Below are 45,569 nucleotides of genomic sequence, written 5' to 3' on the forward strand. Positions count from 1 at the left end.
TAGAAATTTAGATAGTTCTCTATTGAATATTATGACTACATTATACAAGGAGAATTAAAATGTCAAAATCAAAAAATTTAACAACAGAATGTCCTATGGATATAACTATAAATATATTAAGTGGTAAATGGAAAATATCAATTCTTTGGCATTTAATAAGAGGAGTCGTTAGATTTAACGAATTGCAAAGATTATTACAGGGTATTTCTCAGAAGACACTAACACTTCAATTAAGAGAATTAGAAAGAGATGGAATAATTTATAGAAAAGTTTATCCAGAAAGTCCCCCAAAGGTTGAATATGGACTTAGTGAGCTGGGTGAAAGTATAAAACCTATTTTAAATTTAATGTGCGAATGGGGAAAAGGTTACAAAAAATTTCAAACTAAATTTAACAACCAAATATAGCAGTTATATAAGGCTGTTAAACTTCTGAACCTATCAATAGAGCAGTAGTTAATATAACTTCTCCTCCTACACTTATAGAAATTGAATATATATACTATTTTCAATAGCCTTCTCAGTTTGTCTAGTGTTTGGCCTTCCAAAACCTACCGCTTCCTGCAAATTACAAAATTGTTCTGCAGTTAATTTATTTCCTATAAAAATAATCATTTTATTATCAATTAAAGCTAGTCAATTTTAATATATAATATACTAAAAGTACAAAGTCCTATACCACTTATTATTGGTAAAATATATGTTGGTATAAGATCTATCAGCGTTCCTGATATGATTAGTGCAATAGGTAGGATTATTTTGGCTATACTTATTCCTATGCTGAGTACTCTTCCTCTAAAGCTATCTGGAATAGTTTGTTGTAGTATATAAAAAATAGGTATGTCGATTGAAGATATGGCTATACCTGCTAATATCATTATTAAGATGAAATACATTAAATAAATGCTCTTATTATATACTTTATAGTGCATTATGGCAGAAAAGCCTATCGCTATCATACAAACTGATAATATGATACTAGTTGATTTTATAATTTTTTGGTAGGAGTATTTATTCATAACTTTTTTTATTATAAGTGCACCTAAAATCATTCCTACAGGGAACGAAGTCTCTATTATGCCAAAAAATTTAGTGTTTAATTTTAAAACATTATTTATTATATATGGCATTGGAACATTTATTGAAAGACCAATGAAAAAGTTCAATGCAATTAAAATCCCAAATATATTTATAATATTTTTTTTGGTTCTTAGATAGGTGATACCATCAATTATATCGGTAAAAAAATTAATCTTTTCTTTATTTTTTCCATCATTATTATAGTTAAACTTAAAATCCATAAACAGCTGAAGTAATGCAGATATGACAAAAGAAAAACCATTAATTATGATAAAGAATCTTATATCTAAAAAGGCAAAAATTATTCCACCAACCATTGGACCTAATATTGAAGAAGTGGATTCAATCACTTTATTAATGGTATTTATAGAAATAAGTTTTTTTTCTGACACTAGATTTGATTTTGCTGCTTCAATATTTATTCCATAAACAGTAGAAAATATATTTAAGAAAAAGGTACTTATATAGATCATTGACAAGTTTAAAGCACATTGAATAGTTAACATATATAAACCTACTAGTAAAATACCATTTAGAATATCTGTAATTACAGCAAGGAGTTTCTTGTCAAGTCTATCTGCAAGTACACCTGCAAAGGGATTTACAAGAACAGTTGATAAAATACTTATTATTAGAGTGGTGGCAAAATTTAGCCCTGAACCAGTAAGTTTTAATACATATAAGCTAATGGCAAAATTGTATACAGATGTTCCAAATAGAGATATAAAACTTGCTGTTGAAAATAAAATTACATTTGATAACTCTTTATTTTTTGAAAGATTTTTTAATGATAAGATTGATATTAACATTTTAATCTCACTTTCCTTTAGGCATTATTTTATTTTTTTCAAAATACCTAATTTCATTGTAAATACTAGTCTTATCACCATATCAATAGATAAATTAATAAAATTTCATTATAAAATAAATAAAAGGTAGGGTTAACCCTATCTTTTGCCAAAAATTAAATATGAATATACTTTCTCACCATCTCTGAAATAACTTTCATACTTGCCACCTTTTTCTATATAGTTTGATATATTTTCCTCAAAGATATTATAGTTAAGCTTTGAAATCTGTTCTTTAACATTATTTAGCATAAAGTTTTTCCGGTATTTATCTTCAATTAAGCAGTTTGATGCAAAATTTTTAAATAAAATGTAAGTGCCTATTATATTTGAACTATCCTTTATATAATTATCAACTAGTTTCAATAGAAACTCTTCATTATCAAAACTGTAATTACTTGTTCCTGAAATATCTAAAAGCATATCTACAGACTTATCTTTAATTGGAATTTGCTGAAAGTCTGAACAAATAAATAAGATATTTTTTTTACAATTTACAGTCTCCAATATATTCTTTAAAAATAAATGCCTATTTATATCATGATCTACAGCAATATATATTGAATCATCAGGTAGATTTTGATAAACATTTCTTAAAAAGAATCCAATTCCTGAGCCTAGTTCAAGTATTACCTTATTTTTCAAACTCATAAAATCGATTTTTTTATATATCCAGTCCATTCCTCGATAAACATTCTCAAGATAATCTATATTAGTAGAACTTATATAATCTATAACATAGTTAACGTCAAACTTAAAATCATAATCTGATTTTACATTAGAAACCTTTAATATTCCATCTTCAATTATATATTCTTCGCCACAAGAGCATATCAATTTTCCATTTATAATTTGATTGTTTATTATATTACCCTCACGAAGTTCTAAATCCTTTTTACATTTAAAGCATTTTAAAATAGTCAATGATCTAAAGTCTATGCCTATAACAGATTTATCTTTGACTTCCACATCTGAAAGAACACTTAATTTTGTTTCAAGCTTTTGTTTCATTCCATTAAGTTCTCTTATCTGATTTTCTATTTGCTTATATTTATTTATAAAAAATGTTCTAAAACATTCATTTTCCTGATATTGAGTGAGCTTGGCCAATCTTTTAAACATAAGAATTGATTTGATCTCTCTTAATGAAAAACCCATTTCTTTAAGAGAAAGTACATCTTCCAAATCGCTTTGACATTTAGCATCAAAGTTGTATTGTCCACCCTGCTTTTCAGGGATTATCAATGCCATATCCATATAATGCCGCACAGTATCTATAGTTAAATTGTTAACTTTAACAAATTCACCAATTTTCATATTATTACCTCATATATAGCAAATTTTAATAATAAATAATTATACCATAAGTGGGTAATTATTTATTAACTATAAAGAAGCTGAAAGTTGCAATATTTTCTATATTTTTCTATAATAATGATTAAAAAGCAGAATGTAACTTAAATACTTGTCCATGAGGTGAAAAATGCTTAGTATCATAATTTGTGAAGATAATAAAATTCAACTAAAACAAATTCAAAATATTATAGAAGAACAATTAGTAAATTTTAAAATAGATATTTTTGTTGAGTTATCAACGGATAATCCTGGAGATGTAATTGATTATGTGGAGAAAAATAAGGAAAGAAGCTTTATTTATTTTTTAGATGTGGATTTAAATGCTGATATAAATGGCATAGAACTTGCAAAAAATATTAGAGAGTACGATTTAAAAGGATATATTGTATTTATAACATCTCATGTAGAATTTTCATTTTTGACCTTTAAGTATAAGGTACAAGCCTTTGATTATATTCTAAAGGTAGATGATAGTATTCTTAGAGAAAATATATATAAATGTTTATTAGAAATTGAAAATAATTATAAAAAGATTAATGCTGACAAAAGAAAGTCTATGCCAATAAAAATAGGTAGTAAAATTACTAATTTCAATATGGATGAAATATTATTTTTTGAGACAACAGAAATTGATCATAAGCTTAGAATGCATACTGAAAAAGGTGTTTTTGAATTTTATGGTAGATTAAAAGATATAGAATCTCAAGTGTCAACAGATTATTATAAAAGTCATAGATCTTATCTAGTAAATACAAATAAAATTAAAGCAATAGATAAAAAAGATCTTATTATATATATGGTAAATGATGATACCTGTCTTGTTTCAAAACGTTATTTAAAAGGATTGATCAGTATATGTATTCTATAATTAGTAATATCCTATATGTACTTATTGTAACTTTAAACATTGCAGTAATTATAAATAATATCACAATGTCAAAATTAGCTTGGAGGCATACTTTTGGACTGATTGTTGTGAATTTTATTTTAATTTATTTACTATCTATATATCACCAGGATCTATTTTCAGTGCCTTTTACAACAATTATAACAATTATATATTTGTATGCAATTTTTAAGAAAATAGCTTATGCAATAATAATTTCTGTTTCTACACAGATAATATTTGCTTTAAGTGATGCTTTTGCTGGAATAATATTTATGTTTATTTTTAGACTTGATTATTATGAGATTATAAACAATAAGATTATATACTTTATCGTTGCATTTACCATTCTTTTATTATCTATTATTTTAAGCAAACTTCTAAATTTATTTTTTAAAAGGTCAAAGTATGCTGTCTTCATAGAAACCAAGGGCAAAAGTCTAATACTTCCAGTGCTGTGTTTAATAATATCATTGATTTCCATATATTCTTTTTTACTTATGGTTAAAGGAGTACTTAAGACTTATAATAGACTAGTTGCTGTAATAAACTTTTCTATCATTTGTATTTTTACTTTATTATTGAATATAATTACATATTTGATAAATAAGAATTATAAGGAAAAATTGGATAAAGAATATAAAGATAAAGAACTATTAAGACTTAATGAATATACTTCTATGATTGAAAATCAGTCTGATGATTTAAGAAAATTTAAACATGATTATGCCAATATAATTAAAATTATAGGATACTATATTGATCTAGGTGATATAAATAAGCTTAAAGCTTTTTACAAAGAAGAATTATTTCCTCAAAGTGAAAAAATTATAACTAAAAATATGTCATTTACAAAACTTCAGAATATAAAAATAAATTCCTTGAAAGTATTTATATCATCTAAGGTTAATATTGCTGAGAAAAGAAATATAGGGGTGCATATTGAAATAGAGGAGGATATAAATGAGATCTCTATAGGGCTAATAGACTTATGTAGAATTATTGGTGTATTTTTTGATAATGCAATTGAAGCGGCGGAATTATGTCAGGAGAAATTTATTGATTTTGTAGTGATAAAGGAAGAAGATAATGTAAGTTTTATAATAAGTAATTCCTGTTTGGAGAGTACTCCACCAGTTCATAGTTTATATAAAAAGGACTTTTCAACTAAAGGAAATAACAGAGGTATTGGTTTAAAATCTGTTATGAATATTATAAATAAAAATTATAGTAATGTATTTCTTAATACTACTATTGAAAACTGTGTTTTTAAACAGGAATTTATTATTTACAGATCTAAATAAGCTTCTAATCATTATAATAAAAACTTTTTACGATAAATAATCCATGTCTTGCGACATGGATATTTACATTTATAAGTGCCTAATCTAACATATGGGTATGTGCCAAATATTAGATTATAATGCTAAGGATGTATATACAAAACTTATATTGAATTGAAGTGGAGGTAAATATGTCAATAATTCAGGCTAATAATGTAACAAAGGATTTTTATTTAAATAAAATAAAAGTCAATATATTAAAAGGTATAAGCATAAGCATAGAAGAAGGTGAATTTGCAGTTATTATAGGAGAATCCGGCTCAGGTAAATCAACTTTTTTAAATATACTGGCAGGACTTATGCCTCCAACAACAGGAGACGTAAGTATATGTAATGAGAACATATCCAAGTTTAATGAGAATCAATTAGCTTTATTCAGAAGAAAACATTTAGGCTTTGTGTTTCAAGCTTATAATCTACTTCCTCAGTTTACGGCATTAGAAAATGTTGCATTTCCACTTGTGTTTTTGGGAGTATCAAAAAAAGAGAGGAAGGAAAGAGCTGCAGAAATGCTAAAAAAGGTTGGGCTCGAAGAGAGGATGAACCATAAACCAAGTGAGCTTTCAGGGGGGCAACAGCAAAGAGTGTCTATAGCAAGAGCCTTGGTAAATAATTCAGCTGTTGTACTTGCAGATGAGCCTACGGGAAATTTAGACAGTAAAACCGGTGTAGAAATTATAGAAATGTTAAAAGAACTAAATCAAAAAGAAAATAAAACCTTTGTAGTAGTAACTCATTCACAGCAGGTATGTAAATACGCAGATAAAATTATAAGAGTTAAAGATGGTCTTATTGTAGATGAAAACAATTATAATTAATTTTTATCCGATGACTAGCCGCTGTAATACTCAACCTTATAAAGGTGGAGACAACAGCGGCACGTCCCTGGATAATTCATCTAAACTAAGTGGAAATATAAACTACCACTTAGTAAGATTCATTGATAAGGGGTTGGAGGTAATCTAAATGAAAAAAGTAATCTTGTTAGCAATAATATTTTGTAGTTTATTAATTATCCCTTCATTTAATGTGAAAGCGGATTCTTCACAGCTTTTATTCCAAAGAGTAGAGACAAAACCTGAAATTGTAGAACCAGGTCAGCAATTCACAATCAACTTTTTCCTTAAAAATATATCAAGTGATAGTATAAGTGATATAAATATAAAGCTTGCCAGCATTGAGGGTAAAAATGCTTTAAGTGGATTTTCACCAGTTAATTCTACCAATGAAGTTTATTGCAGTAAGATAAACAAGAGTGATACTGCGGTTTTAAGCCTGGATATGATTGCAGATGCTCAGTTAAAGACTGGAACTTATAATATTGTAATCAATATAAGTTATAAATATAATGATACAGTTGTTCAGGATAGTAAGATTATAGGTATAGTAATAGATAACAAAGCTAATCTTGATATAACTTCTGTGAATTCAAGTGACACAGGTGATAGTGAAAAAGATTTAAAAGTAGCTTTTGTAAATGCCAGTAAGGGTACTTTAGATCAAGTTATGGCTAAGGTTACTTCAAATGGCAAGGAGTTTTCACAGTATTATGGAAGCTTAGATTCTGGTGATAACGAAACCTATGAAGTAACATTGCCATTCACAAAGGATATAAATGGCAAGATAGAAGTTTCTTATACAGATGAACTGAATAGAACTGGTGTAGTATCAAAGGATCTAAATATAAAAAAATCAGCTAGCAATAATGAGAAAATTTCTAGTAATAATAAAAAAAGTGGGATTTCATCTATAGGAGATTTTTTCAAGAGACTATTTGGATTAGGTGATTAGTATGAAACTTAGTGATTTACTTGAAATAATATGGAGTAATATGTGGCGTAGAAGGGCTAGAACTATACTGACAATGATAGGAGTAATCATAGGCAGTGTAGCTATATTTGTCATTGTATCCATAGGAAATGGCTTTCAAGCTTATGTTGGAAATCAGTTTTCCTCCCTTGGAGACGCAAATGTAATAACAGTAATTCCTTATAATTCCTATGGGCAGCAAATAGCTCCTAGTAGTACAAAAAAGAAAAAATTAATACTTAATGATAAGTCATTAAATGAGTTAAAAAAGATAACCGGTGTAAAATATTGTGTACCAATAATAAATTTGCAGGGAAGCATAAAATATAAAAAAAATCAATTACAATCAAATCTTATGGGTATGGAAATGAAGGAATATTCAAAGGATCATAAATTATTTGCAGGAAGATTTCCATCGGATGAAGGTCAGGAATGTGTTATAGGTTATAAACTGGCTAAGTACATTATTGGTGGTAATAATTCAGATAGTGTTACTGATAGTCAAATAAAAGACCTCCTAAGAAAGAGAGTTCAGATTGTAGTTTCAAAGATATCAGACACTGGTGATCAGCAAGATATGGAATACAGTTTTAAAATAAGTGGAATTTCTTTAGAAGGTTCCAGTGATGATTTTATGGTAAAAATACCTTTAAAAGCTGCTAAAACTATAAATCAGTCCACAACCAATGGGTCAGAACAAAGCAATTCAACCTATGGGCAAATAAATGTAGTAGTAAATGACGTAAGAAATATAAATCAAATAGAAAAGAGTATAAATAGTTTAGGATACACCGCATCTTCTCTTAAAGAAATTTTGGATGCAGCAAATACAACTTTAAACGGGGTAAAGCTAGTTGTAGGTGCATTAGGTGCTATTTCACTTTTAGTATCAGCCTTTGGCATAGCCAATACTATGAATATGTCCATATATGAAAGAAAAAAAGAAATAGGAGTTATGAAAGTAATAGGTGCAGGACTGTTTGATATAAAAAAAATATTTATAGGTGAAGCCAGTGCTATAGGGTTTATGGGAGGTCTAATAGGTGTCATTTTAGGATTCCTTATAAATTTTATTGTGAATTCAGTACTAAGAGGATACTTGTCTAGTGGCAGTTCTGGTGGAAATGTAAAAATAGCCACTGCTAGTGTAGGATTAGTATTGTTTGTACTATTATTTTCATTGTTTATAGGTTTTTTGTCAGGTATTTATCCAGCTTCAAAAGCTTCAAAGCTTAATGTTATAAAATCAATCAAAGATGAATAATTAAAGGAGGTATTTTCTATGGAAGATACAAATAGTGTGGAACAGATGACTTTTGGTGAAAAAGTGAAGAACTTTTTTGTCCATCCAACTAAGGTTTTTGCTCAGTATGAGGAGAAACCAACCTATATCATTAGATTATTAATAATATGTATAGTAAGTGCTGTATATTCTACAGTACAATTTACTATGTCTAAACCTTATATGGAAAAGTATATAAATAATATAACAAAGGGCATGGATCCCCAACAGGCAGATATAATAAAGAAAACAATGGGGATTTTTTCTTCCACTCCAGTAGTAGTTATAGAGGCAATAATAGGAGTTATAATAATAATATTTATAGTTTCTCTTGTGTACATGCTATTTATAAAAGCATTTAAGGGTAAAATAAAATATGGTCAGGTTGTATCAACTTATACTACTGCTTATATGGCTGTAGTTGTAGGCCTTATTATAAAAACTATATATATGTTAATAAGCAAAAAACCACTGAATATTTCAGTCCAAACAAATCCTACTCTTTTAAATACAATAACAGCATCCTACGATATTTTTAGTATATGGGAAATGGTGTTAATGGCATTGGGAATCTCTACAGTAGCTAAAATCTCTAAAAAGAAGGGTGCAATTATAGTAATTATTATGTTTGTAATATTAATACTTATAACAATTGGATCTTTTATGTTGAGGAAAAAGTGATTTCATATACAATTTTTGGCATTATTTTTATTGAAATTTCTTAAATAGTAGTCCGTTACTCACACGTTAATTCTTAAGAAAATCGTAAGAATTAATTTCGTAATTTTTAATAGTGATAGTATAAAATAAAATTATAATCCAGTATAGGAAACAGATGGAGTTAATTACAAAAATATTATCAATGAATCTTATTCTCCTTGGAGCAGTGAAGTTTTACAGCAGATAGTTATTGGATAAACAGAGTTCTTAGTATTTATGAATACTTAGAACTCGTTATCTTTGTAAGATGGTAGCATTAGAGGGGATAGTCTTGGGATAAATTTCAGAATGGAGGGAGATAATTAATGAAAATTAATAAAGCAATAGCTACGGCGTTCATTATATGTATATTTGGCATCTTTATAATAAGTTGTTCTCCTTTAGCATCCATAAAAAATGATATTACATCTAAAGAAAGCAGCAGATCACAAGTAGTTTTTAAGGTTAAGGCAAGTAATAAAGTTAATTTTACATATGATTCTTCGGTTAAAGAGGGCACTTTAAAATTACAATTGATTGATGGAAATGGAAAAGTAATAGAAGATTTTCAAACTAATAAAAAAGGTTTAGAACAAGTATCATTAGACAAAGCAGGGGAATATACGCTTTTGGCAGCGTATGATAATTTTATAGGTAATTATAAAATAAGTGCAGAGAGATAATTTACTTTTATTATAATCTAATGTTCTGAATTCTCTATAGGAGGAAGATGAATAGCACATTAATATGAATGTTCTGATAACATTTATAAAAGAATTTTACCCATATAATATTCATCAACATATTTTCCATCAACTATCAGTGATTTTTCCTTTAGTCCTTCAATTTTAAAGCCAATTTTTTTATACAAGCCTATGGCGGCTTTATTGTTAGTCATTACCGTTAGTTCTAATCTTGTAATATTATTTTCCAGGGCCCATTTTTTCAGGGCTTCAAATAATTTTACCCCAATTTTTCTACCTCTGTAATTCTTTAATATCCCTATAACTATATAAGCACTATGTTCTATTCTTTTGGCAAAACCTCTTTCTGCGGATAGAAAGCCAACTATATTTTTAGTATCTTCAGCTATTAAGGTTAATGACCTTGAAACATTTATGTTTTTTATATTGGTTTTTATTTCATCTATAGTTGTTTTTCTCTCTTCCGGTTCAAACATCATATATTCTGTTTCATTGTCTAGCTGTTTTAACATATATAAAAATTTTTCTGAATCTTTTATTTCAATTTTTCGTACAATCATTTTTTACCTCTATATCTAGTTAAAATATCAATGAATCTTACTTAGTGGAAGTTTGTATTTACAATAAGTTTAAGTGAAAAATATTTATTGCTACTTTTTCCATTTTCATCTATGCTAAAATTATACATAAACAGAATTCTTTGTTTCAGGTGGAGTTTTTTTCTCCACCTGAAACTTAGAAGTCATTATCCAGGGACGTAACATCCGTTATCTCCCACTTTGATAGAAAAGCAGAGAACCAAAATCTTGGATTTTGTGTGAATCGCTTTCACAGAGTGCGTGGGAGACTTACGCCAAGTTAGTCAGGTTAAAAGTCTTAAAGAATTGGAGTTTATATGATTTTGTACCATTAATGTTAACAATATTTAATAATTTTGCAAGAATTCTGATAGAAAATATTAAAGCTTACATAGTAAAATTACTATAATAACCCAAATGGAGAGAATCATATAATATATAAATAACAGAATGGAGCAATTTTTATGACAAAGATAATGGAGAAAATTAAGTACATTAAAAATAATTACCTCATTGAAATTATAATAGTAACTATTATGGCAATTATCTTAGTAAATACACTGTTTATTTCTCCTATAGTAGGAAAAGTTGATAATGGAGATTTCGGAAGACTTATGTGTTATGGAGGATTAGACAATGTAAACAATGAATATAGTAAAATTTATGATAAATTTTTACATACTAAATATTTAATAGCAAACCCTGGTATATTTGCGCCAGTGTATATAAACTGGGTTTCAGTATCCATACTATTAAAGGCAGCGGTGCTTCTTTGTTTAACAGTAAATGATTTTAACAGTAATGTTTTTGATATAAGATATTTAGCCTTTGTATATTGTGTAGCATTTTTGATTGGAATATTTTTTATAGTAAGCTTTAAGAAGTTTAGTCCTATATTGAAGATGGTGGCAGGGGCTTTCATCATTATGTTTTTTACCAGTGCCTGTTATATAACCTATTTTAATTCATTCTTTGGAGAGGCGGGAACAATTGTATTCTTTTTTCTCAATATAGGTACATATTTATACCTTATAACCAGAAAACATGTAAGTACAAGACATTTTGTATACTTCTTTATAGCATCAGGTGGTTTTTTGACTGCTAAATCACAGAATGTGCCATTGCTTATATTTATGTTAATTATATATGCTGGACTATATGTTAATTATAAACAAAAGAAATTTAGAAAGAATATTATTATAGGAACTCTAATAGTAATTGTAGTCTGTTGTATTTCATATTTTTCTTTATCCAGCACAATGAATGAAAATAATATATATCAATCGGTTTTTTCAGGGGTACTTCGAGGTTCTGAAAATCCTGCAAAAGACTTGCAGGAATTAGGTGTGGATAAAAAGTTTATGGTGTTTTATGGACATTCCTTTTATGATAGAAAAAATGGACATGATCCTATGGGAAAAGATATGTTAGAAGAATTTTATCCTAAGGTATCCTTTACAAAAGTTTTAGGATTTTATATTAAACATCCAGACAGGCTATGGCAGAAAATTGTAGATTCTGCTGATAATGCTTATGACTTTTCGGGTATAACTAAAAGTAATTTTATAAAAGGTCAGTATGATCCCAATAAGAAAATAAATAATTTTAGACTTAAGTTAATAAAAAAATTTCCAAAACTTCATCGTAATATTTTTATATTCATTGCCTTTTCAAGTATTTATCTGGGGGTGCTGATATTCTATTTTGTAAGAGAAAAGAGTACACGACTTTTAGATTTAATGCTTTTATTCATCCTTGCTTCGGGGGCTTCTCAATTAGTGCTGCCAGTTATAGGATCCGGCCATGGTGATTTTGGAAAACATTTATTTTTATTGAACTTGTCCTATGATATTATGGCAGGAATCGCGGTGCTGTGGGTTGTACATATTATATCTGCAGCTGTGATAAAAATTAAACAGAAACTATCGTGCTTAATGAAGGTGAAAAATGATAATTGATAAACAGTTATACTATTTTTAGTGGTAGAAAAGAGATTAAATCCACCAAGGGTCTTGCAAATAAAGTATCGGATAAAAATTAGATCAAATGAAATTGACAATAGGGCTTCACTTTATAGATGAAACCCTGATGATGAAAAATTATTTAGCTAATAATACGTTTTATTCAATATAGACAAGCGTAGAAACCTAAACTCTAAGCCTGTATCCAGCGCCCCATACTGTTTCTATATACTGAGGGTCAGAAGGAGAAGGTTCTATTTTTTCTCTGACTCTTCTTATATGAACTGTAACAGTGGCATTGTCCCCCATGGAATCAAGACCCCATATTTCCTCAAAAAGATCTTCTCTACTGAAGACTTTGTTAGGGTTTTTTGCCATGTATAAAAGAAGATCAAATTCCTTTTGAGCTAAGGTCACCTCGGTGCCATTTATGAATACCTGCCTGGAATCTTTAAATATTTCAAGACCTCGTATTACTATTTTATTTACTTTTACATTTGCATTAAATTTGTTTTTTATTCTCTCATAGTTTGCAATATGAGATTTGACTCTTGCCACTAGCTCACCGGGATTAAAGGGCTTTGTAATGTAATCATCTGCTCCCAGAGTAAGTCCTTTAATTTTATCAATTTCTTCTTTCTTTGCAGAAACTAAAAGTACGGGGATATCTTTTTCCTTTTCTATGCTTCGCAAAATGCTGTAACCATCCATTTTGGGAAGCATCAAATCAAGAATTAACAGGTCAAAATTATCTGACTTTAGAGCATTGAGGCCTTCAATGCCGTCTTTACATATGGTAACCTGAAAATCGTTAATTTCTAAATAGTCCTTTTGAAGTTCTGCTATACTCAAATCATCTTCAATTATTAAAATTTTTCTCATAGGTTGCTCCTTTACATTTTCCCAAGGGATATTATTATACTGGTTCCATCATTTCCGTGAGAATTTGCCCATATCCTTCCGTTATGTCCTTCTACAATCTGCTTTGCTATAGCAAGGCCAAGACCGCTGCCCTTAGCATTGCTTCTTGCAGAATCTGATCTGTAAAATCTATTGAATATTTTATTTGTGTCCTGTTGGTCAATTCCGGATCCATTATCTCTTATCTCTATTATTATGCTCAACTTGTTTTCCCTAATAAATATAGTTATTTCACCATTATCCTTATCCATGTATTTTCTTGAATTATCTATAATATTGAGGATAACCCTTCTAAACCGCTCTCTATCTATCATAAAATATTTTGATGTCTTAAGATTATTTTCTACACTTATATCTATATTGAACTGCTTAAGTATGGCATAGCTTTCCTCAACGCAGTAGCTGAAATACTCACCAATGTCTGTCTTTTCAAAATTAAAGGGTATTTGACCTAAATCCAGCTTGGAATACAGCAGCAAATCATTAATCATAGCATCTATTTGTTTTGTCTTTATATTTATTGTTTTAAGATAATGTTCCAGCTTTTCAGGGCTGTTTGCTACTCCATCTAAAATACCTTGTATATAACCTTCAATAGAGGTTAGAGGGGTCTTTAAATCATGAGAAATACTGGATACCAGCATTTTTCTGTTGTCATCATATTTTGTTTTCATGTATATGGAGTCCTTTAATTTTATGCGCATTTCCTCAAAATCACTGCATAACTCACGTATCTCTGTGTCACCACTTTCTACTATTTCCGAATCTAAATTGCCATTTTTTATTTCGGCAGTAGCTTTTTTCAGAAGAGATATGGGACGTAATATTTTTCTTGAAAATATGTAAGATATAATAATGCTGACTATTATATAAGATGCAAAGAATGTAATTAAAATATATAAAATAAGCTTTTTTAAAATGTTGGACTCTTTTCCAATAGGAGTTAAAAATATTACATTTCCACTACTATTATCTTTAAACTCTATGGAAAAGGTACTGGGGGAATAATAAGTATTATTTATAAATAATGGTCTCTTAGATTTATTTCTAGCCTGTTCCAGAGAATTTGCTATATCAATATTGTTCATATCCTCAGAGGAATACAAAACAGTACCTTTTTTGGTTATTATAATTTTACCTTCTGTAATTGATAATTTAGTTTCCAAATAATTTTTAAAATCTTCATCTTCAATACTTTTATTATCAGATTCAGCTATGTCCTTAGTCACATTTAAAAGTTCTGAATTTACAAAGGTAGCTTTTTTAAAACTATTATAATTTATATCACTTCCTAAAAATTCTGAAGAGACAAATATAAATATAAAGGCAATTATGGCTGTAATTATCAGAGGAATTATTATAGTTAAGGTGTTGTAAATAATTAGACGTCTTTTAATATCCATTTTTTATTTCATTTAAAAATCCTTTCTATCAAATAAAAAGTATCCCGCTGTAAATAATATTATACCATAACTTAAAAGCAGCATAAATTCACGAAAGATTTTAAAAACTGGAAGAGTATCCATAATCCACAAATTGTACCAGCCAAATGTTGAAGTAAAGAGTATTCCGGAATAGTTTGAAAAGAAAATTCCAAGGGCTTTAAGGGCTATAAATACAAGTATGGACAGGAAAAATACTCCTACTTCACTTTTCACTATATTTGTAAAGAGTACAATCATAAGACATAAAATTATCATTGGAAACAGAGTTACTATATAAGAAAGTATTATTTCAAAAATACCTATAAAATTAAAAGAGTTTGAGTTAAATATAAGTCCGGATACTATAGAAAATATCATTGTAAGCATCAAAATTGAAAATATAAATATACATATTGAAACTATTTTTGCTGAGAACAATTTCAGTCTCGAAACAGGTCTTGTAAGGACAATTTTCATAGTATTTTTAGAAAATTCACCTGAAAAGCTGTCTATAGTAATAAGGGCAACAAATAAGGGAAGCAGTGTATTTACTATTATTGAGAGAATGAGAAAGGGAAACTCATTGCTGGAAACTCCCTGAACCCCAAAATTATTTCTAACCAAGGATATAAAAATCTGACCAACTACTATAAAAAATAAAGCAAGTATAATTCCAACCATAACCTTTTTCTTTTTATATAATTTTTCTACTTCGTTTATTAATGCTACTTTAAATTCTACCATTTCTCTCTACCTCACTGACAAAATAATTTTCAAGGGAAGCATAATTATTTAATATATTTTTAGTGCTGTCCACGTTTATAAGCCTTCCATTATATAGAACTCCAATGGTTGTACATGTTAATTCTATGTCGTGAATAAGATGGCTTGAAATGAAAAAAGTAGTTTTTTCTTTTTCTGCCAGGTCTTTAATGATATTTCTCATACTTATCATTCCCTGTACATCCATTCCATTTAAGGGCTCATCTAAAATTATAACCTTTGGCTTTGATAGAAGTACAGCTGCAATACCAAGCCTTTGTTTCATTCCCAAGGAGAATTTAGTCGGTTTTTCATCCTTGAATTTTGAAAGTCCTACCATGTCTAGAACTTCCCCAATTCTATTGTTATCTACATTTTCATAAAATCTTGAAAATTGCTTCAGGTTTTCAAAAGCCGTCAGGTAGTGAAATACTTCTGCAGTTTCAATAATACAGCCCACATTGTACATTGCCTTTTCAAATTCTTCTTCAATGCTGTGGCCTAGTATTTTAACTTCACCTCTATCTGGCTTTACAAGACCTGTCATTATTTTCATGGCAGTAGTTTTTCCTGCACCGTTGGGACCGAGAAACCCGAAAATGTCTCCTTCATATATGTCAAGATTTATATCCTGTATACCTCTGCCATTTTTATAGGTTTTGCATAGGTTATTTATTTCAATGACTTTTTCCAATATGTACACCTCCAAAATTTTAGTAGAAACTGCTGCAAATATATTACAGCAGTTTAATAGTTTAGATTGATAATAGATTAATTGAAGACCTTAGTGTATAGACCAGTGCGTCCTTGATAATTTAATCCATCTATAGAGAAACTTATAGATGCTGAATTAGGGTTTAAGTATATATATCCATTTAAATCTTTATTAGAATTAGTAGTAGTTAATTTTGCACCATATGGCGGATGATTTTTGTCTTTATAAAAAGTTCCTGTAAAATCAAATTTCTTATTACGATCCTTATATTCAGGTATATAATTTTCTTCATAAGTTCCACTTATGGAAGAAGTATCCGCTTTTTCAATATTTACAGTACTTTCACCGATTTTTATGAATTTACCATCTTTTTCTGCAGTTAAGTTGGTAGTATATTTTCCTATATATTTTTCAGGATTAGACAATTTATCATAATCTGAAGAAGTTTGATTATTTTCTACTGTCTTTTTACCAGAGAGATCCGGTTTTTTCACTGTAGTAGAATTTACCTTAGATATTTTATACAGTGTTTCAAAGGTCAAGTTATGAATTTCATTATTCTTGTCCTTACCAGAAAGTACACCGGAAGCAAGGGCATTTGTAATCAATCCGTTTTTATCTGTAGTTATAGTGCCTTTTGCGTCTTTTATAAATATATCTTTTGATAGCTTAGGCATTTTAGCAAATCTAGAATTATTTTCACTTCCATACGTATTTTTAAATTGGAAAGATATCAAGGCATTTACAATAGATGGAATTTGTGTATTGTTTAAAGTACCGGAAAGTTCCTTAGTCCCATCTTGCTTTGTGTTAACAACCACAGCATCTCTGAGATTTCCAACAATAGCGTCTGCTATTTTTTCTAAATCACCAGCTTTTTCTTCATCAAAGGGATTTTTTAACCAGCTGGTATTTTTATTACCATCTGTAAAATTTGTTACATAATAGGTATCGGGATTGGCATAGGTATCATTATCTTTTCCCTGTAGATTCTGTACTATTTGCATGTTTTTATCAGTGTAATAATAGCCTTTTATTTTATTTTTTCCGTCATAAGTTTCAGTTACATTTTCCATTGCTCTATTAGTTATGTCATATTTGTTTGTAGTATTTTGAGAATAAACTACAGTGTTGCCATCTTTTATAATGGTAGACGCATCCAAAGAATAGCTGGAAAGCCCTGTAGTAGTCTGCTTCCCAGTGTATTTTAGCGAATCCTTCAGCTGATCATAACCGCTTTTAGTAGTTACTTCTGCCAAGGCAGTAGTGGTAAACATCAATGTACCTAAGGCGAAGCTTATGGCCATAACAGTTTTCTTTCTGAATTTCATTTTCTTCATCTCCTATATTTTAGTGGTAAGTATTAAACTATAATATTTTTGTTACTAGATATAAACAGAGTTCTTAGCATCAGGTGGAGTTTTTATTCCATCTGATGTTTACTAACAGAGTTCTTAGTATCAGTATTTTTGATACTTAGAAATCGTTGTCCTTTAGGGTAAATCGTTATCCAGGGACATAGCCACTCTTTACTCCCACTTGAAGAAGTTGGAGTATTAGAGTGGATAGTCATCGGATAAAAATTTTTTAATGAATTAAATCATTAGTTTTTTCAAGGGATTTCCAGGCTTCAGAGAGGGGGAACTCTTACAGAAGCCTGGAAGATTGCTTGTACAACACTTTGCTGATTATTAGTCAAAGCTTCACTTACAGTGTACAGTGTCTTTAACAGCAGTATAAGTTGTATTAACTATTTCTAATTATTCATAAAAGGTTTATTTCCATGAAGAATTAGAAATTTAGCTGTTTGGAAGTACTTCCTGATTATATTCTAAAATACGTACCTCTATTTTATCTAAACTAATTATAAACAAAACCTAAACTTTTGAGAGAACATAGCTTAAAAGTAAACAGTGATTGTTGGCATACAGCCACAAGTGCTGAATAAGTGTAGAGAGCATGCAGAAAATGCCAATTAAAAGATATGGCAACTATGCATTTAAATGTCTTGAAGAAAAAATAAAATAGGTGATTATGGTAAGATTAAATAATATTGTTATGAGAAGGTATCCAAAGCTATAGATATAGAGCAGCCAATTTGACATTGCCAATTTTCAAGTATAGTATGGAATTAGCTTATTAATAGAAAATTTCTATTAATTATTTTATAAGGCATGTGAAAATAAATAACAAGTCAAAGATACGACGTCTATTTTGAATTGTACAAGGAAACAGGTTCCGCAGATAGTGAGCTATCTAAGGGTTCTGTTGACGTAGTAGGATTCAAAATAGACTAGTATACTGACTTAGTTATTTTTTCAAGATGCCTAACATGGGACTTGGAGTGATACATTTATGAGTTATATTCAGAAGGGTACAGCTGAATTTAAAAATGCCAATATTGCATTATTTGCAGGGGGTTTTGATACCTTTGCTATTTTATACTGTACACAACCAATAATGCCGGATCTTTCTAGAGAATTTAATATTTCTCCTACAGTGGCAAGTTTGTCGCTTTCAGTTACAACTATTACCCTGGCCTTTAGTATGCTGTTATTCGGATCCTTGTCAGAAGTATGGGGACGAAAAATAGTTATGTCTTTTTCACTTGTTTCCGCATCCTTATTGGTATTATTAACTGCTTTTGTTCCTGGTTTTCACTATCTCTTAATATTTAGAGTATTACAGGGTTTTGTTTTGGCAGGTTTGCCGGCTATTGCCATGGCATATATAGGAGAGGAAATTGAGCCGAAGAGTCTTGGTATGGCTATGGGTCTATATATTAGTGGAAATTCTATAGGGGGTATGAGCGGGCGTATCATCATAGGGGCTATTACTGATTTTTTTAGCTGGAGAGCAGCACTGGGAAGTATAGGTGTTATAGGTTTAGCCGCTAGTATTTTATTTTGGTTTAAGCTTCCAGAGTCAAAGCACTTTACTCCACGTAAAATGGAGGTAAATAAATTGCTAAAATCCATGGCAAATCACCTTAAAAATCCTAGATTGCTATGCTTGTATGCTATAGGTTTTTTAATTATGGGCAGTTTTGTTTCACTATATAATTTTATAGGCTATCAATTGATAGCTCCTCCATATTTGCTTAGCCCTACATTAGTTAGTTTTGTATTTGTAATTTACACTATAGGAACATTTAGTTCCACTTGGATGGGTCGTTTAGCGGATAGATATGGACAATCTAAGGTACTGTGGATAGTAATTTTGGTAATGGTTATTGGGGCGATTATAACTCTAAGAATAAATTTAATCATAAAAATTATAGGAATTGCACTCTTTACTTTTGGATTTTTTGGAAGTCATTCCATTGCCAGCAGCTGGATTGGAAAATTGGCTACTCATGATAGATCGCAAGCTTCTGCACTGTACTTATTTTTTTATTACGTAGGTTCAAGTATTGGTGGAACTTCTGGGGGTACTTTTTGGTCCTCTTATGGATGGGCTGGAGTAATTGGAATGATCTCCTGTTTTTTGGTGGCAGCTATTTTATTTTCTTTTCGTGTTTCTTCAATTACTAAGACTATTGAAGCAAGTTCTTAATTCAGGTGGGGATTCTTTTACCCCATCTGAATTTTAGAACTGCAAATGCATGGCTTACTTGGCGTTGAACTCCCACTTGAAGAAGTGGGAGACTTATGCCAAGTTAGTCAGGTTAAAACTGGACAGTGATATTCTAATCACTATCCTTAACCTGTCTTATTAGATCCTGTATATTTCCATCTATTTCAGGATACCTTAAGTTTAATTTTTCTAGGTTATTTACTATGGTCTTCAGTACAATATAATCTCTGAACCATCTATTATTTGAAGGCACAATATGCCATGGAGCCTCTTCTGTACTGCAATTGTTGATAACATCTTCGTAGTATTGCTGATATTTATCCCAAAACTTTCTTTCAGCAAGATCTGCAGCAGAAAATTTCCAGTGCTTTTCAGGATTTTCCAGTCTGCTTTCAAGCTTTTTCTTTTGAAAATCCTTTGATATATGAAGAAAGAATTTTATTACTACTGTATGATTGTCTACAAGATATTTTTCAAATTTATTTATCTGTGTAAATCTATTGAGAGCCGTTTCATTATCTATAATATTATGAACTCTTGTAACCAGTACATCCTCATAATAAGATCTATTGAATACAGTTATATCACCTTTTTGGGGGGCTGCTTTGTGCACTCTCCAAAGATAGTCATGGCCTAATTCTTCTGGAGTGGGTTGCTTAAAACTTTCTACATTGAATCCATTTGGATTTACTCCCATCAGTGCTTTTTTTACGGTTCCATCCTTTCCGCTGCAATCCATTCCCTGTAATACTATGAGCAGTGCAAATTTTTTTGATGCATAAAATATATCTTGAAGTTCTTCAAATTTTGTTTGTAATTGTAAATATTCCTCTTTGATGCTGTCCTTAGATGATTCATTAGTATATTCCGGGTTAAAGTCTTTTAAATTAATCTTTTCTTTTGATTTAATAGTAAAATTCTCCATAAGCTTAAAACTCCTTAAATTTTGTTAATAAATATTCTTTCCATAATTACTTTTTAATATTAGAATTCTTATCCATAAGTTTGCTGAAAACACTTTTATATGTGTTTTCAGCAAACTTATGGATATCGGTATATGAATAAAAAATTAACTCTTAAAGGTAATAGAATTTTGTTCTCTAAATCTGGAGGCAAGACTTAATCTGCGCATCATGGAACGTTTCTTATTTTTATGGCTTTCCATTCTTTTTAGAATATCGTCAAGTACTGATACAGCATCTATTATGTGATTTCCTTTGTTAAGCATTACACACTCAGCACCTTCTCCCATAGCAGCATCTGTTATCTCTGCTCTAGATGGGATTCCTTCCTTAGCCATGTTTTCAAGAACCTGAGTGGCCCAGATTACAGGAACATGTGCAGCTTCACATATCCAAAGTATTTCTTCTTGTACCTCTGCCAGCCTCTCAAAACCACATTCTACGGCTAGATCACCTCTTGCAATCATAATTCCACAATTTTGCAATTTCATAAGTTCTAAAAGCATGGAAGGCAAGTTTTCAAATCCACGTTGAGTTTCTATTTTAAGCACAATGCTAAGTTTTTCATTGGAAATAGCGTTTAGATGTTCACGGAGAAGCTTTACATCCTGTACGCTGTTAGCAAAGGATAGTGCTACAATGTCTGCATGGGCAGCAATGAACTTTAAATCTTCCACATCTTTTTCAGTCATGGCAGCTAGCTGCAGATTGCTGTCAGGTAAATTAATGCCCTTTTCACCTTTTAGATTACTACCACCTGAGCGAGTTTGAGTTATTCTAACATAAATTTTATCAGCTTCAACTTTATATATAATGCCTCCGATTTTTCCATCATCAAACCATATACTTTCTCCTTCTCTTATGTCCTTGAAAATTTCAGGGAAGGGGAAGCCGATTGCTGCTGGAATGATAACCTTTCCACTATTGTTTAAAATTGCAGGCCTGCCATAATCCAAATTTTGCTCTAGAACAAGTATATAATCAGCTTCTAGATGTATGGAGTTTTCCTTGAGGGGTAAATTCTTCACTGATGTCTTAAATTCCACAGAATTCTCGTCTTTACATATAGCTGTTAATATAGTATTTGAAGCTATATGCATGGCTTTTTTAGCTTTAGCTAAACAGCCCTCTTCAAATGCATCAGTAATTTTCATGCTGCGAAGTTTATTGCGAGAATCCTTAAGAAATATCTCATCACCTTTTGAAAGCTGAGAGAGCCAACTTTCTTCTACAGTTAAGGAGAAATCTGATTTTATAGAAGGAGGTTTTGTAGTATCGTTTTTAGTTAGCCAAATTCTAGCAGGCCTAATAACTTCACCAGAATTATTTTTCTTAGGACGTATTTTTAATATCGTCGGTTTTGACTCAAGTGATCCAGTCCTGAGCTTTGGACCAGCTAAATCCATAATAATACGACAGGAAAGATTTGTAGCCTTTTCTGCCTTGTGAAGGTTTTCAATTATTTGAGACCAAACCTTTGCATCGTCATGAGCACAATTAATTCTCATACAATTCATACCACTTTTTAAAAGATTATAGACAAGTGAATAATCTTCAGCTGCCTCACTAGGCATTGTTACCATTATTCGTACTTCTCTTTCAGAGGGTGATGGACCAAGTAAAGCATCTGTGTGCTCTTTTAAGAGTTCTTTCCCATTTTTTTTCAAAGTAGTAAAAGAATCCAGTCTAGAAGGAATATAGGAATTATTGCTTAACTGATATAGTAAATGAAGTACTGCATCTATGGATTGTAATACATTTAATTCTGTTCTTCCTAAAGAGGATAACCCAATCTTCGATAGTTGAACTTGCAGAAATCGTATGTCGTGGCTTCGTAGAGCTAAATAATAAAGTAAATTTTGGACGCTATCTAAAACGTTTTCAGGATAATTGTGCAAATATTCTCTGGTGTCAATTGTCATGCTCAGCAAATCTTCTCTAATTGCATTTAATTGGTTTATTAGATTTTCAATATCCGTTGATTGATTTAAGAATTTAGTTGAATCAAGTTTTTTCATTACGATAGTTCACCTCTTTTTTATTTTAAAATTGTATAGCATATTATTTCATTATTCTCTAGTTAAATCAGTAAAATTGAATTAAAATTTTATAGTAATTCAGTTCTACTTTCCTTTAGTTTATTAGAATATTCTTTAAAATACAAGTAATATTTCTAAAGTTAACAATAGTACTTTTAAAGTCAATAATAAAGTCATAATGTTATATATTAGGCATATGAAAATAGACTAGCATACTGACTAGTTATTTATTTGAATATGCCTTAATACAATAAAAAGAGTTTAATAAGAAAATGATTTTTTTATTTATTACAAAAGTGTTACATATTTATGTGAAGGCAAAGAATATTTTCTACAATTAATATGTTAATGATCTTAATGTTAAAATTGCTTAATGTTTAAAAAATAGGTGACTTTTTTGATGATTTAATATAAAATTTAATTAGCAGCAAAAATTTTAATTGATTTTCGTGGAATAAAATGGTATTATTGTATTGTAGTGAGAAAAGACCTTTTACATAAAGTTAAAGAAGCTTTTATTGAATTTCATAGAAAATTAGAGTTATAATGAGTATAGAAAAACAAATAGAAATATATAGTTGTTTGTAATGATAGTTTCTTTTACTAAAGATCAGTAAATATAATAGATAGTGATGAAATCGTTTAAATAACGCAAAAAGAGAGGTTGAATAATATGAATATAGCATTTTTTTTAACTCCAAAAACCGAGGTGATATGTGAGAAGATAACATCCACCATGAGGCAGGTTCTGGAGAGAATGGAATATCACAGATATAGTGCAATCCCTATAATAGATGAAAAAGGGGTATATGTAGGAACTTTAACAGAGGGTGATTTACTTTGGAAAATGAAAAATACACCAAATTTAAAATTTAAAGATACCAGTAAGGTTCAGTTAGAAGATATACCAAGACATACTATTAATAAACCAGTGCATATAAATTCTGATATAGAGGATTTAATTGCCACTTCTGTAAATCAAAACTTTGTGCCGGTAGTAGATGACAATAATATATTTATAGGAATAATTAAAAGAAGCGATATAATAACCTATTGCTATGAAAGACTTTTTCACAATATAAAAAAAGAAGCTTAATTTAATAGTTTATCCCGATAAACTGCTGATAATCTGATTTTGTCAGTGGTTTTTTTATTTAATGCAGATATCAATAAAGTTTTCTTATAAACATTTATTGAATATATATATAAATTTAGTAATTTATGGTAATATAAGTTAGTGCCGAAGGGTATAAACAGAGTGCTTTGTATCAGGTGAAGTTTTTATTCCACCTGATGCTTAGCAATCGTTATCCAGGGACGTAGACACTCTTTACTTCCACTTTGAAAAATATGGGAGTATTAGAGTGGGTAGTAATCGGATAAAAAACAAGGGGGAATTAATATGCAGTTAATGCATAAAGAAATGGAAAAGCTTATGCTGCATTATGCAGGAAGCTTGGCTAAAAAAAGAATGAGGAGGGGCTTAAAATTAAATTATCAGGAAGCAGTAGCTCTTATAACTTCAGAACTTATGGAAGCTTCAAGAGACGGCAGAACTGTTCAGCAGATTATGGATTATGGTATCAGAATAATATCTAGGGATGATGTTATGGATAATGTGGCAGATTCCATACCAGAGCTAAAGATAGAATTAGATTTTCAGGACGAAACAAAGGTTGTGACAATTCACAATCCAATAAGATGATTAAGGCATATGAAAATAATTAATTTGAATAGCATCAGGTTTTCCTATATAATATTAAGTGAGAAAATTCAAAAAATTTATAAGGGGAAATGGGATGAAAAAAAAATACAAAAATATTTATAATAATATTAGTAGAATACTTTTTATAATGTTAGGGGCAACGCTATCTTCCATTGCATTAGAGACATTTTTAATACCTAACAACATAATAGATGGTGGTGTAGTAGGTATATCAATTATGGCAAGCTATCTGACAAAAGTACCTTTAGGAGTGTTTACATTTTTATTGAATGTACCCTTTTTTGTATTAGGGTACAAGCAAATCGGTAAGACTTTTACTTTAGCTACTTTGTTTGCGGTATTTTGTCTATCTATAGGTGTATCTTTCTTTACTCCTATTAGGGAAGTAACTAATGATATATTTCTTGCAGCTATTTTTGGTGGAATTATTCAAGGCCTTGGAGTAGGATTGATTATAAGAAACGGTGGATCACTGGATGGAACAGAAATAGTTGCAATAATACTTGATAAAAGAGTAAGCTTTTCAATTGGCGAAATTGTTATGTTTTTTAATTTATTTATATTGGGAATTTCAGGATTTATCTTTGGATGGAACAGGGCCATGTATTCACTTATAGCATATTTTATAGCCTTTAAGGTTATTGATATTGTAGTAGAAGGTCTGGATGAATCCAAAGCAGTGACTATTGTTTCATCAGAATATGAAGAAATATCAGAGGCCATAATGGCTAGACTTGGAAGAGGTTTAACTCTTTTAGATGGAAAGGGTGCCTATAAGGGTATTCCAACCAGTGTTTTGTATGTAGTTGTATCACGACTTGAGTTAGCAAAACTCAAATCTATAGTTTATGATTTTGATAAGGATGCTCTGGTAACTATAAGTAATGTAGAGGTCGCAGGAAAGAAATATAAAAAGAAGGCTATCCATTAATGATGGATAGTTTTTTAATTGTTTGTTAATAAAGCACTTGTATTTTTAAAAATATTTTTATATAATACAATGGAAATATTAAATTGTTAAAATTACATAAAAAGGGGCGTCTTTAAATGAAAAAAATTGCAGCTTTATTAATTGGGCTAATAATAAGTGCTACAGTGTTTGCTGGCTGTGGTAAAAGTAATACATCTTCTAATAGTGGTGGCAGCACTTTAAGCAATATAAAAAGTGCAGGAACAATTGTAATAGGAGTAGATGATACTTATCCTCCAATGGAGTTTAGGGATAAGAATGGTAAATTAGTTGGTTTTGATGTAGATGTTGCAGATGCAGTTGCTAAAAAGCTTGGTGTTAAAACTAAGTATGTTCCAACAGCTTGGGATGGTATATTTTTAGCTCTAAATTCAAAGAAGTTTGATATTATACAATCAAGCGTTAGTATAACAGATGATAGAAAGAAAAATATGATTTTCTCAGATCCATATATATATGGTGGAAGTTCTATATTTGTAAAGACAGATAATACAACAATTAAAACTGGTGATGATTTAAAGGGTAAAATTATAGGTTGCCAAGTTGGAACTACTTCACAGGATGTTTTAAGCAAAATGTCAGGATTAAAAGAAGTTAAAAAGTATAATGCAATGACTGATGCTTTCATGGATCTTGCAAATGGAAGAGTTGAAGCTGTTGTTTCAGACCCAGAGGTTGGAGATTACTATATTTCAAGTCAGAAAGATAAAATTAAAAGATTGAGTTCAGCATTAAACGAAGAGCCAATAGGTGTTGCTTTCAGAAAGAATGATACTGAATTAAGAGATGCATACCAAAAGGCATTAAATGAGCTTAAACAGGATGGAACACTGTCAAAAATATCTGAAAAATGGTTTGGTAACGACATATATAAAGACAAAAAATAATTGAAATTAATGGATAAATCTAACTTAGTGAAAAATTCACTAAGTTAGATTTATTTACTGTTATTAGCTTAATAATTTTAGTATAATTAATATTGCTTATTGCTTATTGCTTATTGCTTATTGCTTATTGCTTATTGCTTATTGCTTATAATTGAGGAATGCCTTACCTTAGAATTCCTTAATGAACCTTAGTTTTAACTATAGATAAAAGGAGAATTTCATAATGGATTTAGATACTTTAAAAAATATAGTACCAGATTTATTGAAGGGTACACTTATTACAGTAGAGCTGACTTTCATGTCCCTTGTTATAGGAAGCTGTATAGGTGTAGTTATTGCAATGATAAAACTTTCATCCAACAAAGCTGTTGCCGCTGCCGGAAATTTTTATACTTGGATATTTAGGGGAACTCCTCTTTTACTGCAATTATTTCTATTTTATTACGGTTTCCCAGTAATAGGTATAAGTCTTACATCCATGCAGGCGGCAGTAATTGGACTCAGTTTAAATTCAGGAGCATATATGGGTGAAATTATAAGAAGTGGAATAATGGCTATAGATAAAGGTCAATTTGAAGCTTCAAAAGCCCTTGGATTTACTTATTTTCAGACAATGAAAAGAATAATACTTCCTCAGGCTTTTAGAATAGTCATTCCCCCTGTAGGTAATGAATTTATAGCTTTGATTAAAGATACATCTTTGGTTTCCGTTATAGCTATGGAGGAACTTTTGAGAAAAGCACAGCTTTTGGTGTCTTCTTCCGGTAATGTAGTAGGACCATATCTTATAGCAGCTATTTTATATCTTGTAATGACTACGTTATTTACTTCAATCTTTTCAGCTATTGAAAAGAAACTATCTATATACTAAGAGGTGTTATAAATGAATATGATTGAAATAAAAGGACTTTCCAAAAGCTTTGGTAAACTTAAAGTATTTGAAGATCTCAATATGAACGTAAAAAAAGGAGAAGTGTTAGTAATAATAGGAGCTTCTGGTTCTGGAAAAAGTACATTCTTAAGGTGTCTTAATCATTTGGAAGTACCTGAAAGTGGTACAGTTTCTGTTGAAGGTGAAATTTTGGATGCAAAAGATAAAAAGAAGATGAGAAAAGCAATTGAAAAGATGGGTATGGTTTTTCAAAGCTTCAATTTATTCCCTCATATGACAGTGCTTGAAAATGTTATAGAGGCTCCAATCACTGTTAAAAGGGAAAGTAGAGATATAGTTACCGAAAGGGCAAAAAAACTTATTGAAAAAGTAGGACTAAGTGACAAGCTTTCTGTTTATCCTTCAAAGCTTTCCGGTGGTCAAAAACAAAGAGTTGCCATTGCTAGAGCACTTTGCATGCAGCCTGACATAATGCTTTTCGATGAACCAACTTCTGCTTTAGATCCTGAACTGGTAGGAGAAGTTTTAAATGTTATGAAGGATCTTGCAAAAGAGGGGATGACTATGATAGTCGTAACTCACGAAATGGGCTTTGCACGAGAAGTAGCAGATAGAGTTGTATTTATGGACGGAGGAAAAATTTTAGAAGAGGGAACTCCAGAGGAGATTTTTAAAAACCCTAAAGAGCAGAGAACGAAAGCTTTCCTTGAAAAGATTTTGTAAATTTAGATAGTATCAATATGATTGCGCATTAGATAATAAAATGGCTGTCTCACAATGGATAGATATGCATCGTGAGACAGCCTATTTATTAATATTGATAAGTTATCTAAGCTAAAATATCTTGATAATTATAGTATTTCGAAATTATATAAACAGATTTACATTTGAAGTTTCAGCTTCTCCTAGATAGTAACCTACACCCCCTATCTTAATGCCATCAATAAGCTCTTCTTTTTGTATTCCCATAACATCCATGGACATTTGGCAGGCAACTATTTCAACACCATTAGCCATAGCAGCCTTCATCAAATCTTCAAGAGAAGTTATATTTTTATTTTTCATCACACCACGTATCATCTTAGCGCCCATACCCAGCATGTTCATATTTGATAATTTTAACTTTTTGCTGCCTCTTGGCATCATTATTCCAAACATCTTTTCTATAAGACCCTTTTTAACGGATACTTTTTCATTTTTTCTTAAAATATTAAGTCCCCAGAAGGTGAAAAACATAGTGACCTTTTTACCCATACTTGCTGCTCCATTAGCTATTATAAAGGAAGCTATAGCTTTGTCTAGATCTCCGCTGAATACTACCATGGTTTTATTGGTATTAGCAGGAGGGGTAGATATATTAGAGACTACTTTCTCTAAGTTTTCACAATTCTTTTTGATTAAAGCTGTAATGTTTGCATTATCTTTATTTAAATTAATAAGCTCATTATTAGTAGTACAGCACCAAGATTTTATGTCTTCATAAAAGCCTGGATCTGAAGCAGTAACCTTTAGAGTTTCTCCGTCTTTTAATTCATCCATAGACTTTTTTACTTCCATTAAAGGTCCTGGACAACATAAGCCACAGGCATCTAAAACTTTGTTATAGCTAGTTTTACCTTCAGTTGCTGCTACTTCTTTCATCGATTCAGAATTTAATTCCTGATCATTAAAGTTAAGTTTCTTTGGTTTATAATTGAGCATGGATGCGGTTTTATATCCTCCAGTTAAGTTTTTGACTTTGAAATCCTTTTGCTTAAGTATCCTTTCAGCTACATAGCCTCTAAGACCAACCTGACAATAAACAATGATTTCTTTATTTCTATCTAGTTCACTTAATCTTTCTCTTAAATTATCTACAGGAATGTTTATTGCTCCTTCTATATGACCATTATCAAATTCAAGTTCAGAACGTACGTCAACTAATATAGAATTTGACATATCATAATCACGTAGTTCTGTTGGGGTGATAACATCACTTTTCCTAGTTAATACATTTTCAGCAGTAAAACCTGCCATATTAACAGGATCTTTTGCAGATGAAAATGGTGGTGCATAGTTTAGTTCAAGCTCTGTTAAATCATATATTGTACCATTAAGCCTCATAACTGAAGCAATGACGTCTATTCTTTTATCAACACCATCATATCCCATAGCCTGGGCACCAAGTATAGTTCCTTTTTCATTGAAAATAAGTTTTATTGAAATAGGGGATGCGCCAGGATAATAAGATGCATGTGAAACTGGATGAACATAAATAACCTTATAAGGTATATCTAATCTTTTTAAAGTTCTTTCGTTGTTTCCAGTACTTGCAGCAGTTAATCCAAAAATTTTAATGATAGCAGTACCCTGAGCTCCATTAAATCTTTTGTTTAGACCGGATATATTATCTGCGGCAATTCTTCCTTGTTTATTTGCTGGACCTGCAAGAGGTATAGCTGTACTTTGCCCATTTACGAAGTCTCTTATCTCTACAGCATCACCTAAGGCATATATATTATCTATATTTGTCTTCATATTCTTATCAACTAATATATGACCTTTTTTTCCTAGGTTAATTCCACTTTCTTTTACAAAATTTGTATCAGGAACAACACCAATAGCTAAAATTACAAGGTCTGCAGTGAGTTTTGTATCACTTGATAGTAGAATTTCCATGTTGTTTCCAGTATCCTTAAAACTTTTAACGCCATCTCCTAATATTAAATTAACTCCATTACTCTCAAGCTCTTTCTCAGCCATAACTGTCATATCAGTATCAAAAGGAGCTAATATATGGGGTGCTGCTTCCACTAAAGTTACATTTATTCCTCTCTGTACTAAGTTTTCAGCCATTTCAACTCCAATGAAGCCGCCACCGATAACTACAGTGCTTTTTATATTGTTATTGTCTACAAAGGATTTTATTTTATCTGTATCTGGAATATTTCTAAGGGTCATGATCTTTTCGCTATTTATACCATCTATATTTGGTTTCATTGGCTTTGCACCAGGAGAAAGTACTACATAATCATAGCTTTCTTCATAAATGCCCTTATCTTTACTTTTTACCTTTACAAATTTTTTATCTGTATCAATGTCTATTACTTCACTATTCGTTTTTACATCTATATTAAATCTTTTAACCATATTTTCAGGAGTTTGAACAATAAGTTTTTTTCTATCTTTAATTGTCTCACCTATATAGTAAGGTAATCCACAATTGGCAAAGGAGATATATTCACCTTTTTCAAACATTATTATTTTTGCATTTTCGTCTAGTCGTCTAAGTCTGGCAGCTGCTGATGCACCACCAGCAACGCCGCCTACAATTAAAATTTTCTTTTCCATAATATAAGCACCTCCAGAATTCTTTAATTTGGTTTTCAGCGAATTTTATTAGTCAAATAGTGTATTTACTAAATTAATTACCTTTTCGTCACAAACAGTATAATTGATTTCTAGACCATTTCTCTTTCCCTCTATAATTCCTGCAGTTTTAAGCTTTTGTAGATGCTGCGAAACTGTAGACTGAGGGATTCCAAGACAATCCTGCATATGGCTTACATTACAGCCCCCATTTTCTATTAAACCTTTTACTATGCAGAGTCTCATGGGATGAGCTAAAACTTTTAGCATCTCTGCTGTTTCATTAAAATCATTGGAAGTTGTATTCATATCCATGGTATCACTCGTCCTTTAAAATATATTATAGTATTTATATATTCAAATATTACAATATAGTTACAAATTAGTCAAGAAATATTTTTAAGATATAAAAATAATAGAAGTTAATGATGAATATAAAAGGTTAAATTTTTATTATAATGCATAATAAAAGTATAATTTATTGCTGTTGGAAAATACAATTTATAACATAAATACAAGGATAGAACAAAAAACTTTGTTCTATCCTTGTATAAATAATTCGAAAATCTTAGGTTTTCTTCTGAAACTATAATTATTGGATAAATGCATGTACACTATTAGTTTTAGCGTATTATTTTAACACGAATATATCTTAAAGACCTTTGAAGGTATAGCCTTTTGCTTTTAATGTCTGTATGATTTGCGGTAATGCCTTTGGTGTAGTTTTTTTAGCCGGAGCATCATGCATTAATATTATAAGCTTGTCCTGATTTTCAAAAGTTTGATTAAATCTCAGCAGCAGTCTGTCAACAGAAGCCAGAGAAACTTCTGCGTCACCATTTAAGCAATTCCAATCCACATAATGGTATCCAGCGGCCTCTGCGGCTTGTTTATAGGATTGTCTATTAAAGGATCCTCCAGGAAATCTTATAAGACTTCTATCGTGATCTCCAACTATGGAGGTTATCACAGTATCACATTTCTTTAAATCATTAATGAAGTTATCTGTGGAAGCATATATATAATTGTAATCATGAGAATAAGTATGATTGCCTATAGAATGTCCTTCTGCCTTTTCACGTCTTAGCAAATCGGGATTTTTTTCAGCATAGCTTCCAATTACAAAGAAAGTAGCTTGTACATTCTCTTCTTTTAAAATATCTAATATTTCAGGAGTAACAGTAGTGCTTGGGCCATCGTCAAAGGTCAAGTATGCTACTTTATTTTTAGGAGGTTCTACATTATTTGGCGGTGGAGGCGATCCTCCATTTTCTCCGCTAGGTGGCGTAGTATTATTTGAGGATGATTGCTGAGGATTTCCACCATTATTTGATGACGATGCACTGTTTACAGTATTATTTTTATCTGAAGAAGATGTATTATCAATAGAATTAGAACTTACATTTTTAATATTATCTGTATTTTTGTCATTATTTTTGCCTTGATCATTTGCAGTATTATTTTGTCTTTTGTTTTCACCAGTAGAAATCGGTTGTACTTTAAAATTATTTTCAGTTTTTGAACTGGCTTTTGCCCTTTGAGCAAATTTAATTCCAACTCCCACTCCAACAAACAATATGCATACAATAAACATGCTGATCATAATAATAAATTTTTTCTTTTTACGGTATTTTCCTTTATTTAATCTATTTTTTCTCAAATTACGACACCCCCAAGAATATTATATAATATGGAATAGTGTTGAACAATTAAAAATAGTGTAAAATTAAAATAAATTTCCACAAAAAGTTTCAATTTTTGTTATTGACATATAATTAATTGGGTATTATAATTATCTCTAATAGTGATAATCAATGTCAATTACTACTGAGATTTATTTGAAAACTTATTGCTGAAAGATTTAATAATTCAGGTATGCTTTAATCTATAGATACTCTGAAAAGTTTCTTAAAGCCAATGGGGATATAGATGACGCTAATAAGAATTCATTAATATTATCTCAGCTATATTTTTAAGGATTAATTGATAATGATAATCAATATTGAAGCAAGTTCTTAATTCGGGTGGGGATTCTTTTACCCCATCTGAATTTTAGAACTGCAAATGCATGGATTACTTGGCGTTGAACTCCCACTTGAAGAAAAGCAGAGAACCAAAATCTTTTTTTTGATTTTGTGTGAATCGCTTTCGCTGTGTGCGTGGGAGACTTACGCCAAGTTAGTCAGGTTAAAATTTTATTAAGGAGTGATTTTATGTCAGCACAAATTGGATTAGATAAAGCAGAAGTTAATTCTAAAGTTAAAGTGATACAGGTAGATCCTCAAAGCAGAATAAGAAGAAGAATAATGGATATGGGTATTGTCAAAGGTACAGAAATCCTTGTGTCAGGAAAGGCACCTATGGGAGATCCTATAGAACTATTAGTAAGAGGTTATAATCTAAGTCTTAGAAAAAGTGAAGCTAAGGATATTACAGTAGAAGTTATATAAATTTATTAAATGCTAAAGTGAAATTATTTTATATTAAAGAAATTATAATAATTATTTTAAATCTATCAAGGTAAAAAATAAATTTGGCTACGTTAAGTTAGACAAGCATTATAACTTACAAAGGAGGGATTGCTTGTGGAAAGAGTAAGTATGCCTTTAAATGCAGTTGGAATGGGAGCAAGTGCAGAAGTGGACAACATAGTTGGCGGCGAAATAATTTGCAAAAAGCTTATGGAAATGGGCTTTAGTAAAGGGGCCATAATACAAGTAGTAAAAAATGACTCTGGAGCTTTAATTGTAAAAGTTGGTGGAACAAAACTTGTAGTAGCAAGAGGAATGGCACAGAAGGTTATGATGAGGGAAATTTGAACAATTATATAAAGATGATGGAGGCTTAAGATGAGTAAAGAGTTGGTAATAGCTTTAGCTGGTAATCCTAACTGTGGTAAAACAAGTCTATTTAATGAATTGACAGGTTCAAAGCAGCATGTAGGTAACTGGGCTGGTGTTACAGTTGAGAAAAAAGAAGGATCATTGAAATTTGAGGGAAGAAATGTAAAAGTAGTAGATTTACCGGGTACTTATAGCTTGGGAGCTTATTCAGATGATGAAGTAGTAGCACGTGACTTTATATTAAAGGAAAATCCTGATGTAGTAATAAACGTAGTGGATGCAACTAACATAGATAGAAATTTATATTTGACAATGCAAATTCTAGAAACAGGAGCTAAGGTCGTTTTGGCCCTTAATATGATGGATGAAGCAGAGAAAAAAGACATAAAGATAAACATAGCTAAATTATCACAAGCTCTTGATATACCTGTTATTCCTACAATAGCAACAAAGAGAAAGGGCATAAAAGAGCTTGTATCTGAAGCTGTAAAGCTTGGAGACAGTACTGATAAAAAAAGCTACAAAATTGATTATGGCGTGGAAATAGAAAATGGTATAAAGCAAATAGAAAAGGCTATTGAAGAATGTGATGTAACTTTGGAGTATCCTGGGGATTGGACTGCAATAAAATTACTGGAAAATGATGAATATATCAAAAATTATGTAGATTCAAAAGATAATAGAAAAAAATTAGGCAGCGAATTGCAAAAGAGCGTAGATGAGATAACCGCTTCAGTAGGATATGATGTAGATGCTTACATAATAGATAAAAGATATGAAAACATAGAAAAGATAGTAAAACAGAGCGTAAAAAAATCGGCGATTCAAAATATAGAAACAACTTCTGATAAGATAGATAAAATAATAACTAATAAATGGCTTGGAATACCAATATTTGCACTAATAATGTTTCTTATGTATCAACTTGCAATAACCTTTGGTAATGGATTTTTAGGTGGTTTTGTAGATACGGCCTTTAGTGCACTAGGTTCTGTAGCTGGAGATGGACTAAAAAGCATAGGTCTACCTGATTTAATAATTTCTTTTATAACAGATGGTCTAATAGGTGGAATAGGATCAGTATTAGTATTCCTACCAATGATATTTACAATGTATTTCCTTATAGCTATTCTTGAAGACAGCGGTTATATGGCAAGAGCTGCCTATGTAATGGACAAACTTATGAGCAGTTTAGGGCTTCACGGAAAAACAGCTATATCCCTTGTAATAGGAAGTGGATGCAACGTTGCAGGAATAATGTCCACAAGAACTCTTGAAAGCAGAAAAGACAGGATGATAGCTATATTAATAGCACCTTTTATGTCATGTCCTGCAAGACTTGTAGTTTATGCGGTATTTGTATCAGCCTTCTTTGCTGATACAAAATTAGGATTTATCAGTGCCGGTGGATTCATAATATTTTTACTTTATGTTTTAGGAATTGTAGTGGCAATATTAGCAGGTAAATTTTTTAGCGATAAAGTATTTAAGGGTGAAAATTCATATTTTGTAATGGAATTGCCTCCTTATCGTGTGCCAACAGCTAAAGGTGTATTAATACACATGTGGGAAAAATCCTCTGTATTTATAAGAAAGATGGGTACTGTTATTTTAGGAGTAGTAGTTGTTGTTTGGGTACTTTCTAATCTACCAGCAGGTGTAGAATCAGGTAGTGAGCATAGCATACTTGGAATGATAGGTAATTTTATTGCACCAATATTTAAACCAGCAGGCTTTGGAAATTGGCAATCGGGAGTGGCACTTGTAACAGGTTTTGCGGCTAAAGAGGCGGTGGTTGGTACTCTAGGAACAATATATGGTGTAAATGGAGATGCTGGACTTATAACAGCGATACATAATACTTTTACTCCTCTTTCAGCTTTATCTTTCATGATAATGACTCTTTTATATGTACCTTGTGTTGCTACTATAGCAGCAGTAAAAAAGGAGACAAACTCAGGTAAATGGGCCCTTATAGTTGTAATATATACTTGTGTAGTTGGGTGGGTATTGGCAACTGTATTCTATCAGGTTGGATATCTTTTAGGATTTAGATAGGATAAATTATAAATATATATTGAGAATGAGTGTGAATTGCAATTAATAGTGTATATCTGTGATCGTTTTGTGATAATTAATCTAAACTTAGCGGGAGTACAAACTTTCACGGAGTGAAGATTTATTGATAAAAGGAGTGTTGTGGGAATGTTAATGAAGGTGTTAAAAAAGTTATCTGAAGGTGGAAGGTATTCATCCAGTAGAGCTATTGCAGCGGACTTAGGTATAGATGTAGGTATGGTAGAACAAATATTATTACAGCTAAAACAACTTGGATTTATACAAAAGGATACAATGGATGCTTCATCAACTTGTACTTGTTCAAAATGTGATACTAGTAAATCAAGCTGCTGTTCTAGTAATGTAGAAATAGGTATGTGGTCAATAACAGAAAAGGGTAGAAATGCTATAAGTCAAAGAGCGTGAACTCTTGTTTAAAATAGTGCATGTGAAAAAGGTAGACAAATTAAGTCTACCTTTTTAGCTTTCCATAATATTAACTATTTGTAACACCCATTGTCATAATTTCATATTTTATATAAGGCGATATTAGTTAAGCCTAAAAATATTAACCGCGGTTAATTTAATCATATGAAAATAGATAGCAAGTCAAAGATGCTGAGAATATTTTGCATTAAATATAAATATGAAGGAATGGTGTTTTAAATGCAGGAGGGAAAAGATATTCAAGGGGAAGCCTTGGAATTAAATAAAGTAGGCTTTTTTAAGACTAAATATAGAGAAAAATCAAAGGAATTAAATAAAGGAAAACAATTAATTAAATTTCTTGGTCCAGCCTTTGTAGTCAGCGTAGCTTATGTGGATCCTGGAAATTTCGCTACAAATATAAGTGGTGGATCTTATTTTGGATATGACCTCATATGGGTAATATTATGGAGCAATATTATTGCTATTTTTCTTCAGACTATGTCCGCTAAACTTGGAATAGCGACAGGCTGCAATCTTCCAGAGATGTGTGCTAAGATTTTTCCCAAAAAACTTAATTGGTTTTTCTGGATTATTTCAGAGATAGGGGCTATGGCTACAGATTTAGCAGAGTTTCTTGGCGCCACTTTAGGTCTTTATTTACTTTTCAGAATACCTATGTTTTATGCAGGACTTCTTACGGGAGTGATAACATATATTATTTGTTATATGGAAAAGTATGGTCAAAAGACCATTGAAATTATAATTTCAGTTTTAGTTGCAGTAATATCAGTGGCCTATATTATAGAATTGTTTCTCGCAAAGCCAAATTGGCTCCAAGTAGGAATACACACTGCAATGCCAATGCTCTCCAATAGAGATGCTCTATTAATAGCAGTGGGTATGTTGGGAGCTACGGTAATGCCTCATGTTATATATCTACATTCTAATTTAGTTCTGGAAAGAAGGAAAAATATTTCTGATGAAGAAAAGTTAAATCATCTTAAAATGGAAAAAATAGATATAAATATAGCTATGAATATAGCTTTTATTATAAATGCAGCAATGGTTATAGTATCAGCAGCAGTATTCTTTAAGAATGGAATAAAAGTTGATACTATAGAACAGGCCCATAGATCCATGCAGCCCTTAGTTGGATACTTATCAAGTGGAGTCTTTGGCATAGCACTCCTTGCATCTGGTCTATCTTCTTCGGCAGTAGGAACTATGGCAGGTCAAACTATTATGAAAGGCTTTGTAAATATAAGCATACCTGTAAATATAAGAAGACTTATAACTATGGCACCTGCTCTTATTATAATAGCCTTAGGAATAAATCCCATGAGAGCACTTGTCCTCAGTCAGGTGGCCTTAAGTTTTATACTTCCATTCCCAATGATTCAAATGCTTTACATTGCAAACCGTAAAGATTTAATGGGAACTTTAGTAAACAGGAAATCAACTAAAGTTGTGGGTGCAATAATAGTAGCTATGGTAATAATACTAAATGCAGTATTAATTTATCTGAGTTTTACTGGGGCGGCTTAGAAATATAATTTATTTTTGTATTGATGGATTATATAGCATAATAGAGTATAAACTCCATGACTGTAAGCCGTGAATTGAAAGATTTTGAAGCTAAATTACCAATGCTGCCTGATTACTTCAGGCAGCATTGGTAATTTAGGCTTATTGTTTGAAATTTTCTTATAAGATATTTATTTAGCGGTAGCAAAGCTAACCCCAAGTTCAAAGGCTTTTTCACAATCTATTGGAAATTGCTCCTGACGTCTTTGTGCCTTTTTTTCTGGATCAAAGGCTGAAGATACATATTTTGAATAGTCGTCAAATTGGTATGCATCTGTAAGTATTAGAGATTCAAAGTTTCCAAAAATACGTTCTAGAAATGTTTTATTGATATTAAAGTGACTATCATATCCTGAATTTAATAGGCGCTGTTCATCTATTCCCATAGTATATATGAAAGCTGTATTTATTTTCTTTTTAAAAAGAGAAGAATAATCGGCATCATACACTAAATATGGAAAGATAAGACGCTCAAGAAATGACTTCATCTCACCAGTAATGCTTCCAAGGTAAATAGGTGAACCTAAAATAATTCCATCTGCTTCTTCAATTTTATCTAAGATAGGGCTTAAGTCATCTTTTAAAGCGCACTTTCCATAGCTTTTGCTTCCTATTTTTTTACAGGCAAAGCAGCTTGCACATCCTTTATAGTTTAAATCATAGAGATTTATAAGTTCTGTTTCCGCACCTTTTGATGCTGCACCTTCCAGTGCTTTTTCTAAAAGAGTTGCTGTATTCCAGCTCTTTCTTGGACTCCCGTTAAAGGATATTATTTTCATCAATTAATACCTCCAAATTTTTATTAATGTGATAATTACAATTGTATATCATTATTATAATTAAAAAAAGTGGGCACTTTATTGATAGATACTCACTATAAAGTAAGTTAGATATAATGAGTTTATTAGATTATTATTTTATTGATAATTAATAGGCTGTACTATAATATTTATGTATAAGCTAAGAATTAGAATGAAGAGGCTTAAAATTGTTAATAATTATATTTTAAATAGTCATGAATTTTAAATAATTTTTATAAAGAATGTGGGGACCCTATCATGTTACTTAATCACACAGGAACACAAACTATAGAAACAAAAAGACTTATTCTCCGTAAATTTGAAATTGAAGATACTCCAAGTGTATTTGAAAATTGGATAAGTGATCCTATAGTTCAGGAGAATTACGGGGAAAAGGAATGTAATACTATTTTAGAAGCGCAGCAGCTACTGAAAAAATGGACAGCCATGTATAATAATAATGATTTTTATAGATGGGCAATAATTTTAAAAGATATTAATGAAAGTATTGGTCAGATTGCATTTTATCAGGTAGATAGTAAAAATAAGAGAGTAGATGTGGAATACTGTATTGGAAAATCCTTTTGGGGTAATGAGTATGCAGCTGAAGCTTTAAGGGCTGTTATTGAATATGCATTCAGAGGCGTTTATTTTAACAGAGTGCAGGCATTTCACAGAAGTAAAAATTCAGCATCGGGTAGAGTATTACAAAAAGCGGGAATGAAATATGAAGGAACTTTGAAACAATATCTAGTTCATAAAGGCGAATTTGATGACTGCATTATGTATGCAGCTATACGGAACAGATTAGTATAATATGAAGACTCAAAAAGTATCTGATTTATTAGCATATGCAGAAAATAGAGACATTTCTATATTAACTCTCTTGAAAGATTCTGATTATAAACAGGGATTAGAAAAGATGAAATATGAGGTGAATAATAATCCTCAGGCTGCAGTAATTTGTGATTTTGCGGAATTGTTTTGTATTGGAGAAAAACTATAATTTTTTTATTATTAATTTGCTCTATTTACCTATCGAATAATTAATGATTCTATATATGTAATGAAAATTTCAAAATTAGAATTAATGAGTTTATTAAATTATATGAAATATATTGAAAGCAGAGGCTATTATCGTATACAGAACTATGGTAAACATATTAATAAATACTGAGGAAGTGTGCTTTGAAAAATATATTGACAAATAAAATAATAAATAGTATTCTTCAAATAATAGCAAACATATATGAATACAGGGAACTATAATCTCACTGGTAAACCAGAGGATGTGCTTACAAAAAAGTATGTCCTTTTTGTGCTTTTAATGATTAGAATTTTCTTATTTTAACAATTATTATAGGAGGAAAAAATGCCTAGAAAAAAAATAAATCTAAATATTGCAGATGTAAAAAATAGAGAACAGAGACTTGGGACAATTATATCTTGGAATGGAAAAGCTTCTGATTTAGTAAAGTCATCAGAGTATGAAAGCAGAGGAAAAGGTGAAAGAAAAAAATGTGGTAGTGGAAAAAAATGCAAATTATGCGGAGAAGCGGGACCTTTCACTCAAGGTACAACTTGTTCGGGGGCAATGGTAGATTGCCAAGCAGGGATGGTAATAGATGCAGTATTAATTCAACATTCTTCAATAGGGTGCTCTGTTGTACATACTGCTATGAATAAGGGGTATCGTTTAGGATGTGCACGAAGAGGATATCCAATTGAAAATATAAGAACAATTTGTACTAATTTATTAGAAAGAGATATGGTTTTTGGAGCTACTAATAAATTAAAGCAGACTATAAAGGATGCTTGGGATAGATATAAACCTAATGCTATTTTTATTGGAAGTTCCTGTTCTACTGCCATAATAGGAGAAGATATAGTAAGTGTTGCAGCTAAAGCACAGCAGGAATTAAATATTCCTGTAATACCTCTAAGCTGTGAGGGATTTAGAGCAGAACATTGGACTACTGGTTTTGATGCGGTACAGCATGGACTACTTAGACAAATTGTTCGAAAAAATCCTAAGAAACAAGAAGATTTAGTAAATGTAATAACACTCTTTGGAACAGATGTATATACACCAATTTTTAAAGAGTTAAATTTAAGAGTTAATTTTGCTGTGGATTTAACAACAGTTGAAGCTTTAGCACAGCTTTCAGAAGCCGCAGCAACTATAACCTTTTGTTATACATTATCATCTTATTTGGCTGCAGGACTTGAACAGGAATTTGGAGTTCCTGAAATAAAAGCTCCACAGCCCTATGGATTATCTGGAACTGATGCATGGATTAGAGAAATAGCACGAGTAACACATCGGGAAGAATTGGCTGAGGCCTATATTGAAAAGGAACATAAGAGAATTGCACCTAAGCTTGAGGAATACAGAAAAAGGTTCAAAGGAGTTAAAGGATATGTTGCAACAGGGTCTGCTTATGCACATGGACTTATTACAGTGTTGAGAGAACTAGGGGTTGAAGTAAATGGTTCAATGGTATTCCACCATGATCCTGTTTATGATAGTGGAGATACTAAACAAGATTCATTAAAGACATTAGTTGATGGTTCTGGAGATATTGGCACATTCTTTGTAGGAAATAGGCAACAGTTCCAATTCTATTCTTTACTTAAAAAAGAAAAACCAGATTTTATATTTATTAGACATAATGGGCTTGCTCCTCTTGCAGCAAAGATGGGAGTAGCATCTATAAATATAGGAGATGAAAATTCTGCTATAGCTTATGAAGGGTTGATTAATATAGCAGAAACTATTCTAACGGTTCTCCAACGAAGAAAGTTTAATGAACATTTAAAAAAACACGCATCTTTACCATATACAGATTGGTGGCTAGAACAGGATGATCCATTAATTCTAGCAAAACACCCAGAAATATTAGATGAGATATAAGGAAGGAAAAGGTTATGTCAGAAAATAAAAACTTAGATATAAAAACAAATTCAATTAGTGGACCTAGATATGGATGTGCCCTAGGAGCATTTCATACTGTGGTTGCAATACCAGGAGCTGTTCCTATTACTCACTGTGGACCTGGATGTGTAGACAAACAACATTCAAGCTTTGCATCAGGAAATGGTTGTCAAGGTGGTGGTGGTGCAGAGATTCCAAGTGTAAATGCTGGAGAAAATGAGGTGGTGTTTGGAGGAGAAAACAAGTTAAGAAACCTTATTAAAGGAACCTTAAAGGTTATTAAAGGGGAACTATTTGTAGTTTTTAGCGGATGCATAGGAGAACTTGTAGGAGATGATGTTGCATCTGTTGTTGGTGAATTTCAAAAAAAGGGTATTCCAATTGTATATGCAGAAACGGGTGGATTTAAAGGCAATAATCTAATTGGGCATGAAATTGTAGTTAAATCGATAATTGATCAATATGTTGGAGATTATCATGGTGAAAAAGAGAGGGGCACTGTTAATGTATGGAGTGAAATACCTTATTTTAATACTTATTGGCGGGGTGACTTAGTTGAAATTAAACGAGTATTAGAAGGGATTGGACTTAAGGTTAATATATTATTTGGATATGAAAGTGAAGGTGTAAGTGAATGGCAAAATATACCTAAAGCAGAATTTAATTTAGTAATATCACCTTGGGTTGGATTAAATACAGCTAAACACTTAGAGGAAAAGTATGGACAGCCATTTTTACATATACCTGTTCTGCCAATAGGTGCAGATGCAACATCAAAAGTTCTTAGGCAAATTGTGGAATTTACAGGTGTTGATAAGGAAAGAGCAGAAGAATTTATTGAAAAAGAGGAGAAATGGTATTATCACTATTTGGAGAATTTTTCGGAATTTTATTCAGAAAGTTTTTATGGATTACCAGCAAAATATGTTGTAGTTGGAGATAGTCTCTATAATTTGGCATTGAATAACTTTTTAGCTAATCAAATGGGTTTAATTCCTGCAAAGCAATTTATTACAGATAATCCATTAGAAAAATATAGAGATAAAATTATTGAAGAATACAATAACCTACAAGATGATTATCCCAGTGATGTTGAATTTATTGAGGATGGCTATACAGTAATTGAAAAGATAAAAGAAATAGAATTTGGTGGGCAGTTTCCAGTAATATTAGGAACATCTTGGGAAAAAGACGTAAGTAGGCAAATTAATGGGTTTTTAATTGAAACAAGCTTTCCAGTTACTAATGAGGTTGTCATTATACGTTCTTATGTTGGTTATAGAGGAGCATTGGAACTAATAGAGAAAATATATTCTACGGCTGTTAGCTTAGTTCCTTAATGAAGAATATTTAAATAAGCTGCAACAGCTGATAATGAAACTATTTGTAGATGTTGCAGCAAGAGGTTATGGAATAGGACAAAAATTATTAGACCAAACGATAGAGCAGGATTAATACATTTTTTAAGCTGTTAAGGTTTTATTGATTGTTGAAATTTAAATATATTATGTGGGTCATAGATTCTGTTTATCCTCTTAAGATAATTGTAATTTTTGCCGTAATATGCTTAATAATTACTAGGTAATTCTTTTATTGTACCACCTAAAGAGTATAGTCTAATATAACAGCTATCATTTCCAGGACTATTATCCACATAATCAATTAATTTTCCAATAGTTTTTTGGATAAAATTCTATATACAAATCTTCCTGTGCCTTTAAATCTATTTGGTGGTCCATAAAAAAATCCATTTAAATATATGCCTTCCTTGTTAATACCGGCGAAACAGCTGATCTTTTTATCTGCAGTTCTTAGCCAGAAATTCTAACAGTATGACATGTTCCATCATTAAAGGCATAACCCAGCTTAGCAAGTCTTTCGTATATAGTCCCTAAATTTGCTCCGGCTTGAATTTTTGCAATATTATGTTCTGTATTAATATTAATTCCATTCATATAATTTGTATCAATTATCAAAACATCTGTATCCGTTGAATAGCCCTCGTAATGATGACCCTTGGTACGAATACGTAATCCGACATGGTGTTTTCTGCACCATTTTATGGCATTTGATACGTCTATAGGATTATAACAATAAACAATAGCTAGAGGAAATTTATTTATTCTTAGGTTGTATTCAAGCCTTAAAATATCGTATTCTTTATCAGAAGGTGTTATAATTTTACCTGTTAATCCATTAAAATTCACATTTTTTGCTCCTTTATCAAATTAGTATTTAATAGTATATAAGTATGCTATTAAATTGGAGAAAGTGATGGATTAGGCATGTGAAAATAAATAAGTTATAATTGAATCCAAGACAATGACAACCTTTCGTGTTTATTTTTGGTTTGTGAGAGATTCAATTATAACATGAAATTAGGGGGTCATTGTTTTTTTCTTTGAAAAAAACTCTGTAACCCTTGATATATAAAGAAAATCTAAAAGAAATAGTGTGAAAAATTTTACACTAACCATATAAATAGGAAGGTGATATAGATGAAAATAATAAAAGCAGATAATTATGAACATATGAGTATGAGAGCTGCTAGAATTATGGCAAGTCAAATAGCATTGAAAAATAACAGTGTAATTGGACTAGCTACAGGGGATACACCACTTGGCATGTATAGAGAGATTATTAAAATGTATAAGGATAAAGAATTGGATTTTTCAAAGGTAAAGACATTTAATTTAGATGAATATTATGGCCTTAATAGAGATAATGGAAATAGTTATTATTTCTATATGATGAATAATTTTTTTAAATATATAAATATGAGAAGGGAAAATATAAATATTCCTAATGGTATGACTGAAAACATTGAAGCAGAATGTTCTAATTATGAGAAAAAAATTAAGGCTTCAGGTGGAATTGATATTCAAGTATTAGGTATAGGTGTTAATGGACATATAGGTTTTAATGAGCCAAATACAAGTTTTGAACTTGGAACTCATCTTGTTGAATTAGAAAAAGAAACTATAAAATCCAATTCAAGATTTTTTGATTCCCCGGAGGAAGTTCCAACTAAGGCAATAAGCATGGGAATAAAGACAATAATGCAGTCTAGAGCTATAATTTTACTTGCCAGTGGAGAAAAAAAGGCAGCTGCGATTGAGAAAACTGTAAAAGGTAAAATATCCACTGCTGTGCCGGCTTCAATATTGCAGCTGCATAATAATGTAACTCTCATCGTAGATAAAGCGGCAGGGGAACTTATATAAAAGATAATTTATCATTTGCAATAAATTATGAAAAGAGGAGAAATAACAATTATAAGTAAGGAGACATTTATTATGGACATAATTAATTTAAAAGATGTCAAAATGCTTTTCAAGGGTTTTAAATTTGGTATGCTGCTGCAATTCGCAATAGGGCCTGTCTGTATTTTTATATTTCAAATGGCATCCTTAAAAGGATTTTACATAGCAGAGACAGGCGTATTTGGTGCTGCTTTAATTGATGGGCTTTTTATTATTCTTGCCATTCTTGGCATAGCCTCAATAATTAATAAAAAGAATATAAAGGTTGGTTTAAAAATATTTGGTGCTGTTATTTTATTCATTTTTGGATTAAGCACAGTTTTAAGCCAATTTAATATTAATTTTTTACCTAGCTTAGGTACACAAAATATATCTAATTCAAATAATGTCTTTATTCGTACAGTTATCCTTACAATTTCAAGTCCTCTCACAATAGTTTTTTGGACAGGTGTATTTTCAACTAAAGTAGTAGAAGGAAATATGAGAAGAAAAGATATTTACTTATTTGGATTTGGAGCAGTATTACCCACGATATTCTTTTTAACTATAATTGTTTTCATAGGAAGTTTCGCCAAAGAATTTCTCTCAGCCGATGTAATAAAAATATTGAATATAGCTGTAGGATTACTGTTAATATATTTTGGTATTAGGATGCTTTTGAAAAAAGAAGCTTCAACTTGATGTTTTAAAGGTATCACTTAGATACTAAGTGAAGATTTGTGTGTACAAATGAAAAAAAATTAAAAACTGTTTTAAGATATACTGTTGAACATAAGCAACAATAGAATAAATAAAATACCGCAAAGTTAAATTTACGGTATTTTATTTTTTGTAAAAGACTTTTAACCTGACTAACTTGGCGTAAGTCTCCCACGCACTCTGTGAAAGCG

General features: G+C 30.8%; 44 protein-coding genes. 27 read left to right on the forward strand and 17 right to left on the reverse strand.

What is annotated here, in order from left to right; translation table 11 throughout:
* Positions 1-59 precede the first annotated feature (59 nt).
* Positions 60-407, forward strand: coding sequence for a winged helix-turn-helix transcriptional regulator (locus tag ABF633_RS13075; protein ID WP_415524299.1), 348 nt, complete (start codon positions 60-62; stop codon positions 405-407).
* A gap of 72 nt (positions 408-479) precedes the next feature.
* On the opposite strand, the gene ABF633_RS13080 is transcribed toward ABF633_RS13075, so the two are convergent.
* The 3 genes from ABF633_RS13080 to ABF633_RS13090 form a co-directional block, all read right to left on the reverse strand.
* The gene (locus ABF633_RS13080; protein ID WP_415524301.1) at positions 480-614 is read right to left on the reverse strand and encodes a hypothetical protein; all 135 of its coding nucleotides are present in this window, start codon (positions 612-614) and stop codon (positions 480-482) included.
* 17 nt (positions 615-631) lie between these two features.
* A complete protein-coding gene (locus ABF633_RS13085) occupies positions 632-1,888 on the reverse strand; it encodes an MFS transporter (protein ID WP_415524302.1) in 1,257 nt (418 codons plus the stop codon).
* Positions 1,889-2,026: 138 nt separating this feature from the next.
* Entirely contained in the window at positions 2,027-3,244 is a 1,218-nt protein-coding gene (locus tag ABF633_RS13090; protein WP_415524304.1) for a MerR family transcriptional regulator, read from the reverse strand.
* A gap of 166 nt (positions 3,245-3,410) precedes the next feature.
* On the opposite strand from ABF633_RS13090, the gene ABF633_RS13095 reads away from it, so the two are divergent.
* The 7 genes from ABF633_RS13095 (at position 3,411) to ABF633_RS13125 (ending at position 9,985) form a co-directional block, all read left to right on the forward strand.
* A complete protein-coding gene (locus ABF633_RS13095; RefSeq protein WP_415524306.1) occupies positions 3,411-4,151 on the forward strand; it encodes a LytR/AlgR family response regulator transcription factor in 741 nt (246 codons plus the stop codon).
* 65 nt (positions 4,152-4,216) lie between these two features.
* Complete coding sequence (locus ABF633_RS13100) at positions 4,217-5,473, forward strand: sensor histidine kinase (protein ID WP_415524308.1); 1,257 nt, start codon at positions 4,217-4,219, stop codon at positions 5,471-5,473.
* A gap of 170 nt (positions 5,474-5,643) precedes the next feature.
* A complete protein-coding gene (locus ABF633_RS13105; protein WP_415524310.1) occupies positions 5,644-6,330 on the forward strand; it encodes an ABC transporter ATP-binding protein in 687 nt (228 codons plus the stop codon).
* Between the two features lie 148 nt (positions 6,331-6,478).
* A complete protein-coding gene (locus tag ABF633_RS13110) occupies positions 6,479-7,303 on the forward strand; it encodes a hypothetical protein (RefSeq protein ID WP_415524311.1) in 825 nt (274 codons plus the stop codon).
* A 1-nt stretch (position 7,304) separates the two neighbouring features.
* Positions 7,305-8,585 carry an ABC transporter permease gene (locus ABF633_RS13115; protein WP_415524312.1) on the forward strand — a complete coding sequence of 427 codons (1,281 nt, stop codon included), beginning with the start codon at positions 7,305-7,307 and terminating at the stop codon, positions 8,583-8,585.
* A gap of 18 nt (positions 8,586-8,603) precedes the next feature.
* Positions 8,604-9,284, forward strand: a complete 681-nt coding sequence (locus ABF633_RS13120; RefSeq protein WP_415524313.1) for a Yip1 family protein — start codon at positions 8,604-8,606, stop codon at positions 9,282-9,284.
* Between the two features lie 344 nt (positions 9,285-9,628).
* Complete coding sequence (locus ABF633_RS13125; protein WP_415524315.1) at positions 9,629-9,985, forward strand: hypothetical protein; 357 nt, start codon at positions 9,629-9,631, stop codon at positions 9,983-9,985.
* 83 nt (positions 9,986-10,068) lie between these two features.
* Here ABF633_RS13125 and ABF633_RS13130 read toward each other — a convergent pair whose 3' ends face one another.
* The gene (locus ABF633_RS13130) at positions 10,069-10,566 is read right to left on the reverse strand and encodes a GNAT family N-acetyltransferase (protein ID WP_415524317.1); all 498 of its coding nucleotides are present in this window, start codon (positions 10,564-10,566) and stop codon (positions 10,069-10,071) included.
* A gap of 482 nt (positions 10,567-11,048) precedes the next feature.
* Here ABF633_RS13130 and ABF633_RS13135 point away from each other — a divergent pair, with 482 nt between their 5' ends.
* Entirely contained in the window at positions 11,049-12,542 is a 1,494-nt protein-coding gene (locus ABF633_RS13135; RefSeq protein ID WP_415524318.1) for a hypothetical protein, read from the forward strand.
* 189 nt (positions 12,543-12,731) lie between these two features.
* On the opposite strand, the gene ABF633_RS13140 is transcribed toward ABF633_RS13135, so the two are convergent.
* From ABF633_RS13140 to ABF633_RS13160, 5 genes are all read right to left on the reverse strand, one after another.
* Positions 12,732-13,427, reverse strand: a complete 696-nt coding sequence (locus tag ABF633_RS13140; RefSeq protein WP_415524320.1) for a response regulator transcription factor — start codon at positions 13,425-13,427, stop codon at positions 12,732-12,734.
* Positions 13,428-13,438: 11 nt separating this feature from the next.
* Complete coding sequence (locus tag ABF633_RS13145) at positions 13,439-14,869, reverse strand: ATP-binding protein (protein ID WP_415524321.1); 1,431 nt, start codon at positions 14,867-14,869, stop codon at positions 13,439-13,441.
* Between the two features lie 12 nt (positions 14,870-14,881).
* Positions 14,882-15,634 carry an ABC transporter permease gene (locus tag ABF633_RS13150; RefSeq protein ID WP_415524322.1) on the reverse strand — a complete coding sequence of 251 codons (753 nt, stop codon included), beginning with the start codon at positions 15,632-15,634 and terminating at the stop codon, positions 14,882-14,884.
* On the reverse strand, positions 15,621-16,346 hold the full coding sequence (locus tag ABF633_RS13155) for an ABC transporter ATP-binding protein (RefSeq protein WP_415524324.1): 726 nt from the start codon (positions 16,344-16,346) through the stop codon (positions 15,621-15,623). Before ABF633_RS13155 ends, ABF633_RS13150 begins: the two co-directional genes overlap by 14 nt.
* 77 nt (positions 16,347-16,423) lie before the next feature.
* Positions 16,424-17,698, reverse strand: a complete 1,275-nt coding sequence (locus ABF633_RS13160) for a hypothetical protein (protein WP_415524326.1) — start codon at positions 17,696-17,698, stop codon at positions 16,424-16,426.
* 1,024 nt (positions 17,699-18,722) lie between these two features.
* On the opposite strand from ABF633_RS13160, the gene ABF633_RS13165 reads away from it, so the two are divergent.
* A complete protein-coding gene (locus ABF633_RS13165) occupies positions 18,723-19,922 on the forward strand; it encodes an MFS transporter (RefSeq protein WP_415524327.1) in 1,200 nt (399 codons plus the stop codon).
* Positions 19,923-20,055: 133 nt separating this feature from the next.
* Here ABF633_RS13165 and ABF633_RS13170 read toward each other — a convergent pair whose 3' ends face one another.
* A complete protein-coding gene (locus ABF633_RS13170) occupies positions 20,056-20,868 on the reverse strand; it encodes a PPK2 family polyphosphate kinase (RefSeq protein WP_415524329.1) in 813 nt (270 codons plus the stop codon).
* Positions 20,869-21,012: 144 nt separating this feature from the next.
* Positions 21,013-22,923, reverse strand: coding sequence for a pyruvate kinase (locus tag ABF633_RS13175; RefSeq protein WP_415524331.1), 1,911 nt, complete (start codon positions 22,921-22,923; stop codon positions 21,013-21,015).
* Between the two features lie 694 nt (positions 22,924-23,617).
* Between ABF633_RS13175 and ABF633_RS13180 the strand changes: the two genes are divergently transcribed.
* The 6 genes from ABF633_RS13180 to ABF633_RS13205 all read left to right on the forward strand — a co-directional run bounded on the left by ABF633_RS13180 (position 23,618) and on the right by ABF633_RS13205 (position 28,142).
* Entirely contained in the window at positions 23,618-24,040 is a 423-nt protein-coding gene (locus tag ABF633_RS13180) for a CBS domain-containing protein (RefSeq protein WP_415524333.1), read from the forward strand.
* A 306-nt stretch (positions 24,041-24,346) separates the two neighbouring features.
* Positions 24,347-24,649 (forward strand): urease subunit gamma, encoded by a 303-nt coding sequence (ureA, locus tag ABF633_RS13185; RefSeq protein WP_415524335.1) that lies wholly within the window; start codon positions 24,347-24,349, stop codon positions 24,647-24,649.
* Between the two features lie 94 nt (positions 24,650-24,743).
* The gene (locus tag ABF633_RS13190; RefSeq protein ID WP_415524336.1) at positions 24,744-25,601 is read left to right on the forward strand and encodes a YitT family protein; all 858 of its coding nucleotides are present in this window, start codon (positions 24,744-24,746) and stop codon (positions 25,599-25,601) included.
* A gap of 116 nt (positions 25,602-25,717) precedes the next feature.
* Positions 25,718-26,527: an ABC transporter substrate-binding protein gene (locus ABF633_RS13195; protein WP_415524337.1), complete on the forward strand. Its 810-nt coding sequence runs from the start codon at positions 25,718-25,720 to the stop codon at positions 26,525-26,527.
* 223 nt (positions 26,528-26,750) lie between these two features.
* Positions 26,751-27,398: an amino acid ABC transporter permease gene (locus ABF633_RS13200; protein WP_415524338.1), complete on the forward strand. Its 648-nt coding sequence runs from the start codon at positions 26,751-26,753 to the stop codon at positions 27,396-27,398.
* 12 nt (positions 27,399-27,410) lie between these two features.
* A complete protein-coding gene (locus tag ABF633_RS13205) occupies positions 27,411-28,142 on the forward strand; it encodes an amino acid ABC transporter ATP-binding protein (RefSeq protein WP_415524340.1) in 732 nt (243 codons plus the stop codon).
* 144 nt (positions 28,143-28,286) lie between these two features.
* Here the strand turns inward: ABF633_RS13205 and ABF633_RS13210 are convergent, their stop codons facing one another.
* The 3 genes from ABF633_RS13210 to ABF633_RS13220 all read right to left on the reverse strand — a co-directional run bounded on the left by ABF633_RS13210 (position 28,287) and on the right by ABF633_RS13220 (position 32,427).
* Positions 28,287-30,749, reverse strand: a complete 2,463-nt coding sequence (locus ABF633_RS13210) for a CoA-disulfide reductase (RefSeq protein WP_415524342.1) — start codon at positions 30,747-30,749, stop codon at positions 28,287-28,289.
* Positions 30,750-30,797: 48 nt separating this feature from the next.
* Positions 30,798-31,076, reverse strand: coding sequence for an ArsR/SmtB family transcription factor (locus tag ABF633_RS13215; protein WP_415524368.1), 279 nt, complete (start codon positions 31,074-31,076; stop codon positions 30,798-30,800).
* A 343-nt stretch (positions 31,077-31,419) separates the two neighbouring features.
* On the reverse strand, positions 31,420-32,427 hold the full coding sequence (locus tag ABF633_RS13220; RefSeq protein ID WP_415524344.1) for a polysaccharide deacetylase family protein: 1,008 nt from the start codon (positions 32,425-32,427) through the stop codon (positions 31,420-31,422).
* A 553-nt stretch (positions 32,428-32,980) separates the two neighbouring features.
* On the opposite strand from ABF633_RS13220, the gene ABF633_RS13225 reads away from it, so the two are divergent.
* The 5 genes from ABF633_RS13225 to ABF633_RS13245 all read left to right on the forward strand — a co-directional run bounded on the left by ABF633_RS13225 (position 32,981) and on the right by ABF633_RS13245 (position 37,642).
* On the forward strand, positions 32,981-33,217 hold the full coding sequence (locus ABF633_RS13225; RefSeq protein ID WP_415524345.1) for a FeoA family protein: 237 nt from the start codon (positions 32,981-32,983) through the stop codon (positions 33,215-33,217).
* Positions 33,218-33,352: 135 nt separating this feature from the next.
* A complete protein-coding gene (locus tag ABF633_RS13230) occupies positions 33,353-33,586 on the forward strand; it encodes a FeoA family protein (RefSeq protein ID WP_415524346.1) in 234 nt (77 codons plus the stop codon).
* Positions 33,587-33,616: 30 nt separating this feature from the next.
* Positions 33,617-35,668 carry a ferrous iron transport protein B gene (feoB, locus tag ABF633_RS13235; protein WP_415524348.1) on the forward strand — a complete coding sequence of 684 codons (2,052 nt, stop codon included), beginning with the start codon at positions 33,617-33,619 and terminating at the stop codon, positions 35,666-35,668.
* A 147-nt stretch (positions 35,669-35,815) separates the two neighbouring features.
* Entirely contained in the window at positions 35,816-36,094 is a 279-nt protein-coding gene (locus tag ABF633_RS13240; protein ID WP_415524350.1) for a transcriptional regulator, read from the forward strand.
* 240 nt (positions 36,095-36,334) lie between these two features.
* Complete coding sequence (locus tag ABF633_RS13245) at positions 36,335-37,642, forward strand: Nramp family divalent metal transporter (RefSeq protein ID WP_415524352.1); 1,308 nt, start codon at positions 36,335-36,337, stop codon at positions 37,640-37,642.
* A 170-nt stretch (positions 37,643-37,812) separates the two neighbouring features.
* Here the strand turns inward: ABF633_RS13245 and ABF633_RS13250 are convergent, their stop codons facing one another.
* Complete coding sequence (locus ABF633_RS13250; protein ID WP_415524354.1) at positions 37,813-38,460, reverse strand: flavodoxin family protein; 648 nt, start codon at positions 38,458-38,460, stop codon at positions 37,813-37,815.
* Positions 38,461-38,739: 279 nt separating this feature from the next.
* Between ABF633_RS13250 and ABF633_RS13255 the strand changes: the two genes are divergently transcribed.
* From ABF633_RS13255 to ABF633_RS13270, 4 genes are all read left to right on the forward strand, one after another.
* The gene (locus ABF633_RS13255; protein ID WP_415524355.1) at positions 38,740-39,297 is read left to right on the forward strand and encodes a GNAT family N-acetyltransferase; all 558 of its coding nucleotides are present in this window, start codon (positions 38,740-38,742) and stop codon (positions 39,295-39,297) included.
* 1 nt (position 39,298) lies between these two features.
* On the forward strand, positions 39,299-39,487 hold the full coding sequence (locus ABF633_RS13260) for a hypothetical protein (protein WP_415524356.1): 189 nt from the start codon (positions 39,299-39,301) through the stop codon (positions 39,485-39,487).
* A 366-nt stretch (positions 39,488-39,853) separates the two neighbouring features.
* Positions 39,854-41,395: a nitrogenase component 1 gene (locus ABF633_RS13265; protein WP_415524358.1), complete on the forward strand. Its 1,542-nt coding sequence runs from the start codon at positions 39,854-39,856 to the stop codon at positions 41,393-41,395.
* A 14-nt stretch (positions 41,396-41,409) separates the two neighbouring features.
* Entirely contained in the window at positions 41,410-42,756 is a 1,347-nt protein-coding gene (locus ABF633_RS13270; RefSeq protein ID WP_415524360.1) for a nitrogenase component 1, read from the forward strand.
* A 131-nt stretch (positions 42,757-42,887) separates the two neighbouring features.
* On the opposite strand, the gene ABF633_RS13275 is transcribed toward ABF633_RS13270, so the two are convergent.
* Both ABF633_RS13275 and ABF633_RS13280 read right to left on the reverse strand, forming a co-directional pair.
* Positions 42,888-42,947: a hypothetical protein gene (locus tag ABF633_RS13275; protein ID WP_415524370.1), complete on the reverse strand. Its 60-nt coding sequence runs from the start codon at positions 42,945-42,947 to the stop codon at positions 42,888-42,890.
* A 280-nt stretch (positions 42,948-43,227) separates the two neighbouring features.
* Positions 43,228-43,623, reverse strand: a complete 396-nt coding sequence (locus tag ABF633_RS13280) for an FAD-binding oxidoreductase (RefSeq protein ID WP_415524362.1) — start codon at positions 43,621-43,623, stop codon at positions 43,228-43,230.
* 291 nt (positions 43,624-43,914) lie between these two features.
* Between ABF633_RS13280 and nagB the strand changes: the two genes are divergently transcribed.
* Together nagB and ABF633_RS13290 are read left to right on the forward strand one after the other, a co-directional pair.
* Positions 43,915-44,640 carry a glucosamine-6-phosphate deaminase gene (nagB, locus tag ABF633_RS13285; protein WP_415524364.1) on the forward strand — a complete coding sequence of 242 codons (726 nt, stop codon included), beginning with the start codon at positions 43,915-43,917 and terminating at the stop codon, positions 44,638-44,640.
* Between the two features lie 72 nt (positions 44,641-44,712).
* On the forward strand, positions 44,713-45,360 hold the full coding sequence (locus ABF633_RS13290; protein WP_415524366.1) for a LysE family translocator: 648 nt from the start codon (positions 44,713-44,715) through the stop codon (positions 45,358-45,360).
* Positions 45,361-45,569: the final 209 nt, after the last annotated feature.

Source organism: Clostridium sp. (assembly GCF_047718555.1).
Taxonomy (GTDB): domain Bacteria; phylum Bacillota; class Clostridia; order Clostridiales; family Clostridiaceae; genus Clostridium_I.

Excerpts from the sequence above, each read along its gene's own strand:
- ABF633_RS13145 (WP_415524321.1), bottom strand. The coding sequence starts at position 14,869 with ATGGATATTAAAAGACGTCTAATTATTTACAACACCTTAACTATAATA.
- ABF633_RS13090 (WP_415524304.1), bottom strand. The coding sequence starts at position 3,244 with ATGAAAATTGGTGAATTTGTTAAAGTTAACAATTTAACTATAGATACT.
- ABF633_RS13120 (WP_415524313.1), top strand. The coding sequence starts at position 8,604 with ATGGAAGATACAAATAGTGTGGAACAGATGACTTTTGGTGAAAAAGTG.
- ABF633_RS13110 (WP_415524311.1), top strand. The coding sequence starts at position 6,479 with ATGAAAAAAGTAATCTTGTTAGCAATAATATTTTGTAGTTTATTAATT.
- ABF633_RS13250 (WP_415524354.1), bottom strand. The coding sequence starts at position 38,460 with ATGAAAATAATATCCTTTAACGGGAGTCCAAGAAAGAGCTGGAATACA.
- ABF633_RS13270 (WP_415524360.1), top strand. The coding sequence starts at position 41,410 with ATGTCAGAAAATAAAAACTTAGATATAAAAACAAATTCAATTAGTGGA.
- ABF633_RS13255 (WP_415524355.1), top strand. The coding sequence starts at position 38,740 with ATGTTACTTAATCACACAGGAACACAAACTATAGAAACAAAAAGACTT.
- feoB (WP_415524348.1), top strand. The coding sequence starts at position 33,617 with ATGAGTAAAGAGTTGGTAATAGCTTTAGCTGGTAATCCTAACTGTGGT.
- ABF633_RS13125 (WP_415524315.1), top strand. The coding sequence starts at position 9,629 with ATGAAAATTAATAAAGCAATAGCTACGGCGTTCATTATATGTATATTT.
- ABF633_RS13205 (WP_415524340.1), top strand. The coding sequence starts at position 27,411 with ATGAATATGATTGAAATAAAAGGACTTTCCAAAAGCTTTGGTAAACTT.
- ureA (WP_415524335.1), top strand. The coding sequence starts at position 24,347 with ATGCAGTTAATGCATAAAGAAATGGAAAAGCTTATGCTGCATTATGCA.
- ABF633_RS13085 (WP_415524302.1), bottom strand. The coding sequence starts at position 1,888 with ATGTTAATATCAATCTTATCATTAAAAAATCTTTCAAAAAATAAAGAG.
- ABF633_RS13105 (WP_415524310.1), top strand. The coding sequence starts at position 5,644 with ATGTCAATAATTCAGGCTAATAATGTAACAAAGGATTTTTATTTAAAT.
- ABF633_RS13195 (WP_415524337.1), top strand. The coding sequence starts at position 25,718 with ATGAAAAAAATTGCAGCTTTATTAATTGGGCTAATAATAAGTGCTACA.
- ABF633_RS13130 (WP_415524317.1), bottom strand. The coding sequence starts at position 10,566 with ATGATTGTACGAAAAATTGAAATAAAAGATTCAGAAAAATTTTTATAT.
- ABF633_RS13170 (WP_415524329.1), bottom strand. The coding sequence starts at position 20,868 with ATGGAGAATTTTACTATTAAATCAAAAGAAAAGATTAATTTAAAAGAC.
- ABF633_RS13260 (WP_415524356.1), top strand. The coding sequence starts at position 39,299 with ATGAAGACTCAAAAAGTATCTGATTTATTAGCATATGCAGAAAATAGA.
- ABF633_RS13100 (WP_415524308.1), top strand. The coding sequence starts at position 4,217 with ATGTCAAAATTAGCTTGGAGGCATACTTTTGGACTGATTGTTGTGAAT.
- ABF633_RS13115 (WP_415524312.1), top strand. The coding sequence starts at position 7,305 with ATGAAACTTAGTGATTTACTTGAAATAATATGGAGTAATATGTGGCGT.
- ABF633_RS13095 (WP_415524306.1), top strand. The coding sequence starts at position 3,411 with ATGCTTAGTATCATAATTTGTGAAGATAATAAAATTCAACTAAAACAA.
- ABF633_RS13140 (WP_415524320.1), bottom strand. The coding sequence starts at position 13,427 with ATGAGAAAAATTTTAATAATTGAAGATGATTTGAGTATAGCAGAACTT.
- ABF633_RS13190 (WP_415524336.1), top strand. The coding sequence starts at position 24,744 with ATGAAAAAAAAATACAAAAATATTTATAATAATATTAGTAGAATACTT.
- ABF633_RS13210 (WP_415524342.1), bottom strand. The coding sequence starts at position 30,749 with ATGGAAAAGAAAATTTTAATTGTAGGCGGCGTTGCTGGTGGTGCATCA.
- ABF633_RS13075 (WP_415524299.1), top strand. The coding sequence starts at position 60 with ATGTCAAAATCAAAAAATTTAACAACAGAATGTCCTATGGATATAACT.
- ABF633_RS13150 (WP_415524322.1), bottom strand. The coding sequence starts at position 15,634 with ATGGTAGAATTTAAAGTAGCATTAATAAACGAAGTAGAAAAATTATAT.
- ABF633_RS13240 (WP_415524350.1), top strand. The coding sequence starts at position 35,816 with ATGTTAATGAAGGTGTTAAAAAAGTTATCTGAAGGTGGAAGGTATTCA.
- ABF633_RS13225 (WP_415524345.1), top strand. The coding sequence starts at position 32,981 with ATGTCAGCACAAATTGGATTAGATAAAGCAGAAGTTAATTCTAAAGTT.
- ABF633_RS13265 (WP_415524358.1), top strand. The coding sequence starts at position 39,854 with ATGCCTAGAAAAAAAATAAATCTAAATATTGCAGATGTAAAAAATAGA.
- ABF633_RS13160 (WP_415524326.1), bottom strand. The coding sequence starts at position 17,698 with ATGAAATTCAGAAAGAAAACTGTTATGGCCATAAGCTTCGCCTTAGGT.
- ABF633_RS13080 (WP_415524301.1), bottom strand. The coding sequence starts at position 614 with ATGATTATTTTTATAGGAAATAAATTAACTGCAGAACAATTTTGTAAT.
- ABF633_RS13290 (WP_415524366.1), top strand. The coding sequence starts at position 44,713 with ATGGACATAATTAATTTAAAAGATGTCAAAATGCTTTTCAAGGGTTTT.
- ABF633_RS13175 (WP_415524331.1), bottom strand. The coding sequence starts at position 22,923 with ATGAAAAAACTTGATTCAACTAAATTCTTAAATCAATCAACGGATATT.
- ABF633_RS13215 (WP_415524368.1), bottom strand. The coding sequence starts at position 31,076 with ATGAATACAACTTCCAATGATTTTAATGAAACAGCAGAGATGCTAAAA.
- ABF633_RS13165 (WP_415524327.1), top strand. The coding sequence starts at position 18,723 with ATGAGTTATATTCAGAAGGGTACAGCTGAATTTAAAAATGCCAATATT.
- ABF633_RS13245 (WP_415524352.1), top strand. The coding sequence starts at position 36,335 with ATGCAGGAGGGAAAAGATATTCAAGGGGAAGCCTTGGAATTAAATAAA.
- ABF633_RS13180 (WP_415524333.1), top strand. The coding sequence starts at position 23,618 with ATGAATATAGCATTTTTTTTAACTCCAAAAACCGAGGTGATATGTGAG.
- ABF633_RS13135 (WP_415524318.1), top strand. The coding sequence starts at position 11,049 with ATGACAAAGATAATGGAGAAAATTAAGTACATTAAAAATAATTACCTC.
- nagB (WP_415524364.1), top strand. The coding sequence starts at position 43,915 with ATGAAAATAATAAAAGCAGATAATTATGAACATATGAGTATGAGAGCT.
- ABF633_RS13200 (WP_415524338.1), top strand. The coding sequence starts at position 26,751 with ATGGATTTAGATACTTTAAAAAATATAGTACCAGATTTATTGAAGGGT.